Below are 53,791 nucleotides of genomic sequence, written 5' to 3'. Positions count from 1 at the left end.
GCACCGAAGGTGGTGAAGATGGACAGGGCCTTGTTGCGGTGGCGGCCCTCGGCAAAGTTGGTGGTGATGATGGAAAAGCCAGTGGGGGCGGTGAAGGCGGCGGCGAGGCCCTTCACGAACCGGGTGGCGATGAGGATGGCGGGGTCGTTGACGAGTCCGCCCAGCAGGGAGGCGGCCGCGAAGACCGAGAGTGCGATGAGGAAGATGCGCCGGCGGCCCAGGAGGTCCGCGAGCCGGCCGCCCAGGAGCAGGAGGCTGCCGTAGCCGAGGACGTACGCGGAGACGATCCACTGCAGGGAGTCCGTGCCGAGGTTCAGCTCGTGCCCGATGGACGGCAGGGCCACGCCCACCATCGATACGTCCAGCCCGTCGAGGGCCAGGACGGTGCAGACCACCATCAGCAGGAGCCACTGGGCGCGGGTCCAGCGGACAGCCGTGGCTATTGGTCCGGAACTTCGTTCGAGGGTGCTTGGTGAGGTCATGTTTCAGAATCTATATGACGCGTCATCCAATGACAAGGAATATGACGTGGAATATTATGACGTGGACTTGACTATCGTTTTCGCCTAGAATCGGTGCATGGCATCGACGACGGACCGCCTGCTGGTTGAGCAATGGCGCAGCATCCAGGACGCATACGTCCGCACTTCGTGCGCGCTGGGCCGCACCCTGGAGGCCAAGTTCAGCATCGGCTTGAACGAGTTCGAGATCCTGGACCTGGTGGCGGAAGACACCAAGTCCTCCTGCCTGATGAAGGACCTCGGCGAACGGACCCCCATGAGCCAGAGCGCCGTCTCCAAGGTGGTGGACCGGCTGGAGAAGGCCGGGCTGCTGACCCGCCAGTCCTGCGCCCACGACCGCCGCTCCCTCTATCTGGAGCTGACCGAGGCGGGCCGGAAGCTGCACCGGGCTGCCGCCGTCGAACACCGCGCGCTCCTGAAGGAAAACCTGCCCGCGTCCTAAACTGCCTGCCTGGCGCCACCGCGATGGGCACCCTGCCCGACAGCGGTGCCCGCAGGCTTCGCAGGCGTCCCTGTACCCTAAGATAGATACCTAGACAATCAAGATGTACGTCTATCGAAGGATCGCGGAATGCAGGGGCCCAAAAACAAAGGCTACTGGTACGAACAAGACACCGAGCGCCAGACCGGGGCGGTCGGCGTGCTCAACGCTCTGCGGGATTACCGCGCATCGGAGGCCGCGATGCGGCGCCGCACCCGCACAGCCATGGGCATGGGCGAAACAGATCTCCTGGCCCTGCGGTACCTCCTTCAGGCAGAAGCCGCCGGCAAGTCGGTAGGCCCCAAGGAACTGGGGGCACGCCTGGGCGTCACCTCGGCGTCCACCACCACACTCGTGGACCGGCTCGTCAAGAGCGGGCACGTGCGCCGCGAACCGCACCCCACCGACCGCCGCGCACTCATCCTCCGCCCAACGAAGGGGTCGGATGACGAAGTCCGGCACACCCTGGGACTCATGCACAGGCGCATGATGGACGTGGCCTCCTCCCTGTCGGCCGATGAAGCGCGGGTGATCGTCGATTTCCTGCATCGCATGCAGGACGCCGTGGACGGGATCGACTCCTGAACCCCGGCCGCGAAACAGAAGAGTGGACTTCCACTTCCCGGACGTATATAACTAGTTAGGCGAGATACATTTATTTCTAACTAGTTGCATCGAGGCACATTGATGACCGCAGTACTGGAGCCCGAAGACACCCGAACGGCCGCCCTTGCCCCCGGCGGGTCATCCTTGGATGGCCCCGTTACTGACCCTGCCGTGCCTGTGCACTGCGGCACCGGAATGGTTCTGGGCTATGTCCCCGCCGGCCCCCGGCTGCCATGGAGCGTGGAGGAGCCTGCCCAGGCGGAGTGGGCCTGCCGCTGCGGTTTCCGGATGGCGGCGGCCACCACCGAAGCAACTGATCCTTTAAGTGCCGTACGGCTGATGTCCGCCCGGCTGGAAACAGTCCAGTGGGAGCTCGACCATGCCCAGGAGCTGCTGGCTGAGGCTGTGCGGAAGGCCGCCCGTTTCGGGGCAACACCCGGCGCCCTTCGGGAGGCAGCCAACTTGGAGGACGCGGAGCTCGACGCCCTGCTCTGAGGCCCCGCCCTTCCCGCCCTTCCCGCCCTCAGCAGGGCGGGGCGGGCCGAAGGCGACGGGCATGTCAGGACATAAAGGAACCCCAAGATTTTCGTAGCCTACGGCAACCAGCATGAGTGCTGTCTGTAAGCGCAATTGGGGGCGACATGGACCTGTGTTCCGCATCTATTCACGGTCTCCACGACACAGGAGGCCGGCAATGGCAGTCTTCGATATCCACGTCAACGACGGGTTTGTTCCGATGGTGGACGGCTCGCTGGTTTATCACCGGGGTTTCGGGGACCGGCGCACCGCGGTCAACGATCCGAGGCCGGCGCTGGCGCTGAGCCCGAAGGTCATCACCGCCAACGGGCGGGTGGTGGCCAGCCGGACGTATCCGCTGGGTGCACCGCTGCCGCCCCACGGCAGGCCAACCCCGCTCCGGCCGGATCCCGCCCAAGCCCGGCAGTTCCTTGCAAGGCGGGCATACTGGGCGAGTTTCTTCCCGCTCCGGACGCTCATCGCCGAGACCGGCAGCACCATCGAAATCATGCTGCACAACAACCTGGCACAGCCGCATGAGATCCGGTTCCACCGCGCCGGGGCCGGCGGGACCGACGCCGGATCCGGCCCGGTGGCACCGGGGAAAGCGAAGCTGCTGCGCTTTCGCGCACCGGCGCCCGGGACGTACCTGTACACGGATCCGGGCAACCGGACGGTGGAACGGACCCTTGGCCTGTACGGGGCCCTGGTGGTGATCGACCCGCGCAACGCCTGGCGGCTTGCACCAGGGGCGGCTGAGTTCGAACGCCAGTGGCTGTGGCTCTGCCACGACGTGGACTCGAACTGGGCCCGCATCGCCTCACGGGGGCAGACCGTGGATCCGGTGGCGACGCCGGCGGTGCCCAACTACTTCACGATCAACGGATACTCGGGCTTCCAGTCCCTGGCCGTGACCACAGATCTGGCCTTCAACGACCGGCGGCACCAGGACACCCTGCCCTCCGGCCACCCCCGCGAGACCGACGTGCGCAACTTCAGCGCCTCACCGTCTGCCGGGGCAATCCGCACCGGGCACCTCATGCGGATGCTCAACGCCGGCATCGTGGACCACCAGCTTCACTACCACGGCAACCACGTCTGGACCGTGCGGGCAAACGGCATCGACTTCCCCCGCTCCCACGGCCGCGTGTCACCGCAGGGCGACGTGCAGCTCCAGCAGTGGGAGGACACCATCCAGCTGCAGCCCATGGAACGCAAGGAAGCGATGCTCCCGGTCCGCAGGGCGCCGGATGTGGTGGACCAGGTGTGGAACGCGAGGACCGAGGACTGGACCTATCCGATGCACTGCCACGCGGAGCCATCCCAGACGGCACGCGGCGGGCTCTACCCGGGCGGGCTAGTTGCCGACTGGGTACTCGCCGCCCAACCCGACCCTGCCAAGGGGACGCCGCCCACAGCCGCCGAGCCCCACCACACGTACAGGAGCCAGGTGGACTTCGCTTCAGACCAGCCCCACGAGGGCAGCCCGGAAACCCAGTTCCCGCTGAAACCGGATGTCTTCATCGAACTGGACTTCTTCAACAGGAAGTTCACCTTCCCCGACCGTTCCGAGCACGAGATGTGGAGCTTCGAGGGCAACAAGTTCGGCCGCCAGGTTCCGGCGACCACGGTAAGGATGCAGGAAGGCCAGCTCTTCCAGGCCACGCTGAAGCCCAACAAGAGGGTGCACACGATCCACTGGCACGGCATTGAACCGGACCCGCGCAACGACGGCGTGGGCCACACGTCCTTCGAGGTTTCGGGGCACTACACGTACCAATGGCGGCCGGACATGGCCGAACACGGCAACCCGAACCGCGGCGGGGCCGGGACCTACTTCTACCACTGCCATGTCAACACCCCGCTCCACGTCCAGATGGGCATGGTCGGGCCGATCGTCGTCGACCCGCCCGCGAATCCGGCCATGCCCGCACCGCCCGGCACCCGGCGCCATTCGTTCGAAGGCCCGCTGTATGACATCGCCACGGAGACCCTGATCGCCCCCTACTCCCTTGATCCGCGGTGGCACGAGCTGAACCATGCTGCCGGGCTCAACGGCGAGGATGCCGGGCTGAACCGGTTCGAGCCCAGGCACTTCTTCCTGCTCGGCGGCAACATCCCCACCCGGCCAAGCGGCGACGACATCGTCTGGGCCATCTCGCAGATGCGGGCCAACGTGGCCAGGAACGGCAAACATCCGACGCTGATCCGTTATCTCAACGTGGACTACTTCCCCACGCTGACCCACATCACCGACGCCGCCGGCAGGCCCGCCAGGATCGCGGAACTGATCGCGCACGACGGCCGGCCTTTCTGGAACACGCCGAACCCCGCAGGGCCGGCCGTGCAGCCCTCGATCGCGGGCCAGCCGCTGCTGACCGACGTCATCAGGTCCGGTGCCGCCGAGAAGTTCGACTACCTCCTGCACCCTCCGGCTCCGGGGAAGTACACCATCACCGTCCAGTTCCTGCACTGGCTCACGTCGAAGGTGCTCGCCACCCGGACGGTCACCGTCAACGCCGGCTGATCCGGACTTCGACAGGCTCAATCACCGGGTTGAGCCTGTCGAACCCCGCCGATTTACCCAAAAGGGCCGCCTGGCTTTCCGGATTTACCCAAAAGGGCCGCCTGACTTTCCCGATTTACCCAAAAGGGCCGCCTAACTCCCCTGCTGGGCGGCCTTTTTTGGCGAAAGGGCCGGAACGGCAGGCCCAAGCATGGCAGGCCCAAGGGCCGCCTCAGTCACGGGTCGCATGGCCCAAGGGCCGCCTCAGTCACGGGTCGCATGCCCCAGGATGTGGTCTACAGGCGGGGTCAGCGACTGGACGGCGAACCCGAACCGCTGGTTGTCCTGGACCGTGAATCCGGCCGCGGCGATGGCGCCGAGGGTGTCCCGGTTGGGGTGGCATCCCCCGGCCAGGCGCTGCCACGCGGGAGTCAGCAGGTCCTCGACGGCGGCCGCAACCCGCCGCTCGGAGCGGACGTGCTCGTAGTAGGCAAGGGTCCCGCCCGGCCGGAGGACGCGCCGGATCTCCGCGAGCGCGGCGGCCTGGTCGGCCACACTGCACAGCACGAGGCTGGCGACGACGGCGTCCGCACTGCCGTCGTCGGCCGGGATGTGCTCGGCTGCAGCGGGCACCACCGTCACCGGCACGGCGGACGTGGCGGCACGTTTCAGGGCAAGGCTTCTGAGGTAGTCGTCGGGCTCCAGGGCCAGAACACGCGTGACCGCCAGCGGGTAGAGCCGGAAGGCCGACCCGTCCCCGGCGCCGATCTCGATGACCGTCCCGTGCAGGCCTGCCAGAATGCGGCGCCGGTGCTCGGTGGCACCGCGGGCGTTCATCCGCCCGACCGCACGTGCGTAGGCGCGGGCGAAGCGCGGATGCTGGAGATGCTTCAGCTGGGCCTCGCCGTCCAGGTCCTCCATGCTGTTCACCCCTTCCGGAGCATCGCTTCCATCTCGTCGATGAGGCCGTCCACACCGGGCGAAGCCTTGATGGCGGCACCGATCCGCCGGCTCGCTGCCCGGTAGCGGCCGTCGGCCAGGACCTCCCGCACGGCATCCCGGATGGCTTCCGGGGTGGGCCGTCCCGTTTTGAGATTGATTCCAACGCCGGCCCAGGCCACCCGGGCGGCGCCCTCCGGTTTGTCCTCGGTATCACCCGCGACGATGATGGGGACGCCGTACTCCATGGCGTAGTGCAGTCCGCCGTACCCGCCGTTCGTGATGTAAACGGCAACCTCGGGCATCAGTTCGGCATCGGGCAGGAACTCGGCGGCGCGGGCATTGGCCGGGAGCGGAGGAAGGGCCGACAGTGGGCGGCGCCCGGTGCTGACGACGACGGTGACGTCCTCCTCCGCAAGGGCCTCCAAGGTTGGGCCGACCAGGACGGTGAAATCCTCGTTGGAGACGGTCCCCTGCGTCACGTAAACCACCGGGCGGGAGCCGTCCAGGTCGCCCCACCAGTCAGGCTTCGGCGTCACGGAGGCGGAGGCGGCGTGCCGGGCCATGGGCCCGAAGAAGCGGAGGTTTGCCGGGGCGTCGGAGCGCGGGTACTCGAACTCCTCCACGGTGAACTGGGCAAAGAGATCGGCCTTGCGGGGCCAGTCGAGGAAGAAGTCGCCGTTCAGGCCCACTCCGCCCAGTTCGCGCATCCGCTGGTCCACCTGCCGCTGCGTGTCTTTCAGCGCCACGTTGGCCACCATCCAGTTCAAGGCCCGGTTCCGCAGCCGGGACAAGGGTCCGCTTCCGGGCGGCAGCCCGAGCCCGAAGGGGGCGCAGTCGCGGCTGGACAGGGTCACGGGCAGGATGCCGCAGGCGATGACCGGCGGGCGCCCCGCCCGGGGCTGCCGCGCCAAGATGGATGCGGCCATGAAGCTGATCTCGGCCAGGACGGCGTCCGTGGGTTCCGCGGCGATGGCCTCAGTCAGCGGCAGGTACTGCCCACGGGCAGGGTCCAGGACCAGCACCTTGATACCGTCCCGGATCGCCTGCAGCCCGGACGCGTTGCTGTTCTGCGGCTGCTCGTCAGCGCCTGGCCCCAGCGGCAGGAACTCCGCACCGCTGGCCTTCACCGCGTCCTCGTACCTGGGGCCGGTCAGGAACCGCACCCGGTGACCGCGGCCCACCAGCTGCCGGGCCACCCCAAGCATCGGGGAAACGTGTCCGTCATGGGGGCCGCTGCAGACGATGACTGAAGCCATGGGTGGAGCTTAGGCCCTGCGGCGGGTCAGGGGTAGAGGCGATCCTTTTAGCCTGGCTGGGCAAATAATGTGAAAACGCTCCCTCAGCTTTAGTCGCCTCCCGCCCGACCCTCCCTCAGCTTTAGTCGCCTCCCGCCCGACCCTCCCCCAGCTTTAGTCGCCTCCCGCCCGACCCTCCCTCAGCTTTAGTCGCCTCCCGCCCGACCCTCCCCCAGCTTTAGTCGCCTCCCGCCCGACGCTCCCTCAGCTTTAGTGAGGAAGCGTTGACGTATGAGCGACAGGACCTGAGGAAGCGTTGACGTATGAGCGACAGGACCTGAGGACGCGTAGGCGTGTGAGCGACAGGACCTGGGGACGCGTTGACGTATGAGCGACGGGACCTGAGGACGCGTCGGGAATGGTTGACAGAGATACCCCCCGGGGGTATATTTTCGGTGTTGTCAGTGAAGTGGTATGTCCAGGGGACTACCTCCCCGTCACAGCCGTTCAACCCCAGCGCACCCATCCGCCACCTTTGGAATGGAGCTGACAAATCATGGAAGAGCACACCTCACATCACTCCCCGCACACGGTAACCACCGGCGACGCGGGCCACAGCGCAACTGCCGCCATGGCACCTGCCAAAGCTGCCGGCGTCGGGCAAGGCCAGCATGCGGGACACGACGCGCACGATGACCACGTGGTCCACACCCACGGCCAGCACGCCGGGCACAGCACCGCGATGTTCAAGAACCGGTTCTGGCTGACCCTGGCGCTGTCCGTTCCCGTGGTCTATTTCAGCCCGATGTTCAGCCACCTGCTCGGCTACATGCCGCCGCAGTTCCCTGGCTCGGAATGGATCCCGCCGGTCCTGGGCACCGTCATCTTCCTCTACGGCGGCCAGCCCTTCCTCCGCGGCGGCCTGAATGAGCTGAAGGCCCGCCGCCCGGGCATGATGCTGCTGATCGGCATGGCCATCAGCGTGGCGTTCGTTGCTTCCTGGGTGACCAGCCTGGGCATCGGCGGCTTCGACCTCGACTTCTGGTGGGAGCTGGCCCTGCTGGTGGCCATCATGCTCCTGGGCCACTGGATCGAAATGCGGGCCCTCGGCTCGGCACAGGGTGCGCTTGACGCGCTGGCCGCGCTGCTGCCGGACGAAGCCGAGCGCATCACCGGCGCCGGCACCGAAACGGTCAGCGTCTCCGAGCTCCGCGCCGGGGACCTGGTGCTGGTCCGCTCCGGCGCGCGGATGCCCGCGGACGGCACGGTGACCGAGGGTCAGGCCGAGTTCGACGAATCAATGATTACCGGCGAATCCAAGACGGTGCCCCGCTCCCCCGGAGACGCGGTCATCGCCGGGACCGTTGCCACCGACAACTCGGTCCGGGTCCGCATCACGGCGGTCGGGGACGACACCGCGCTGGCGGGCATCCAGCGGCTGGTGACCGAGGCCCAGGCGTCCTCGTCCAGGGCGCAGGCCCTCGCCGACAGGGCCGCGGCCTTCCTCTTCTACTTCGCCGCCGGCGCCGGCGTCATCACCTTCATCGTCTGGACCCTGCTGGGCAGCGTCCCGGAGGCGGTCACCCGCACGGTCACCGTCCTGGTCATCGCCTGCCCGCACGCCCTGGGCCTGGCCATCCCGCTGGTCATTGCCATCTCCACCGAACAGGCCGCCCGGGCCGGCGTGCTGATCAAGAACCGGATGGCGCTGGAGCGGATGCGGACCGTCGACGTCGTTCTGTTCGACAAGACCGGCACCCTCACCAAAGGTGAGCCGGAAGTGCGGGACATTGCAGCTGCCGACGGCGTGGGCCCGGCAGATCTGCTGGCGCTGGCTGCCGCCGTGGAAGCGGACAGCGAACACCCCGTGGCGCGTGCGATCGTACGGGCGGCCAGCGCACAGGGCCTTTCCGTTCCTTCCGCCACGGGATTCAGCTCGATGACGGGCCGGGGCGTGAGTGCGACGGTGGACGGCCGGACGGTGCAGGTGGGCGGGCCTTCCCTGCTGCGGGAACTCGGGGCCACCGAACCGCCCGAATTGGCCGCCACCACCGGAGCCTGGATGGACCGCGGCGCCGCCGTACTGCACGTGCTGGCGGACGGGCAGGTGCTGGGCGCCGTCAGCCTCGAAGATGCCGTCCGGAGTGAATCGCGGCAGGCCGTCGCGGCGCTGCAGGACCGCGGCATCACGGTGGCCATGGTCACCGGCGATGCCCGGCAGGTGGCACATGCGGTGGCGTCCGAGCTGAACATCGACGAGGTCTTCGCGGAGGTCCTGCCCGCGGACAAGGACAAGAAGGTGACCGAACTGCAGAACCGCGGCCTGAAGGTGGCGATGGTGGGCGACGGCGTCAACGACTCCCCTGCCCTGGCCCGGGCCGAGGTGGGGATCGCCATCGGTGCCGGAACCGACGTCGCCATGGAATCGGCCGGCGTGGTGCTGGCCGGGAACGACCCCCGCGCCGTGCTCTCCATGGTTGACCTGTCCCGCGCGAGCTACCGGAAGATGTGGCAGAACCTGGTGTGGGCCACGGGCTACAACATCATCTCCGTCCCGCTGGCGGCGGGCGTCCTCGCCTTCGCCGGCATCATGCTCTCCCCCGCGGCCGGTGCCGTGCTGATGTCGGTGTCCACCATCGTCGTCGCCCTTAACGCCCAGCTGCTGCGCCGGGTCAAACTGAACCCGGCGCAGCAGCGGTGAACCCGGACCACGTAATCATCCCCGCCCGGCTGCCCTTGGCCGGATACCCTTAAGGGACATACCCCCAGCCAACTGCTCCGGACACTGATCCGGCACGGAAGGAGGACCCGCCATGGCTGCAGACCGCGTCCTGGCCACGGCGTTCCTGCGCCGTGCCGGAATGTTGTCCCTGGTGCTCGCCCTGATCTCCGGCATCTTCGGCATGCACGTCATGGTCGGCCACCACCTCATGCACGGCCAGGCCGGGGCGGTGACGGCCGTATCCGGCGGCCCTTCGCAGCACTCGCATGCGCCAGGCGAAGCCCACGTCACCGCGGCTGCCCGCCCGGGCGTGGTTGACGAAATCTCGGCGAGCTCCGGATGCCCGGCCGGGGACTGCAGCGGCACCCAGGCGATGACCGTCTCCTGCATCCCCTCCGGAAAAACCGGCACCCTGGCCGCGCCGGTGCCGGGAACGGCAGTGCTTGCCGCAGCTCCCGTCCGCGCCGGTCCGGCGGGACCGGTGAGCGGGCGCAGCGCCCACCGGCCGGACACACCAACACCCTGCGAACTGTCCATCAGCCGGACGTAAAACCGGGCCTGCCGGGAGTGTCCCGGCACCACAAGCACGACGGCGGGCTGTTGCCCGTCGCGTCCGGCGCGCCAGTGGCGCGCCTTCCCACCTTTTTTCGGCGCCCGACGCCGACTGGATGCTTGAAGGACCTGGTTTACATGAACAAGAAGTTTCTGACCCTTTCCACCGCCGCCGTCGCAGCGGCGATCACCCTGGCCGGCTGCGGCGGCGGATCCGGCAGTGGCACCGCCACAAACGGGACCGCATCGGCGCCGGCCAGCGCGTCCGCTCCCGCCAGCACGCCGTCCGGCACCGCAACCCCGGCCGCCGCCGAACACAACGCGGCCGACACGATGTTCGCCCAGATGATGATCCCCCACCACGCCCAGGCCGTGGAGATGAGCGACATGATGCTCGCGAAGAAGGACATCCCGGCGGAGGTCACGGCCCTCGCCGAGAAGATCAAGGCCGCCCAGGCGCCGGAAATCGAAATGATGACCGGCTGGCTCAGGAGCTGGAACGAACCCACGGCAGCGGCCGGCGGCCACGACATGTCCACCCACGGCTCAGGCATGGGCTCCGGCATGGGCGGCATGATGAGCGACGGCGACATGAAGAAACTGGACGCCGCCCAGGGCACCGAAGCCGCGAAGCTGTTCCTGACCCAGATGACGGCCCACCACCAGGGCGCCATCATGATGGCCAAGACCGAGGAAGGCAGCGGACAGAACCCCGACGCGGTCGCCCTGGCGAAGGCCATCGTCACGGCGCAGCAGAAGGAGATCCAGGAGATGAAGGACCTGCTGGCCACACTCTGACCCGCGTCCCCGCGGCAATCCCGCCGGCACCGGCTGCCAAACGCGGCCGGTGCCGGCCCGGGACCGTGGTTTCCTGCCCCGGGTAGGTCTATGGTGGCGCCATAAGCGGCAGGCAGGACACCACCGACAGGAGCAGACCATGACCCACCACATCACCGCGATGCTCAATGCCCACCCCGGAGGCATCGGGTCCGAGGACAAGCAGATGCTGGCCACGTGCATCGCGGCCTGCCTGCAGTGTGCGCAGACCTGTACGGCCTGCGCCGATTCCTGCCTTGCCGAGAACACGGTGGCCGACCTCACCAGGTGCATCCGGACCGACCTCGACTGCGCAGACATCTGCACAGTGACCGGCGCCGTGCTGACCCGGCAGACCGGCGACAGCTCCGCGATCGCCCGGTCCATGCTCGAGGCGTGCCGGACCGCCTGCGCCGTGTGCGCTGCGGAATGCGAAAAACACGCGCACATGCATGAGCACTGCAGGCTCTGCGCCGAGGCCTGCCGCCGCTGTGAGGACGCCTGCACCGAGTTGCTCGAGTCCCTCAGCTAGGCACGTTCAGTCCTCGAAGTGGGTTACCGTCGCCGGCGTCCCGGAGAACCCGGCGACAATCTCCTCGGCCAGGTCATGCAGTTTCTGGTTGCGCGTGCTGGAGGTGCGCCGGAGGATGTCAAAGGCTGCGTCGTGCGAGCAGTGGTTCTGGGCCATGATGATGCCGCACGCCAGATCAATCGCGGTCCGGCTTTCCATGGCGGCCCTGAGGTTCTCGGCGAGCTGGTCGGCGGCGGCGATCCGCAGGGCCAGGTTCAGGGCCTGCCCGGCCATGACGGCGAAGTTCTCGGCGTCAGCGATGACGTCCTCGGTGAACAGGCCGGTGGCGGGGGCAAAAAAGTTCAGCACCGCCGCGGCATTCGGCCCCAGCTTGAGGGGGATGCCCAGAACGCTCCGGCATCCTGCCGCCTCGAGGCTCTCCCGGTATAGCGGCCAGCGCGGGTCGGTGGCGACGTCGGCCAGGAGCACCGGGCTCCCCGTCCGGAGCGCATCCTCACAGGGACCCTGGCCCAGGTGCTGTTCGATTTCGTCCAGCACTACCGCCTGGTCGCTGCTGCCCGCGATCGACGCGCTGCGCTTGCGCCGGTTCAGCGTCACGGCGCACTCAATCCGGATGCCGGCGGAACGGGTCATCATGGCGGCAGCGAAGCCGGTCATGCCGTCCAGGAATCCCTTGATGTCCTCGGTACTGGTGATCAGCGCATGCAGCTGCTCAAAATCGTCCGACTGGTCAACGGTACTCATAACCTCACAGATTAAAAGCAGCGGCATCTTCGAACAAGACCGCCTCCGCGCGGTGAGGGCCGGACCGGACCCGGAAGACCTGGGGGGAGTGCTTTCGGGCCCGGCGTTCCCGCCCGGAGTAGCGGTGAAGTGCCCGGCGGCCGGGACTGTTCCAGATTGCCCGTCCCGGGTTGGGAAAAGTTGGTGGCCGGACGGACACCGGTCGCGTCCGGCCACCCAATGTGGGGGTGGGGTTACGGGCGCCGGCGGGCACGGACAACGACGTCGTGCAAGGTCACCTCTCGTCCGCGGTGGCTGCCCGTGGTCCTGCTGGCCTCGTCGGCCGTGAGCACGTCCCAAATGGCAGGGTCGAGCCGGGCCACGATTTCCGCGGCGGTAATGGTCGCCTTCGCTGGCGGATGGTCCTCGCGCGCCCCGCCGTGGCCTTGGCCGTGCCCGTGGCCGTCGCCGTCGCCGCCGCCGCCGCCGTGGCCGTCCCGGTGTCCGTGGCCGTGGCCGACGACGAGCAGGGTTCCGCCCGGTGCCACCCAGGAGGCGATCCGTTCATAGAAGTCGAGCTGGGGCATCGCCGGATGGGCGTAGTGCGTGGTCACGAGGTCGAATGCACGGCCCGGATCCCAGGTTTCCAGGTCGGCTTCGACCCACCGCACGCGCTCGGCCACCCCCGCGGCTGCTGCGCCAGAGACACTGGTGCGGGCACGGTCCAGGGCGGCCGCCGAGATGTCGGCGGCCGTCACCTGCCAGCCCCGGGACGCCAGCCAGACCGGCTCGTTGCCCGCGCCGCAGCCCGCGTCCAGCGCCGAACCGGGGCTCAGGTCACCGGCTTCGCGGACCAGATGGGGGTTCACCGGGTTCTGGTCCTGGCCGGCCCCGCCCTGCCAGTGCTGCTCCCAGAACTCCCTGTCGAAGGCGTGCGCCGGCGGCCGGCCGTCACCGTGGCCCGCCGGTGAACCGGCTGACCCGGTGACGTGTCCGGCAACGGCCCGGTCGGCGTCGTCCATCACCATGGCAGCGTTGATGTGCTGGGCTGCCCGGGCTCCGGCCGCTGCGGCGGCGCCGACCTGGGCGCTCAGGTCCGATGAGTTCCCGGCTGCCCACACCCCGGGCACCGAAGTGGAACCGAACTCGTCAGTCTCGATGAACGCACCGGCCGGGTGCTCGGTGTCCTGGATGCCGATGCCGGCAAACAGCCCGGAGCGGGCCACCATGCGCGGCGCCACCACGACGGCTTCGACGTCCACCAGCGTCCCGTCAGCCAGGAGAACTCCCTCGATCCTGTCGTTTCGGACCTCGACGGCGGCAACGCCGCCGGTGATGACAGCGATGCCCAGCGCGTCCAACCTGGCCCGCTCGCCGTCGTCGAGCCCGTGGTCCTGGGCGAAGAAGGTGACGTGCTCACTGAGCTGCCGGAACAGGAGTGCCTGGTGGACCGACATGGGTCCGGACGCGACCACCCCGATCCGGCGGCCCCGGACCTCCCAGCCGTGGCAGTACGGGCAGTGCAGGACGTCCCGGCCCCAGCGCTCGCGGACGCCGGGGATGTCCGGCAACTCATCGACCAGTCCGGTGGCGATCAGCAGCCGGCGCCCGTGCAGCACCTCTCCGCCGCGGAGGCCGACGGCGAACCCGTCCGGCGTGCGCGACACCTCGACGGCCTCCCCCTGGATGACGTCGGCGCCGTAGCCGCGTGCCTCATCGCGGCCGCGCGACAGCAGCTCCAGCGGGCTCATTCCGTCGCGGCCCAGCAGTCCGTGGACGCCGTCGGCCGGCGCGTTGCGCGGGGTTCCGGCGTCGACCACCGCCACGCTCCGGCGCGACCGCGCGAGCATCATCGCCGCGCTCAGCCCCGCCGCTCCCCCGCCGACAATAACGACGTCCCGCGTCCCTTTTAACCCGTTGTCCATGTATTCCTCCAGGTGCTCCGTTCCTGCGCTTATTGACAATAATTCCCGTTTACCGCCAGAATCAGCAAAGAAATTTGCCAAATGGAAAAGGAGGTCCGATGGACTCCATCAGCCGGACGCTCGACGCCCTGGGGCCGCGCCTGAAGCGCCTGCGGCAGCGGCGCGATCTGTCGCTCACTGACCTCGCGGCGGAAACGGGCATTTCGGTCAGCACCCTGTCACGACTCGAGGCCGGGCTCCGCCGCCCCACGCTTGAACAGCTGCTCCCTCTGGCGCGGGCGCACGGCGTGACCATCGACGAGCTGGTCGATGCCCCCGCCACCGGCAACCCGCGCATCAATCTGCGCCCCATCCCCTCCGGCGACGGCTCGGTCATCCTCCCCCTGACGCGCCGGGCCGGCGGCATCCAGGCGTACAAAATCGTCAAGCCGGCCGGCGACGACAACGCCGAGCCCGAACTCCGCACGCACGAAGGGTACGACTGGGTCTACGTTCTCAACGGGACACTCCGCCTGGTCCTCGCCGAGCACGACCTGCTGCTCAAGCCCGGCGAGGCGGCGGAGTTCGACACCCGGACCCCGCACTGGTTTGGCGCCACCAGCGCCGGTCCCGTGGAGTTCCTCAGCCTCTTCGGCCGGCAGGGCGAAAAGGCCCACCTCCGCGCGGCACCACGGGACCCGAAGGCGAGCGACTGAAGACCGGCGGCACCTTCACGTCACCTCACCGGCGCCGCTCCCCTCGCCGGGCGGAGTTTTTGTCCATTTGTCACGGCTTCGGTGGCCTCCAACCCCCATTATCTGTACAAAAACTCCGGCCTGGTGGGGCCGCGGCATGCCGGAGGTTAGCTCAGGACTTCAGCAGCAATCGATCAAGAATCACGAAAGAAAAAAGCTCGAACGGCTGATTCCCGGGGGCCGCCGCAAATTCTCCGGAAAACGGGGTCGCCCACGGGTGGTACCTTAAGTCACCGTCCCACTCCGCGGGCCGGTTCAACTCTTGGCGCTGCCGCACACCCCAACGTGCGCTGCCGGCGCCCGTGCAACAGGAAGCTGGGGCTTGCATGCGCTTTTTGAAGAAACTGCGGTTTGGAAAGAAACTGCGCGCCGGAAGCGGCGCGCTGGCGGTTGCCGCAACGCTGGCTGTGACGACGGCGGTTCCCGCCAGCGCGATCACCGGCGATTATGCCAAGGACAATGAGCATCCGTTCGTCGGGCTGGTCGTTTTCTACGGACCCGACGGCGGGTTCCACCACAGGTGCTCGGGCGCCCTGCTGACGCCGACCGTTTTCCTGACCGCCGGGCACTGCACCGCCGGCGTCTCCTCGGCACGGGTCTACTTCCAGCAGGACGCCGGCGTGGACTGGAGCCCGCAGACCGGGACGGATCCGGACACAGGCTACCCGGGCGCCTGCGCGGAGGGAACGCAGGGAACCCTCTGTGCCACCTCCCACGAGATGTACAACTACGGCTACACCAGCATGGCGGCGGTGCCCGAGACCAAGGACGCCGGCCTGGTGATCCTGGACCAGCCCATCGCGCTGGACGAGTACGCCCAGCTCGCCGCGCCCGGGACCCTCGACGCGCTGGCCACCAGGCGCGGGCAGCAGGAAACCACCTTCACCTCCAGCGGCTACGGAATTTCCGCGGCCGGCCCGGGAGGCGAAACCTCATTCCGGGAACGCCTCATGGCGCAGTCCAAGCTGACCAACTTAACCAGCGCCAGCACCGACGGCTACAACGTCCAGACCAACGGCAACGGCAAAGGCTTCGGCGGCACCTGCACCGCCGACTCCGGCGGCCCGCTGTTCTACGGCACGGCGGAGTCCAACGTCATCACCGGCATCACGTCGTTCAACCACAACCGCTACTGCAAGGGGACGAACTTCTCCTACCGCACCGACCGGCAGGACGTGATCAACTGGATCGAGGCCACCACCGGGCCGGAGTTCCACAACATCGCCTTCGCGCCGGCCGCCGGCTGACCTTTCCGGAGCAATCCTGCCCCGGGCAAAACCAAGCGTACGACGGCGGGTGGCCACCCGCCGTCGTACACCACGCCACGCCAGGCGAACCTATGCCAGGAACTCCGCGGCCACCTTGGCCGCCGCCGTCCGCACCGCGTAAACCGGGGCGAAGGCGGGCCGCTTCGGCAGCAGGGGCGCCGGCGCCGGGTGCTCCATACCGGGCAGGGCAAGGCGCTGCATGGCGATCCGCTGCCACGCCCACGGCAGGAAGTAGTTCCGGGCCCAGGCGAGGTCCCCGGCCCGCGCGTCGCGCCAGTTGCTGCGCGGCAATGCCTTCGGTTCCAGCGCCTGCAGCGAGTGCTCCACCTGAAGGGTGTCCAGCACCTGCATGGCGATGGTGTGATGGCCCAGCGGCGAGAAGTGCAGCCGGTCCGGGTCCCACATCCGCGGCTCCCTGAGTTCCCGCATGGTCCAGAGGTCCACCAGCAGACAGTCATGCGCGGCGGCCACCACCCGGATGTTCTCGTTGAAGATGGCAACCCTGGAACGGCTCCGTCCCAGGAACGGCGTGTGCCGCCAGTCCGGCCCGGCGAACAGCATGATCGTGGCGTCGGTTTGACTCAGCCGCTCCACGCCGGCCTCGAGGTTGGCCGCCAGCTTGTCCGGGTCGGTCCGGTGGAACACCATGTCATTGCCGCCGGCCGAGAGCGTGATCAGGTCCGGCTTCAGCTCCAGTGCCGGCTCCGTCTGCTGATCGAGAATCTGGTCCAAAAGCAGGCCACGGATGGCCAGGTTGGCGTAGGCAAAGTCTTTCCGCTCCGCGCTGAGCTCCTCTGCCACCCGGTCCGCCCAGCCCCGGAGCCCTCCGGCGCAGCGTTCCTCGGGGTCACCGACGCCCTCGGTGAACGAATCTCCCATTGCCACATACCGGCTCCAGGGGTGTGGGGCCGTTGCGTCCGCAGCGGAGTTCCGGGGTCCAAAGTGGCCGATGTGTTTCATCGCCTCGTCCTCTCCCTTGCGCCCCGGCGCGGTACGCCTGCGGCGTTATCCAAGAAACGTTCGAAACCTTCGGGAAATTCCTGAAATGTGCCCGGACTTGTGAATATTTTCCCGGCAGCTCTCTGAGCGCGAACGTACACATGTGGCCCTGTTTGGCGGTCGTTTTGGGGCCGCAACTGTACGTTCGCGCTGAGATGGTTAATCCATTCGGTGTATTATTCTTCGTGGCCGCTCCTCTTCGCGGCCCTTTCCCTCTAAGGAGCCGACGTGAGCCTGCCGGATCAGATGACGGAGCGGACTCCTGCGGTCATCATCGGCTGTGCACTGGCCTGGTGCGGCCTGCGTCCTGCCCGGCGGGCAGTTGTGTGGCTGGCGAACCTGGCCCTGCTGTGGGTGGTCCCGGCGCTGCTCACGTCGGTCAGCTACGTCCTCGGGACACGCGCGCCGGCCGGCGACCTGCCCGAGATGCTGCTGATGAGCCGGCAGATCCTGGCGGCAACCCTCGGGCCTGCCGGCGTCGCGGGTCCCGCGGTCCTGCTGGCGCTGGTCATCGCGCTGGCGGGGCTCGGCATCCGGACTGTTGCCGCTCGTGCTGCCGCCCGCCGTCGGCCCTTCAAATCCGGTGGCGGCACCCCATAGGTGACCGGCTCCCCCGGTGTTAGATTCAAGGTGCCTTCGCCCTTCTGACCTGCAAGGAGCTTCCTGTGATCCTGATCGGCGGCCTTCCGGCCCACATTCTCCTGGTCCACGGTGTCGTCGTCTTCGGGCCGCTCGCCGGTCTTGGCGCCGTGGTTTATGGCCTCGCCCGGCCGACCCGCCGGTACCTCGCCTGGCCACTCGGCGCGCTGGCACTGATCCTCGCCCCGATGGCGTTGCTCACGGCCGCAGCCGGCGAGCAGTTGCAGTCCACCAGGGGCGCCACCGACGCCATCGCGGCCCATGCCCGGCAGGGCGACATCCTGAAGGTCGCCGCCGTCGTCTTCTTCTTCATCGTCGTGCTGATGCTTGCCGCCACCTTTACACCGCTGGCCACCCGGATCCCGGCACTGGCCGCGCTGCAGCGTTCCCGTCCTGCCGGCCTCGCAGCCGTGGTGCTGGGCGTGCTCGCGGGCCTCTTCGTCATCTACCAGAGCGTGATCACCGGGCACTCCGGCTCGTTCTCGGTTTGGGGCGGGTAGGGCAGGTTTTCGATCGCTTCAACGCCGGAGCGCGAGCACCGCGGAGTCCGCCGCCGGGCTAATTTCAGCCTAGGCCCGCTTGGGCATGCCGCCGCCGCGATGTTTCCGTTGACGGTTCGGGGCCTGTGGCCGAGACTAGTGCGATGAACGGCAGTGATGAAGAGAAGGAATCGACCGTCAGGCAGGTCGTTGAACGGCTTGCCGGGCGCTTCCCTGATGCCGACCGGGGGCGCATCGCGGGGATAGTGTCCGAGGAGTACGACGCGCTCGATTCCGGCCGGATCAGGGCGTTCATCCCCACCCTGGTCGAAAAGGGGGCGAAGACGCGACTCCGTCACGAATTCGCGCCCGAGGCCACCAGCCCCTGAGCAAGCCCCCGACGCGGCCGCCGCCCTCCGGGCCGCCGCCCTCCGGCAGGCGGCCGGTGGGTGGGCCCCAAGGTGGCCCCACCTTTTCCCAAGGCATGCAAGACAGAGTGGTCTTACTCGCAGCAGGTCAGCCGTCAGGGCAAGATGGCCGGGCCGATCGCCGGGCCCGCAATGTCCCCCATGCATTTTTCGGGCCCGGCGGAAAGGCTTCACGAAAGGTGCGCCAGACCCACCCCGGGATGCGGTGCGCCCAAAGGTTTTTCCAAGGTTGTCCGGCAAGAATTTTTCTTGCCGGACAACTCGTCTGCCGCGCGAAAACCGGCTGGCACCGGGAACGGCGGTCCCTCCCCGGACCCGGTGCCTCTACAGCCGTTAGACCGGTTGCCCATATGGCGGCAGCCGGCGCCCCGTTGCTGACGTCGGGCGTTAGGCGCCTGCCCAGCAGGCAAACAAAATGCTCGCTAATTTCTCCAGTAGTTTCTCTAAGTAATGGCGTGCCGGACCGCCGCTCGGACAGCAAGGCTACCGTATGAAAAAGAAAGAAAAGTCCTACGGATCGACGGCGGTGTACCCCGGCGGCGGGACCGGTGGAAGCGGCGGCGTCACGACCGCCGTCGGACTGGGGCTTGGTTCCCCGCTGACCACAACGCCAGGCAAGACCGTGGCGGGAGGTTTGGCGAAGGCTTCACGGCAAACATAGCCGCCAGCCACGGCGAGTACCGGAATAAGCAGCAACAGAAGCCATTTCCTCACCACGCACCCCTTCCACTCGCACCTGCCCCTAGCCTCGCGGTTCCACCATGGAAAAAAGACGACGGAACGGCCCTCAATCCGCCGCCGGCCCCCTCATTCGAGGGAGCCCCCGACGGGTTTTCCTAGGTACCGCCGGGACGGCATCCGAGGATCACCCCACGGCTAGGAGTTTTTGTACACCTATCGCGACTTCGAGGCCTCGGAAGCCGCGATATCTGTCCAAAAACTCCGTGAAGGAGGCCCGGGATTAGGACCGCCGCAAGCGCGTCCAAGGTTTTCGCAGGGCGCCCGTGAAAAGATGGCGCCCGGCACGGATCTTGGATAAATCTTGGATATTCCCTGCACGTCTCCTAGATAAGGGCCGCCTAACGTTGGTGCATGCCCACCACACGCAACGTTGCCTGGGACGGGCGCCTCCAGGCTTTCAAAGGCAGGGACATCACCCACTACGTCACCACCGCTGCAGATCTCGCGAAAACCTGTGCCAGCTGTCGGGCGCCGCTCGAGACCGATGAGCCGGTGTCCCTTCTCGTGGAAATAACGCAAAGCTGGGCACCGGACGGCACCGAGTACCTCACCTTCACCGACGCTGTGTGCCACCGACGGTGCAGCGGTCCTGTTCTGACCGTCCGACAAACACCGTGGGAACCGGACACGCTGTCCCCCGTTGCCGCCCGGGTGCTCCTGACTCAAAAGTCCAAGAGCGGCCGGACGCGGGTGGTGCCGGTGCTGGCCTTCACCTTCGTCCCGGTCCTGAGCTTCCGCGAAGACGGCGGCGAGCTGACCTCAGCTCTGGTGGCGCTGCCGCTCGCCCGAGGTTTCCAGCTGGCCGTGAGCCACGATTACGCCGCCATCCTGGAGCAGGCAGCAGAAGCAGATGCCAACTGCAGGATCACCGTGGCGCCCGAGGGTCTCCTCCGGCTCAGGCTCGACGGTGAAATCCTCTACCGGGAACAGCTGCACCCAGGCAGCGCCGACGACGCCGAATGGCTCCAGGCCGTAGCCCGCGCCGGGCACATCCTGGTGATCAGCGGCGACAATCTCAACATCACCGAAACCGGCCTCGATATCCACGCGGCGGCCCAGCACGGCACTCTGGTCATCGGAACCGTCCCCGTCAGCGGCGTCGGCTCATTCGCCTCCGCCGCCCAACACCGGGCACAAAGGCATGCACGCTAGAGTCTGTCAGTTGAAGCGCCAGCCAGGGCTACAACCAGCCACGACACCCGGGTCGGCGGCCGCTTCCTTACCCCGGCTCCGCTTCAGCGGCGCCGGGGTATCACCGCCGTCCACGCTGACCAGGAGTTTTTGTACAGATATTCGTCGCTAAGGGCTTCGGAAGTCCGATTATCTGGACAAAAACTCCAAAGAGATGGTCAGGTCAGTCTGCGTCGCAGAGTGGTCCCGGTTTCTGGCCACCATGGCTATGCTGTACGGCACCTTCCGCAGTTGCCCGCTGCCGGTCCGGGTGAAGCCGTGCGATTCATAGAACGTCTCAGCTGCCGTGAGCACGTCGTCCGCCTTGCCCGGAACCTTCAGCAGCACGGTCCTCGCGCCGGTGACGCCGCGGGACCCCTGCAGCTTGCCGGGTGGAACCGGAACGTCCGCCGGCCAGTCCGCGGGCGGAGCGGGCAGGGTGGGAGGGCCCTCTCCGTCACCATCTGAACCCCGACGGCGGCCACCGGTTTGAGTCGACGGCGCGCCCGCCGTCGTACTCGCTGTGACCGCGGAAGGCGGCGGGACGGGGGCCGACTGTCCCGGGCTGCAGCCGGAGAGCACGGCCGTGACGAGGACCGCGGGAGCGAGTCCCCGCCACAGGGCCGAAGCGGGATTCATTGGGGACTGGTCACCACGGCGACGGCATCAGGGCCGCCGCGTTGCCGGTGCCCTCCCCGTTCACCAGGAACGGCAGGTGCCAGAGGTCGTTCGGCACGATCGGATCGCCGGGCTTCACGTTCTCCGGGAAGATGTACTCGAACACCGGCGCGATGTACTGCCCCGGCTGGAGCCCGTTGGCGCGGGTGGGCGCGTTCTTGAAGCAGGCGTCCAGGGCGGCCTGGTTGATGGTGGTGGTGCTGACGTTCACCGGCGTCGGCAGGCAGAGGCTGCGGACACCCACCCGCACGGTCCGGTCCGGCTGGCTCAGCAGCCCGTTGGGCGCCTTGGTGGCCCGCAGCCGTGCCCGCTGCGGCTGGGGCCCGGTGTTCTGCGTGGTGATGCCGCCGGTGGGGCCGCTGATCGGAACGCCGTTCTCGCCGGTCATTTCAAAGGGCGTGATCCAGCGGTTGCGCACCGACCCGTCGGTGTTGCGGTCCTCGTAGTAGATGTCGACGGGGGTCTTGACGTCCGTGGTTTCGGCCTCGAGGAAGATGCGGTCCTGGGTTTCCTGGGCTGCGCCGTTGGCTGCCGTTGCCAGCGGATCCGCGGTGCCGACGCCGAACTCGCCGATCGCCAGGTAGCTGGGCTGGGTGCCGGGCTGGGTGTAGATGCCCAGGTTGGCCTCGATGGTGTGGGCGGAGATGTAGTCCTCGGTGCCGTGGATGAGCGTGCCTGAGTAATCCACGGTGTCACCCACCTCGAACGGTGCCTGCTGCGACGGGTCCGGGCCTGTCGTGGGAAGGCCGGTGAAGGCCGGCATCACGTACTGCGAGCAGTACTTCTGCCCGGGCGCCGGGGCGCTGAGTTCTCCGCTGGCCGGCAGTGCTACGCCGGCGGTGCTGAAGTTGCGGCAGCCCGGGACGAGCGGCCGGTTCTTCTGCGGGCAGAGCGGATCGTCCTTCACGCTCGGGTCCGTGCGCGGGATGCACATGGGGTAGCCGGTGGCGGCGTGGACGGTGGGGTTGTCCTGATCAACGCTGAAGCGGTTGTCGGGCGACTGGCCACTGCTGAACCGGCCTGTGTCCGCGCCCGTGCTGTCGTGCAGTCCGGAGATCTTGGGGTCGTTCAGCTGCACGGTCACGGTGCCGCCGGCTGCGTTGGCGATTTTCAGGGCACCGTTGACGTAGTCAATGCCCGTGATTTCACCGCGGCCAATGTTCGCCGACTGCTGGGAGACGAAGGCCAGGCCAGCGACGTGCTTCGTGCCGACGGTGTTACCCACCGCCCGCAGCTCCAGGCCGTCTGTCCCCAGCGGTGCGCTGCCGCCGGTGCCATGGACGAAGTCAGCCCAGCTCAGTGTGTTGGCCGGCATCTGCACGATGAGGTTGCAGGGGATGGTGATGACGACGCCGTTGATGGTGACGGTCCCGCCGAAGTCGGCCGGGTCCGCCTTCGGGCAGGCCGCGCCGTCGACGGTGGCGTTGCGGGCCAGCCCCGTGTCGTCGAAGCCGTGCAGCTGGGCAGCCGGTACCGAGAAGGCGGGGGTGGCCAGCGTGGGCACCACCCACGGGGAGACGATCCCCTTGGGCGGCTTGGCCGTTCCGCCGCCACCGCCCTTGGCCAGGGCGGTTCCCACGCCGCCGGTGGCGATCAGCCCGGCGGCGGCGCAGATAATGGTGAGCTTTCGGATCGTATTTGGCCGAACGTTGTTGGTCCTCATGGCTGGTCCTTTCGGAGGTGCCTTTGTTCCTGTACGGAAGTGTTCCTGTACGGGACGTGCAGGAACATGATTTCTGCGCTCATGAGGGTGCGTTGCGTGCAATGGTGACACTCGGGTGCGTGGCCCGCGCAGGGCCGACGTCGGACGTTGTTTTTGCCGGGGCAGCAAAGGCAACATGTGGTTGCCGAGGCCAACCATCTTCCTGGACGCTTGGAAAAACCCTGCGCCGCTGCTGGGCCGTTCCCCCGGCTGGGTGGTGGTCCACCCACCGGCTTGAGGCCCCCCAAGAAATTCCCAACCGTGCGGCCCTAGGTTTCTGCCATTAAAGCCGGCCGTTGTGGTGGGCAACCAATTCAGGGGAGGAACGCCATGGACAATCATGGGCTATTCGCGGAGCGGCGGTCTCAAGCGGTGCCGCCGGCATGGGTCATCGGCACCATTCTGCTGGGCATCCTGGCCGCGCTGACACCGCTGCTGTTTTCATCGGGTCCGGCCACCGCGAAGGCGAACGCCGCCGTCACATACGTGCCCCAGACACGCACGTACTACATCGCAGCGAACGAGGTTGAGTGGAACTACGCCCCCACCGGCAAGAACCAAATCACCGGCGAACCCTTCGACGAGGACGCCCAGGTCTTCACGAAGCAGGGACCGCAGCGGATCGGCAGCACGTATATCAAGTCCCTCTACCAGGCCTACACCGACGCCACCTTCAAGACCCTCAAGAAGCGGACGCCCGCCGAAGAGCACCTGGGTTTTCAAGGACCGGTAATCCGCGGCGTCGTTGGTGACACCATCAAGGTGGTTTTCAAGAACAACCTGGACCGGCCTGCGGCGGTGCACGTCCACGGCGTGTTCTACGACAAGAGCAGTGAAGGGGCGCCGTACAACGACGGCACCGGCGCCGCTGACAAAGGAGACGACGCCGTAGCCGCCGGCGCCACCTACACCTACAGCTACGAGGTGCCCGAGCGCGCCGGTCCCGGACCCATGGACGGCAGCTCTGTGATGTGGATGTACCACTCGCACACCGACGAGGTGGCCGACGACTACTCCGGTCTGGTGGGGCCCATGGTGATCACCAAGGCCAGCGCGGCCCGCGCGGACGGCACCCCGAACGACGTCGACCGGGAGTTCTTCCTGCAGTTCAAGGTCAGCGACGAAAACGCCAGCCCCTACCTGGAGCGCAACATTGCCAAGTTTGCCGGCAAGCCCGCGAAGGTGAACACCAGTGATGAGGACTTCGGCGAGAGCAACCTGATGCACTCCATCAACGGCTACGTCTACGGCAACGAACCCGTGGAGGCCCTGACCATGAAGAAGGGCGAACGGGTGCGCTGGTACCTGATGGGCATGGGCACCGAGGTGGACCTGCATACGCCGCACTGGCACGGCAACACGGTGACGGCGCTCGGTATGCGCACCGACGTGGTCAATCTCCTGCCGGCCAGCATGGTGGTGGCCGACATGGTCCCGGACGACGTGGGAACCTGGCTCTTCCACTGCCACGTCAACGACCACATCAGCGCCGGCATGATCACCAGATACCGGGTCCTCAACGCCGACGGGACCGAGGGCGGAGTGACCCAGGCGGCTCCTGACCACGCCGCGACCCACTAGCCTCCACTCCCTCTTGGCCCAACTGACTGGCAGTTGTTGTCGTTTTGAACGCTCGTAACGACAGCAACTGCTGGTCAGTTGGGCTGCGGCGTGTGGAACAATCGAAGAGCCCTTTGAAAGGAGCCCTTCACCCATGCGGCAGCCGGACCAGGGACGACGGGTACCCGCCGGCCACCGGTCGCCAGCGGGATGGGCCCGGGTACTGCGCGGCTCCCCCGCCACCCTCACTTTCGTTGGCCTCTTCTGGGCCGCTGGTGCTCTGTCCGCCAGCTTCCGGTCCGGGCCGCCGCCGTTCCTCCTGCCCCACGTGGCGGCTACTTCGCACTCGGTCCCGGAGCACTGGTGGGCCCTGCTGCTCTCCGGCTTCTGGGAACGGGACCTTGCCGGGTTCATCGTGGGCACTCTCGTAGTGCTTCTTGCCGGGCTGCCGCTGGAGCGCCGCCTGGGATCCCTGAAGTTCACCGCGGCCGCTCTCGGCGGGCACGTGCTGGGGATGCTGGCAACACTCGGGTTCCTCGCCGCCGCACGCGGCCTGATGGGGAGCTGGATCCGGGACCTGAGCGGGCACTTCTTCCTGGGGCCAAGCGCCCTGGCCTGCGCGGCCGCCATGGCTGCGACGGCGTCCCTCTCCACCCTGTGGCGGCGACGTCTCCGCGTGGTTCTCCTCGCCGTGCTGCTGCTGTTTGCGATGTACGCCGGCGGCTTCGAGGACCTCGTCCGGCTCGGGGCCGCCGCGGCCGGAGGGCTGCTGGGTCCGGTGCTGGTTGGCCGCCGGCCGCGCTTCGGCAGGCCTGCGGTCTCCCGGCATGAGGCCCGGATCCTGGTGGCGCTGCTTTTGACGGTCGCTGCGGTGGGCCCGGTGGTCGCTGGACTGGCGCCGCACGCCGTCGGACCTCTCTCTGTCCTCAAGTATCTGTTCACCAACATCCAGCCGGTGGACCCCGCGGCGCTGCAGGCGTCCTGTTCCCGCCCGGCCGACCTCAGGGACTGCGCCGCGGCCCAGCTGCAGCTGCGCGCCGGGGCGGGCGGAATCTTCATGGCCATCCTGCCGTCATTCCTGCTGCTCCTGTTGGCGGACGGACTGCGGCGGGGGCGGCGGTTCGCGTGGGCCGGTGCGCTGCTGATCCAGGCGTCGCTTTCCCTGCTGGCCGCCGTCACGATCGCCGGCGTCCTGCTGCCGCCGCCCGGTCCGGGTTCACCCGCCCGCGAAGGAGTGGGCGGGATCGAGCTGTCGGGCTATTCGCACCCGCTCAGCCTGGTCCTGCCGATGCTCCTGCCCGTCTTTCTGACGGTGCTCCTGCTGGCAGGCCGGAACCTGTTCCCGGTGCGGGCCCCGCGCGGAACGTACCTGCGGCTGGCGCGCCGGGTCCTGGTTGCCCTGGTGCTGCTGAGCCTCGTGTACGTGGGTCTCGGGCTGGCTCTGGCCCCCGGCTTTACTCCGGCGCCAGGCATGCCGCAGCTTCTGGCCGACGTCCCGGACCGGTTCCTCCCCCTGGGTTTCCTGGTGGACCGCTCCCCGGCCTTCTTCCCCGAAAGCACCGCCGCCGTCGTGCTTTACGAAAGTATCGGCGTCGTGTTCTGGGCCTGGACCGGAGCCCTGCTGCTCCGCACCTTCCTGCGTCCGGCCCATGGCCGGCACAGCGCGGACGAGGAGCAGGCACGGCACATCCTCAAGTCGCACGGCGGCGGCTCCCTCTCCTGGATGACCACGTGGAGCGGGAACAGCTACTGGTTCACCAGTTCAAGCTTCATCGCGTACCGCGTACTCAACGGGGTAGCCATTGCCCTCGGGCCGCCGGTGGGTCCGGCTGCCGAACGGGAGGCCGCGTTCACCGAGTTCGCCCGGTACTGCAGGTTCAGCGGGTGGACGCCGTGCTTCTACTTCGTGCCCGAATCGCTGCGCACGCTCGGCGCATCGCTGGGTTGGGGCTCGGTGCAGGTAGCGCAGGAGACCGTACTGCGGCTGGACGAGGTGTCCTTCCGCGGCAAGAAATTCCAAGACATCCGCACCGCGCTGAACCGGGCGGCCAAGGCAGGAATCCGCGCCGAATGGACCACGTTCGCCCAGGCGCCGATCGCCGTGCAGGCCCAAATCGAGGCGATTTCCGAGGAATGGGTGGCGGACAAGAAGGTCCCGGAGATGGGCTTCACGCTGGGCAGCCTGGATGAGCTGGACGACCCCGAGGTGCGCTGCCTGCTGGCGATCGACGCCGACCACACCGTGCATGCGCTTGCTTCATGGCTGCCGGTGTACCGGAACGGCTACGTGGCGGGCTGGACGCTGGACTTCATGCGGCGGCGCGGCGACGGCTTCCGGGCGAGCATCGACTTCCTGATCGCCTCGGCGGCGCTGAGCCTGCAGGACGAAGGGTGCGAGTTCATGAGCCTGTCCGGGGCACCGCTGGCGCGGGGAGTCGCCGGTCCAGCTGGCACCGAGGGCACCGTTGCCGCCGGTGCCGACGCCAACGGCACCCTGGACCGGATGCTCGACTGGCTCGGGGCAGCATTGGAACCGGTGTACGGGTTCCGCTCGCTCCTGGCGTTCAAGGCCAAGTTCAAGCCCGATTACGCGCCCATGTACCTGCTCTATCCGGACGCCGCCGCCCTGCCCGCGATCGCCAACGCGATCACCCGCGCATACCTGCCCTCGATCAATTTGGGCCAGGGCCTGACCCTGGTGCGGGGCCTCCTCGCCCGGCGGTGACCGGCCTTCGTTTCGACAGGCTCAACCAGCTGACAGGCTCAACCGCGGCGCTACGGCAGCCCGATGCCTGTGTGCCGCTCCAGCGCCCCGAGCAGTTCAGCCTGGAACGCCGCGTCATTGACGGCCGGATGCGGCTCCCTGCGCTTCTCATGGAACCAGTAACCACCGGACTCGCGACTCCCGCCGGAACGCGTGGCGAGCCACACCTGCGTGACGTGCCCCAACTCCAGGTCATCCGGCGCGCCACGTCCGCCCATGCGCGTGGGTACCCAGCCCGGATCCACGGCATTGCTTTCGACGTCCGGCCAGCGGTTGGCCATAGCGGCCGCGAGCGCCGTGACATAAAGCTTGCTGTCCGAGTAGGCTCCCGGGCGCCTGGCCGCGTCCCTCCAATTCATGCCCTGCAGGTCTGGCGTGCCGGAGCGGTGCATGCCACTGCTGATGTACACGATGCGGCGCGGCGGGGCCATCAGCGCGGTCAGGACGTAAGGCGCAACGGTGTTCACCGCAAGGACCCCGCTGCCGCTGTACACCCCGGCGTTGTGGATGACGGCATCGAACGGGCCGTACTTGCCAGCCTGCTCCGCCACGCGCACTGTTTCATCGAGGTCGGCCAGATTTCCGGCGACCGTCCCCACGGCTTGGTCCCGCACCTCACCGGCGTCGGCCAGCCGGAACTCATTCCTGGCGTGCAGCACCACTTCGTGGCCCTGCTGCATCAGCGCCCTTGCGGCGTTCAGCCCGAGCCCGCCGGCAGAACCGGTGATGAAGATTCTGGCCAACTCCTGTGCTCCGTTCCGCGCAATTCCGGGTAGTTCCGCGTGTTTCCGGCTATCAGACTGCCTCCTCAACACTAAAGCCGGCATCCGTCGCCTGGGAGGTACTGGCAGGAACTCCCGCGCTGTCGGTGCTACCCCGTACGGTGGATATGTGAACGGGCTACCTGCCGTGCGCCGCCCGGAACTTGCCGCGGCGGCAGGGAACAGACTCGGGAGTCCTGCCGTTACCCCTTACGGCAGGGCCTGCCTCACGCCACCGCGATGAGGTTACGCAGATGATTTTCATCCGCGGCCCGTTCCACCGACACCGATACACAGGAGAACCATGCCTACCGTCAACGCTTACGCCGCGCCGTCCGCTACCGAGGACCTCATCCCCACCACCATCGAACGCCGCGACGTCGGTCCGCGCGACGTCCTCATCGAAATCAAGTACGCCGGCATCTGCCACTCCGACATCCACACCGTCCGGGGCGACTGGGGCCCGCAGCAGTATCCGCTCGCACCCGGCCACGAGATCGCCGGCATCGTCACCGAGGTGGGCTCCGAGGTGACCCGCCACAAGGTGGGCGACCGGGTGGGCGTCGGCTGCATGGTCAACTCCTGCAAGGAGTGCGCCAACTGCCTGGCCGGCGAGGAGCAGTACTGCCTGAAGGGAATGGTCGGCACGTACGGCGCCGTCGACCGCGACGGCACCATCACCCAGGGCGGCTACTCCACGCACGTGGTGGTGGTCGAGGACTTCGTCGTCACCATTCCCGAGGGCATCGAGCTCGACGTCGCCGCTCCCCTGCTGTGCGCCGGCATCACCACCTTCTCACCGCTGCGCCGCTGGGGCGCCGGCCCCGGGAAGAAGGTCGCCATCGTCGGTCTCGGCGGACTCGGCCACATGGCCGTCAAGCTCGCCCACGCCATGGGCGCCGAGGTCACCGTCCTGTCCCAGTCCCTCAAGAAGCAGGAAGACGGCCTCCGCCTGGGCGCCGACCACTACTACGCCACCAGCGACGCCGGCACATTCGAGGCCCTCGCCGGCAGCTTCGACCTGATCATCAACACGGTCAGCGCATCGATCGACATCAGCTCCTACCTGCAGCTGCTGTCCCTCGACGGCACCCTGGTCAACGTCGGTGCCCCGGCCGAGCCGCTCCCGGTCAACGCGTTCGCCCTCATCGGCGGTCGCCGCGCCTTTGCCGGTTCCATGATCGGCGGCATCCGCGAAACCCAGGAGATGCTCGACTTCTGCGCGGAGCATGGCATCGGCGCGGAGATCGAGGTCATCCCGGCCGAGAAGATCAACGAAGCCTATGAGCGTGTCCTCGCCTCGGACGTGCGCTACCGCTTCGTGATCGACACCGCCACGTTCTAAGGCGATAAACGCACGACGGCGGGCTGTTCCCTTAAGGGGGCGGCCCGCCGTCGGGCTTTAACCCAGTAACTCTTGCGTGAAACCTGCGGCTACCGTGCCCCCGTCTTGAGTCTGCTGCACCATCCTTCAACGATCGGATGGCGCGAACCAAGCACGAGGAGGTCCGATGGAGTTGGTGCGGCGATGGGGCGGCCCGGCGGAGACAGAAGCCGTGGGTGCCTTCTGGCGGTGGTGGTCCGTGGCGGGGGCCGGCCTGATCACGGCGGCTGTCATGGGCGGCGTGTACGGCGACATTCCGGAAATCATCGGTGCCATGGTGATGGCCATCCACCCCGAGCTCAGATGGGAGACCAGCCCGGGTGTCCGTTCGCGGCACCGGCTGTGCGTCTCCGGCGGCGGGGATCCCCGGCTTCGGGTCCTGGCCGAGCGCTGGCGCAGGGCAGCTCCCCCGCCCACCGAAATATGGGAATTCGCGGCGGCCAGGCAGCCGCAGGCGGACCTGCCGGACGTGGAGTTTGAGGGCGCGGGACAGCCGGTGGATCTGGGACTGGCCCGGGTTGCCGTGGACTGGGACGACCGCCGAGCCCTCGCTGAACTCACCGTCTTCCACCCGGCTTTCGCCAGGATGGGCACCAACGGCTGCCGGCACACAGCCCGCCTGCTGGTGGACTGGCTCCTCGGGGAAGACGACGTCCAGCGCTGGGTGGGCGCCATCAATGTGTCCCGGAAGGATCCGCGCGACAGCCAGCCCGCCGCCGCCGTCACCGAGTTCATCCGGGAAGCGGCAACCCGGAACCCGGAGCCCCGCTGGACGATGCGGGAAGCCAGAACCGCTTCCGGGCACCGCGTGATTGTCTGCAGCCTGCGGCCGCTGCGCTGGGTGGACCACCCGCTGCTGGACCTCCATACTGCCGTCCGGATCAGCTACCCGCGGACCATGGGTGACGGGCTGCCGGACGGGAAGGCGCTGATGGGGCTCCTCCATCTTGAACAGGAGCTGGAGTCTGCGCTCGGGCCCCGCGGATTGCTGGTGTCCTCGGAAACGTCCAACGGGCTTCGCGTCCTGCACCACTACAGCGACTCGGAGGACCAGAACGGACGCGACAGTTTTGACCGTTTTGCCGGGTCCCGAAGCAACGTCCAGGTGGCCCACACCTATGATCCCGGATGGGCGCGGGTGCGGAAGTTCATCTAGCTAAGTAAGTGCCTGCTCCCACTACTCTTTCGGTCACCGCAGGACGATAATTAACTCGAGCACCGAGCTGGGCCGGCGGCGGTGTCGCCTGTCTGAGACCAGGGCGACCCCCCCAGCCGCCGCCGTCCCTTTAATTCGGCGCCCCTCCCCTCAACTAAGCCGGTGAAACGTCACGCGTGGGTGGGTTCCTCGACCAGGGCCGTGGCGATGCTGTCCGCATCCTCCAGTGCAGCGAGGTAGCGTTCCGCGTCGAGGGCCGCGGCGCACCCGGTCCCGGCGGCGGTGATGGCCTGGCGGTAGCGGTGGTCCACGGCGTCCCCGCACGCGAACACCCCGCTCAGGTTGGTGCAGGTGGTGGGCGCGTCCACCTTGATGTAGCCCTCGCCGTCGAGCTCCACCTGCCCGGCCACCAACTCGGTCCGCGGCACGTGCCCGATGGCCACGAACAGCCCCGTGGCCGGCTGCTGCCGGGTTTCGCCCGTCCGGGTGTCGGTGAGGGTGACGCCGGTGACCTTGCCGTTGCCGTGGATTGCCGTGACGGCCGAGTTCCACGCGAACGTGATCTTCGGGTTGTCCTTCGCCCGCTGCGCCATGATCCGGGACGCGCGCAGCTCGCCCTTGCGGACGACGACGGTCACGGACTTCCCGAATCGGGTCAGGAAGGTGGCCTCCTCCATCGCGGAGTCGCCGCCCCCGACCACGATGATGTCCTGGTCCCGGAAGAAGAACCCGTCGCAGGTGGCGCACCACGAGACCCCGTGCCCGCTGAACTTCTTCTCCTCGGCCAGCCCCAGTTCCTTGTACGCCGAGCCGGTGGCCAGAATGACGGCCGGGGCCTCGTAGGTCTCGCCGCCGCCGGTGACCACACGTTTGAGGTGGCCTTTGAGCTGGACGGACGTGGCGTCGTCGAACACCACCTGGGCGCCGAACCTCTCCGCCTGCTGCTGCAGGCCGTCCATCAGCTCCGGCCCCTGGACGCCCTCCGGGAAGCCGGGGAAGTTCTCCACCTCCGTGGTGTTCATCAGCGCACCGCCGGCCGTGACCGAGCCCGCCAGAACCAGCGGCTTCAGGCCGGCCCGGGCGGCATAGATCGCGGCGGTGTAGCCGGAGGGCCCGGAGCCGATGATGATCAGCTGCTCGGTGCTGACCTTCCCCGCGCCGGCGTCTTTCCCCTGGCCCGTATTTTTCCCGGTGCCCGTGTCCGCTGCGGCGGCGTCTCCGGGTTTGGCATTTTTGCTCACTGCTGGCTCCTTCTACTCGGGCTCATTCAGGCAAACGGTTACTGAGCGTCGGCGTGCCGGGCAGGCAGCAGCTCGGTGACCAGCGCCTCGACGCGCGTCCGGATCTCGTCGCGGATGGGGCGGACGGATTCAATCCCTTTGCCCGCCGGGTCGGCCAGTTCCCAGTCCTCGTAGCGCTTGCCGGGGAACACGGGGCACTCGTCGCCGCAGCCCATGGTGATCACGACGTCGGCCTCCTTCAGCGCGCCGGTGGTGAGGACCTTCGGCACCTCGGCGGAGATGTCGATGCCGACTTCGGCCATGGCGTCGACGGCGGACGGGTTCACCTCGAACGCGGGCTCCGAGCCGGCGGACCGGACGTCAATGGCGCCGCGGGACAAACTGGTGAGGAAGCCGGCGGCCATCTGGGACCGGCCGGCGTTGTGCACGCAGACGAACAGGACGGAGGGCTTCTTGGCTGGATCGGCGGTCATGGCGGTCTCCTGAAGATGGCGGGTACTCAAGTGCAACAAGAGCGGGCCGTTCAATCAAGGGCCCGGACGCCCCGGGAGTCTGGAGTTTTTGTACAGCTGCCACGACTTCGGGGGCCTCTAACCCGCGGTATCTGGACAAAAACTCTCTCGTCAGGGGGTGCCGTTTCGTGGGACCATGCCGCATGGACAGCAGCGCTGGTGGCCACGTCGTCCTGCTCGGGGACTCAATTTTCGACAACAAGGCGTACGTCGACGGCGGCCCGGACGTCGTCGGACACTTGCGCGGGGAGCTGCCGCCTGGCTGGAAGGCAACCCTGCTCGCGCTGGACGGTGACGTGATCGCGGGCGTCCACCGCCAGCTGCTTGCGCTTCCCGACGGCGCCACGCACCTGGTGGTCAGCGTCGGCGGCAACGATGCGCTCGGCTTTGCCCACCTGCTCGAGGCCCCCGCCCGCTCGGTGGCCGAGGCGGTGGGTTTGTTCGCCGATGCCCAGGACCGGTTCGCCGCTGACTATGAGCAGATGGCGGGCACGCTGGCAGCGACCGGCCTGCCGACAGCCGTATGCACCATTTACGACACGCCCTCCGCCGGACCCTACTACCGGCTGATCCGGACCGCCCTGACAGTGTTCAACGACAGCGTCACCAGGGCCGCATTCACCCGGGGCCTCGGCCTGCTGGACCTCCGGATCGTCTGCAACCACGACGGCGACTATGCAAACGCGCTGGAGCCTTCGGTTCAGGGCGGGGCCAAAATCGCCCGGGCCATCGCAGCCCTGCTGGACCCTGGCCGCCAGGTGCCGCGGTCAACCGTCATCGGCGGCAGCTGATCAGGCCTGCCGCAGGGGAGCCGTCGAGTTGCGCACCACCAGCCGGGGCGTGAGGCACCTGTCCGCCAGGGGCGCGCCGGGATTGCTGAGCCGCTCGAGCGCCACGCCGCCGGCGATCTTTCCGAGCTCCACCGCGTGCAGGTCCACAGAGGTCAGGTCGATGCCGTGGAGCCGGGCGGTCCGGGAGTCGTCGAAGCCCACCAGCGACAGGTCCCCGGGAATCGTCAGGCCCATGGCGTACGCGGCTTCGCGGACACCGAGGGCGAACTGGTCGTTGTGCGCGAACACGGCCGTCGGGCGGTCCGGCCCGGCCAGCATTTCCGCCGCCGCACGCTCCCCTGCCTCCTGGGTAAACTCGCCGGCGGCCACCGTCTGCGGGGCCAGGCCGGCCGACCGCATGATCTGCCCGTAGACCTCCTGCCGGACGGTATGGCCTTCAAAGGGCGGACCGGCAAGGTGGGCGATGCGCCTGTGTCCCAGCTCCAGGAGGTGCCCGACGGCGGCCCTTGCGCCGGCGTCGTCATCCGGATACACGCTGTCCACGCCTTCCACCCGCCGCGTGACGCTGACCACCGGCGTGGTCCGCGCCAGTTCCCGCACCCGCTCGTCGGGGTCCAGCAGTGCCGCGGCGATGATGATCCCCACCCGCGCCTCGACCAGCGAGTCCATGGCGCCGGGGTCCACGCCTCCGATCGACCGGGAGACACTGAGGATGAGCCTGTTGCCGTCCTGCGGCAACGCCAGCCGCACGCCGTTGAGGACATCGGAGTACACCTCGTTGTGAAGGTCCAGGAGGTAAAGCCCGACGGCGGTGCGCGACTTGCTTGCCAGGGCGGCGGCCGCCGCGTTGTGCCGGTACCCCAGGCGCTTGGCAGCGTCGAATATCGCCTGCCTGGTCTCCTCGCTTACACCGGCGGCACCCCGGAAGGCGAAGGACACGAGCGTGCGGGAAACGCCGACCTCACGGGCAACGTCAGCCTGTGTGGCCGGCCTGTGCTGCCGCTGAAGAGTCATAGCGCCATCCTCCCACGGCGGGAAACGGCAAAAAATTAAAAATCATTTGTAAGTTTGACCTTACATTTAGACCTTTCGCGCGTTAGTCTTGGATGTGACGGCGGGCACACGTCCCGCAAAACTGAGACAAGGGAGTCCTGATGTCTGCAACCCAAGCCCAGCGCGACGGCGCGCCAAGTCCCGCACTTCCCCCGCTGACCAACGGCCCGCACCGCAAGCGCCTCGGCATGGTCGCCATGGTCGCAACCTTCGGCGGCCTCCTGTTCGGTTACGACACGGGTGTCATCAACGGGGCACTCCGGCCCATGACGGCCGACCTCGGCCTCACCCCGATTACCGAAGGCATCGTGACCAGCTCGCTGCTGTTCGGCGCCGCGGCCGGCGCGGTGGGCGGCGGACGGCTCTCCGACACCTGGGGCCGCCGCAAGACCATCATCCTGCTGGCCGTCCTGTTCCTCGTCGGGGCCCTGGCCTGCGTGTTCGCCCCGAACTTCGAGGTGATGGTGGTGGGCCGTGTCATCCTCGGCCTCGCCGTCGGCGGCGCCTCCTCAGTAGTCCCCGTCTACCTCGCCGAACTGGCCCCCTATGAAATCCGCGGCTCCCTCGCCGGCCGCAACGAACTCATGATCGTCATCGGCCAGCTCGCGGCCTTCATCATCAACGCCATCATCGGCAACGTCTGGGGCGAATTTGGAGGCGTCTGGCGGATCATGCTCGCCGTGGCCGCCGTACCGGCCGTGGCCCTGTTCCTCGGAATGCTCCGAATGCCGGAATCCCCGCGCTGGCTGATCTCCCGGGGCCGCAACGCGGACGCTCTGGCCGTCCTCAAGACCATCCGGTCAGCCGACCGCGCCGAAGCGGAGATGGCCGACGTCAAGCACCTGGCGGACGAGGAAAAGGCGATGAACCTGTCCGGCTGGGGCGCCCTGCGGAACAAGTGGATCCTGCGCATCCTGCTCGTCGGCATCGGCCTGGGCGTGGCCCAGCAGCTGACCGGCATCAACTCGATCATGTACTACGGCCAGTCCGTGCTGGTTGAAGCCGGCTTCGACTCCGGCGCCGCCCTCATCGCCAACATCGCCCCCGGCGTCATTGCCGTCGTCGGCGGCGTGATCGCCCTCTCCATGATGCAGCGCGTCAACCGCCGCACCACCCTGCTCCTCGGCTTCACCCTCACCACCGTCTGCCACTTCCTCATCGGTATCGCCTCCATCGCGCTGCCTGTGGGCAACCCGGCGCGGCCCTTTGTGATCCTGTTCCTGGTGGTTGCCTTCGTGGGCTCCATGCAGACGTTCCTGAACATCGCCGTCTGGGTGATGCTCTCGGAGATCTTCCCGCTGCACATCCGCGGCTTCGCGATCGGCGTTTCCATCTTCTGCCTTTGGATCGCCAACGCCTTCCTGGGCCTGTTCTTCCCGTCCCTGGTGGCCTCAATGGGCATCACCGGAACGTTCTTCATGTTCGGCGTGGTGGGCATCCTGGCCCTCATCTTCATCTACACCCAGGTCCCGGAGACCCGCGGCCGCACCCTCGAAGCACTCGAGGAGGACGTCACCACCGGCGCCATCTACCTGGTGCACAAGACCCCGGCGGGCGCAGCGCACTAGCAGCCGCCCTCCACAAGCCGTCCAGCCCCGTCCACCGATTCACCCCGAATCGGCGGACGGGGCTTTCGCTTTTGCAGGCTGTTACGTTCCCGCGGGCTGGAAAAGTTCGACGACGTTGCCGGCCGGATCCTCCATCAGGATCTGCTGGCCGCCCGGCCCCTTCACGATGTCGTTCCGGAAGGGAACGCCCGCGGCACGCAGCCTGTCCACCTCGGCGGCAATGTCACTCACGACCAGGTGGATGCGGTTCCATCCGCCCGGTGCCGGGACCGCGCCGTCGGGCATTGGCCTGCCCGCCGAGCTGGCGGGCCCGCTCAGCAGCAGCCGCAGCTGGCCGCGGGCGACGTCGGCAAACGCCGGTGCGGCGTTCATTCTTACCGTGAAGCCGAGGTGCTTCGTGTAGAAGTCGACGGCGGCATCGACGTCGTCCACCATGTACCGGACGCTGACCAGGTCCTTGACGTTGGCCAGGTCCTCAGGGTTGCTGGACATTCCCTTCTCCTCCTTGAGTTGGCAGCATTTCCTGATGAATGCAGGTCAGACGTGCTGGTCCACGATGACCGGATTGCCGTCCGGGTCAACCACAATGAAGCTGGCCGGCCCGGTACCGCCGCCGGCCTCCGCGATGAACTGAACCCCACGGTCCTTGAGCTGCTGCTGGAGATCGCGCACATCGGTGAACGAATCAAGCTGCTGCGCGTCCTGGTTCCAGCCCGGGTTGAAGGTCAGGGAGTTCCTGTCAAACATGCCTTGGAAGAGGCCGATCACCGTCTGCCCGTTCCGCAGGATCAGCCAGTTCTGGTCAGCATCGCCGCCGGACTTCGTGAATCCCAGCTTTTCGTAAAAGGCGGCCGATGCCGCGATGTCCTTGACGGCCAGGCTGAGTGAGAATGCGCCGAGTTGCATGTGCTGCTCCAGTCTCCGGAATCCCTCCGGGCCGTTTTCCGATCGTACCTGCGACGGCCCGTCAGAGCCGTCCCCTACAGCACTCTGCCAGACCCCGCTGACAAAAACAGGGTGGCCGTACAAATTGGCCGTGAAGTCCGGAAAACCCGCCCGGGGTGGAAGCCCTGAGCAGGCGCTAAAACGCCTCGGTGTGTTCGAGCTCCGGCAGGACCACGAGGGGATCCCCGGCAAAATGCAGTCTGCGGGAGGACTGCCCGTCAATCCAGGCAAAGACGACTGAGCCATCAAGCGGCACAGCCTCCGGGACCTGCCCAGGCCCCGGGGTCAGCGTCCACCGCGCAGCCGGCAGGTCGGCGTCGTGATTCTTGCCAGCGTTCGCGTCCATGCATCTATAGAACCAGTAACGGGTGAACAGCCCGTGAACGTGGCCGACGCAACACGCCCATGAGTCTCAGTTCCCGTCCCCGCGCCAAGGCTATGTACACGCATGCCTACTGCAGGGTAGGTTGGTAGAGGAACCGCGTGAACTTTCACAGGAACCCCTTCCGGCGTTGTGCACCGCTTGGAGGTATTGCCGCTGTAGCCTCACGGCGGCCATCCCGCACCTGAGGAAAGAGCCTGACATGGCCACCTCGCATTTCCAGCAATTCCTTTCCGACGCCACCTCACCCGCTCCCGACACCGACAGTCCGCTGGGGCCGGACTGCCTGTACGGGCTCTACACAAGCTGGTGCCTCCTCCAAGGATTTACACCCAGAACTGATTCGTCCTTCCGCGCCGGCATGCGCCGCTGCCGCGTCAACCTCCGCGGAACACGGCGGAGGATGAAGGGACGCGCCGCAGCCGACTACATCCTTGCCAGCTACCCCTACGCCGGCTGACCATGTCGCTCAGATCCCCAGGCTTCCGTTCCGACGGTGCCGACGAAGCCCGCGTCCTGCCCGTGATGTGCAGCCGCTGCGGTACGGATTACCACCTCACGATCAGATCAGTGACGGACATCCGGGACTGTCCGCCCGACGTCGTCATGGTTGCCTATACCTGCAGCCGGTGCCGGCTCTTCAGTGAGCACCCCGCCCGGGTCACTGACCTGTCGGCAGTCCTGGGCCGCCGGAAACAATCAGCGGATGTGCTGATCTTCGGGGGCCACTACATGCACTGCGGACAGCCAATGGCCAAGGCAGGATCAGAAGTCCGCAAGCTGTCTGCACCGCTGTCCACCGAAGGCCCGCCCGAGGACACGCTGGACGTTTACCTGTCCACCCGCGTCCTCAGATGCGCGTGCGGTTTCCAGATGGAACTGCCTGAATGACGGGAATCATACAGTTGAAGGACAAAACTACGCACGGGTAACTTTGTCCGGGGCCCCATCCTATTCCCCCATGCGGATGGTCGTCCCCGGGAGGCCCCGCACCGCCTTCACAATGGTGCGGGGCCTTTTCGCGCCCTGTCCCTCCCCGCCTTGAGGTTTCCGCCTTACACTGTGCAGACCTACTACAGGCCGGGGGGCACGTTGGGTTCACGGGGGCTTTGCGTGGTCATCGAGGATGACCACGATATTCGCGATTTGCTCACACTCATCCTGACGAGGATGGGGTTCGACGTCCACGGGGTGGGCAACGGTGCCAACGGCGTCGCGGCGGCATGGGAACACCACCCCGTCCTGGTGACGGTGGACCTGAACCTGCCGGACATGGACGGCCTGGAGGTGGCGCAGCACATCCGCGCCCGCTCCGATGCGCCGATGCTGTTCATCACCGCCCGGGCGGAGCTCGACGACGAGATGGCCGGCATGGCCTCAGGAGCCGCGGCCTACCTGATCAAGCCCTTCCGTCCGCGGCAACTGACCGAGACGGTGAACAAGCTCTGCCCCGTGGGTCCGCTGACGGCCCACGGCCTTGAGTCGCGGGCCTGACAGGGCACGGCCAAACGTGCGTTCCGGCAACAGCGGCGATCGCCCGTGCCGGCGTCGTCCTTTGCTGTTTCCGCAGGCCGTATCCGCAGATGGCATTTCGGTTCCATAATGTCCCCATAAAACTTCGGGGACAGTGGCGCCGGTGCAAACCCGCGGACGGCGGCAGTGTCCCAGGTGGCTGCCCTGCTGTGGGCGAAATCGGGCGGCCACGCGGTCCGGGCAAGGACGGCTGGTCCGTTCCCGGCGCCGATTCAGGGGAACCAACGCCATCAACTCAACGAGGAGTGAACTGTCATGCTCAAAGACACAGCAGTCGCGGCTGTCCTTCCGGCGAAGGACGTAGGCCGGGCGAAGGGGTTCTACCGGGACAAGCTGGGACTGGAACCGATAGAAAACGCGGACGACAACGTGATGTACGAGTGCGGCAACGGGACCAGGTTCCTGCTGTACCAAACGGACAATGCCGGCACGGCAAAAAACACCCAGATGGGCTGGGTGACAGATGATGTCGAGCGGGACGTGCAGGAGTTAAGGGGCCGCGGGGTCGTTTTCGAGGAGTATGACTTCCCCGGCGTGAAAACGGAGAACGGCATTGCCACCTCGGACGCAGGCAAAGCCGCCTGGTTTCTGGACAGCGAGGGCAATATCCTGAGCCTCTTCGAAATGCCGTAGTTCGGGGACCCGCGGCTTCGCGGGACCGGCCCGGCAACCGGAAAGGGGCCGGAACCACACTGTTCCGGCCCCTTTCCGCCCATCCGCGGCCCCCCGGTCAGGGAACGGTCCGTCTGCCCCGCGACGCTTGATCCCTCTGCCCCGCCGGAGCAGAGGGCCCCCAATGGAGAGGAATGACGAAACTATGAATTCATCAATTCCTCAATTACGAGTCTCGCCCAGGGGCTGCGGGGCGTCAAGGCACGAATCCTTAGCGGACGAACCGGGGGGGCTTGCCGGAACCGGTTTCACCGGGCACCACCGGCGGTTCCTGGTTGAGCGTCACTCCGGGCGGCGCTCCGCCACCGCCTCTCCGGACACCTCGGCGAGCGTGAGACCGCGCTCCCGGGCCTGGGCCAGGAATGCGGCCATAACCTGCTCGGAGTTGTGGCCAGTCCGGGCACTGACGGCCCGCACGGCATCCGCTATCAGGGCACGCCGCCCCAACGATGCTTCCAGTTCAGCCGCAGACTCGTCCGTGAAGATGGCCGCGTTGTCCGCGTCCGAACCGGCGCCACCGGCGGATGCACTTGATGCCCCGACATCGGCCAGACCGTCCGCATCGGCCGCAGCACGGGCGCTCAACACGGATCCGGCAGCAACGAGCAGTTCTGCAATCTCGGGAACGGTCAGCCAGTACTGCAACCGCCCATCGGACCGGCGCCCGGCCACAAGATGCTGGGCACGCAGCTGCGCCAGCTGGCCGGCGAGATGTGACGGCTTCAGCCCGGTGGCTGCACATAATTCGGCCACGGTGGCGGGGCCGGCTACCAGCACAGCCAGCACACGGACCCTGGCATGGTGCGCCAGCGCCTTGAACAGTTCCGCTTCCCCAGCCGCAATGCGCTCGCTTAGTTCTGCACGTCCCGTCACAACTGCCCCAATCTGACAGAAACACATGTCTTCACCCGATTATCCCCTCACAAAACCCACATCGGCGCATTGCGATTCGCCCTTTCCACCACCGGTTCAACAGCGACGAATTCGTGGCCGTCCAAGGCAATTACCCCTCCCGGCGATGGCCGAGGGCTGAAATAATTGTGTTAATCGTTTTCAACGCAGTCCGCCTCCGGCATGGCGCTCTGCAAGCTTAGGAAAGGAACAAACGCGCATGCCGGTTCCAGCAGCCGCTCCTGCACTGCCAGGGCTGTTCCGCCGGACCCGCCCTGGTCCCCGCGGGCCGTCCCGCCACACATTGGCCAGGCCATGACGCACGCCCATCTGCCCCTCGCCGACGAACTGGCGGCCCTCACCGTCCGCATCGCCGACCTCTTGCTGACCCACGAAACCGTCGATGAAGCGGTTTCGGCGCTCGCGCAAGCCCTGAAGGAAGCCATCCCGGGGACCCTGGGGGCCGGGGTCAGCCTGATGGACACACGCGCCCGGCGCACCAGCACGGCATCCACAGATCCCGACATCCTGCGCGCAGACCAGCTCCAGTACGACCTTGGACAGGGACCCTGCCTGACGGCCTGGGCGCAGCAGGTAACCGTAACGGTGGAAGACACCCATACAGATCACCGCTGGCCCGCCTGGAGCCGGGCTGTCGCAGACCTGCCGGTCCGCTCGGTGATCAGCGCTCCGCTGTCCACCCCCGACGGTGCCATCGGCGCGCTCAAGGTCTACTCCCCCGTTCCCAACGGGTTCGATTCCAGGGCCATCCGCCTGCTCGTACTGCTCGCCCGCCCCGCAGCACTGATGCTGGCCAACACCCTGGCCCGCGACGCGGCCCAGCACCTCAGCGACGGGCTCATCAGCGCGCTCGGCGCCAGGGACGCGATCGGAACAGCCACCGGAATCGTCATGGAGCGCCTCCACGTCAGCCGGGACCAGGCACTCGCCACGCTCATCAGTGCATCCCGGCGGCGCAACGAACCGCTGCACCAGCTCGCGCAGGACATCATCGGCGGCGGAGACGTGTAACCGTCCGTCACAAAACCGTCTCGGAACGGGCCGCAACGGCCTGCGCATAACGGGGCCGCCGCCGTCGTTCTTTCACCTCACCATCAGGCTTTCCGATGGTTAGAGCGGATGCCGCTACAGCATTTCCACCGTGCGCGCAATTTTGGCGCGCACCACAATTCCAAGGAAAATAGCGAGTCAGCACACAATGCACTGCCCCGCACACATCAGGAGACACAGAACCATGACGAACAACATTGCCCCGGGCGCCGGTCTGATCGCCCCCAACGTAGCCGTGGCCGCCCTGGACGACCTGGACCTCACCCCGCAGGGACTCGCTGACGCCCCGGCCAGCGAGCTGGAGTCGGACACCCTCGTTCACCCAGGCGCCAGCTAAACCGCTCCGGCGGACCCGCCGCGAGCCGCCCGGATCGCAGCAGGTCAGGTGCCGCAGAAGGTCCGGTAGGGGCCAAAGCTTTCCGGCGCGGCTGCAGCGTAGCGGTCGACGCCGGGACGCTCCCTATAGGGGTCCGTCACCCTTTCGAGCAAGCGTCCGAGCGGCTCGAGGTCACCGCCGGTCGCGGCGGCAAGTGCTTCCTCAACGAGGTGGTTGCGGGGCACGTAGGCCGGGTTGACCCGGTCCATGCCGTCCGCGTCCGGCCCGAGGGCCTTCCAGCGTTCGACCCAGGCGTCGAACGCGTCCGGCTGCGGGAACAGGATTCGCGCCATCACACCGTTGCCGCGGGCTGCACTTCCAAGCCGCCGGAAGAACGACGTGTAGTCCACGCCCGCCTCCCGCAGGAGACCAAGCAGCTCGTCGATGAGGGGCGAGGCCGCGTCATCGGCGACGCGGTCCAGTCCGAGCTTCGCCTTCATCCCCGCCGTCCACGCGGCACTGTACAGCCGGCGGAACGCACCCAGCGATTCCTGCGCCCGCTCGACGGCACGCTCCTCGTCGTCGTCGAACAGCGGAAGGAGCGCCTCCGCCAGCCGCGCCAGGTTCCACTCCGCAATGAGGGGCTGGTTGGCGTACGCGTAGCGGCCGGCCTCGTCGATGGAGCTGTAGACGGTGGCGGGATCGAAGGCATCCATAAAGGCGCAGGGACCGTAGTCGATGGTCTCGCCGGAAATGGCCATGTTGTCCGTGTTCATGACGCCGTGGATGAAGCCCACCAGCATCCACTGGGCCACCAGCGACGCCTGGGCCCCGATCACCGCATCAAACAGGGCAAGATACGGATTGTCCGCCTCCGCCACGTCCGGATAGTGGCGGGCAATCGCGTGGTCGGCAAGGCGGCGGAGGAGTCCGTCGTCACCGGTCGCCCGCGCGTACTGGAAACTTCCCACCCGCAGATGGCTGCCCGCGACACGCGTGAGCACCGCCCCCGGCAGCACGGTCTCGCGCTGGACGGGACGTTGGGTGGCCACGACGGCGAGTGACCGGGTGGTGGGTATGCCGAGGGCGTGCATTGCCTCGCTGACGATGTACTCGCGCAGCATCGGCCCGATGGCGGCAAGGCCGTCGCCGCCCCGGGCGAACGGCGTCCGGCCGGAACCTTTCAGGTGGATGTCACGCAGGCGGCCGTCGACGTGGGCAATCTCGCCGAGCAGAAGCGCACGGCCATCACCCAGCCGCGGCGAAAACCAGCCAAACTGGTGGCCGGAGTATGCCTGCGCAACGGGAGTAGCGCCGTCGGGAACGTCATTGCCGATGAGCAGCCGCACCCCCTCCGGGCTCCGCAGGAAGTCCGGCGTAAAACCCAGCTCGGCCGCCAGCGGCCCGTTCAGGACCAGCAGCCGGGGCTCGGGAACCTCCTCCGCCCTCCAGGGAATGGCCATCTCGGCAAGCTCCGTGGCGAAGCGGCTGTCAAAGGAAACGGTCGATGCGGCTGCAGCGCTCATCTTTCAAGCATACGTTCGCCCGCATCCCGACGCGTTGCACCCGGGGCGCGGGAGGATTTTGGCAGGTCATCTGCCCCCGCACAAATTTTCGGGCCATCTAGGAAGTCTGCTTACTATCTGATGGTAATCATGCTTACTATTGCTGCGTGCTGGTTCATCAACAGCAGCTAACCCTCAAAGGAAAGAGAGCAATGATGACCGAGAACCCATTCGGCACCGAAGTGGAGACCACGGGCCTGGGCACGCCCGGTTCCGGAACTGCGGGCTACGGCACCCCCGGAGCGGGCACCACGGGCTACGGCACAACTGACTACACGGGCACCGGCTACCAGGATGATGCCTCCAAGAAGGATGTGGCGAAGGACGAGGCCGCGAATGTGGCTGGCCACGCAGCCGGCGCCGCCCAGAATGTGGCGGAGACCGCCAAGACCGAGGCGAAGAACGTTGCCTATGAAGCCAAGAACAGCGCACGGGATCTGCTGCACCAGGCGAAGTCGGATCTGACCAGCCAGGCCGGCACCCAGCAGACCAAGGCCGCTGAAGGCATCCGCAACATCTCCTCGCAGCTGCGCAGCATGGCCGACGCTCCGGACCAGCAGGGTGTGGCCTCGGACCTGATCCGCCAGGCCGCCGACCGCTCCGCAGACGTCGCCTCCTGGCTGGACAACCGGGACCCGGGATCGCTCCTGGACGAGGTCAAGTCCTTCGCCCGCCAGCGCCCCGGCACCTTCCTGCTCATCGCGGCAGGCGCCGGCCTGCTCGCCGGACGCCTGGGCCGCAGCCTGCAGGCCGGCGCCCCCGAAACCACCACCGGAACCGGCTACGCACAGAGCGCCGGGGCCGTCCCCCAGTACCCCGTCCAGCCGCCCGTCACGGAAAGCAGCCTGACAGCGGCACCGGCCGCGCCTCTGTACGATGCACCCCAGGCAACTCCGACAACGTACGCGGAGACGGTATACGGCGAGCCCGCCCGCCCGGGCTTTGACACCCCGGGTTCAGCCGGTGTTCCGCTGCGGGATGTTGATGACCCGTACACCGAGGGTGGAGGTCGTCCCCTGTGAGCAGCCAGATACCCGATACCCCGCAAACGGCCGCGCACGCAAAGGCCGACACCACGTCCCTCGGTGACCTCCTGGGCGAGGTCACCCGGGACCTGTCCACCCTGATGCGGCAGGAAATCGAACTCGCCAAAGCCGAACTCAAACAATCCGGCACCCGCGCCGGCAAAGGCGGCGGCATGCTCGCCGGCGCCGGCGTCGCCGGACACTTCGTGCTCCTGTTCCTCTCCATCGCCCTCTGGTACGCCCTCGGCGAGCTGATGGGACTGGGCTGGTCCGCCGTCGTCGTCGCCATCATCTGGGGCATCATCGCCGCGATCCTCGCCTCCGTCGGACGCAAGGAACTCAAAAACATCAAAGGCATGCCCCAGACCGTCGAAACCGCCAAGGAAATCCCGCCCACCCTCAAACCGAACGGAGACCACCGATGAGTGAGAACCCGGACGCCATCCGCGCCGACATCGAAGCCACCCGCGCCCGCCTCGGCACCAACGTGGACGCGGTCGCCGACAAAGTCACCCCCTCCAACATCGTCCACCGCCAGACCAGCAAGGTGAAGGACGCCGTCTTCGGAGTAAAGGAGAAAGTCATGGGCACCGCAGAACACACCACCCACAACGCCTCCGGCACCCTGCACCACGCCGCGCACACCACCTCCGGCGGAATCCACCAGGCCACCGACGCCGCCGGCAACGCCCTCCACGACGCCGGCGAAGCGATCGCCGACGCACCCCGCCAGGTCACCGCGAAAACCCAGGGCAACCCCCTCGCCGCCGGACTCATCGCCTTCGGCGCCGGACTGCTCGTCTCCTCCCTCATCCCACCGAGCGAAAAGGAACGCGAAGCCGCCGACGCCCTCAAAACCGCGGCAGAACCGGTCACCACCCAGCTCACCGAAGCCGCCAAAGACATGGCCCAGGGCTGGAAGGAACCCGCCCAGGAAGCCGTCGAAAACGTCAAGGCCACCGCCACCGACGCCGCCCAACACGTCAAGGACGAAGGCCAAACCGCCGCCCAGGACGTCAAAACAACCGCCACCGACGCCAAAACCCACGTCCAAAACACGTGAGCCGGCGTAGGCAGGCAGCCTGACAGGACCACTGTCCGGGAGCTGAAGCCGCTCTGCGCACGGCTGGGAACGCTGCATCCGCTACCCGATGGATGCGGCGTTCCAGTCGTCTGCAGGCCCGTGCACGTCCGACCGACCGCAGTCCCGCGAGCGCTTATGGAGCCCATGATGCCGAGTTCCGCTGCCGTATATCCCGCGCACGGTATTGGGCGTAGGCTCAAAAGCAGAGGCGAGGCGATCCTTCAGACCCAGGAGCCCACGGCCTGGTTCATGCGGGATTGCGCTCGGCCCGTCCGTCACGCATTGAACGTGGATCCAACCAGTCCGCGATCGTTCCCGGACCTTGGATCCGGCCGCAATTATGGATCGGGGAATCCTGCTCCCAGTGGATCGAGGCAAATGATGGCCGCCGAGCCTGGCCAGCCGCCGTCGTCCGCGCAAAATTTGCCGCCGTCGCTGGAACAGCTTCAGGATCTTCTGCTGGAGAGCCCGGGCTTTGACGAATTCCTCCTGGAACTGACCGTCTTCTCGGCCTCGAAACTGGCTGCGCCCGAACCCATGCTGTGTGCCATTTCCGTGGAGCGTGACGGGCGGCCCGTTACAGTTGCCAGCAGCAGTGACGCGGCCCAAAGAATGGATGAAAAGCAGTATGGGTTCGACGACGGCCCCTGCCTTACTGCCTTGAGGGAAAACCGGAGGGTACTGGTCCAGGACCTCAAGGGTTCCGAGCGGTGGCGGCGGTACGCCGAGGCGGTGGGCGACGGCGTGGCGTCCGTCCTTGCTGTTCCCATCAATGCCGGACCTGACGCTGCGGCAGCCCTGAACTGCTACGCCATGACCACTGAAACTTTTGACGAAGCCGCCATCGCCTCCGTGGAGTCCTACGCATTTGCCCTGTCCCGCACACTCCGCCTGGCCCTGCGCGTCCACCGGTTGCCGGCCCAGCCCGAAGGGCTGCACGCCGCCCTGCAGTCCAGGGCGGTCATCGACGCCGCCCTCAGCCTGGTGATGGCCCAGACCCGCGGCAGCCGTGAGGAAGCGGTGGCCGTACTCCACGAGATGGCCCGGTCCAGCAAACAGCAACTGAAGCAGATAGCAACGGACATCCTGAACGGCGCCAACTTTCCAGGACGGGCAGGACACCATGGCAAAGCACATGAGTAGGCCCTCCGACAGTGGCTTCATAACCCGTGGCTATGATGGGAACCACCTGCCCGACGCTCCTCACAGAGGGACGTTCGCCACCCTGATGACATGTGAGGCCAGCCCGTGACGCGACAGCACCCGATGGCAGGTGAACTGCCCGAGATCTTCGCCCGGGTCGCGGGTCTCCTGCTGACAGAGACGGTGGTGGACCGGGCCGTGGAAAGCCTGGCACAGGTGGCGCACGAGAGCCTGGCCGGCAGTGTCGGCGCCGGCGGCACGCTGATCGACGCCCAGGGCAGACCAACCAGCACGGCCTCGACGAACCGACTGGTGGAAGAGGCGGACCGCCTGCAGTACGACCTCGGGCAGGGGCCCTGCCTGTCTGCCTGGGCCGGTGCCAGAGTGGTCCGCGTGGACGATCTTCGCGAAGACCGGCGCTGGCCGGAGTGGAGCGCCGCCAGCGCTCCTCTGGGCCTCCTGTCCTGCATCAGCGTTCCTTTGCTGGTGCCGGACGTCCACGGCGCGGGCGAACCCGAGCCCATCGGCGCCCTGAAAGTCTACGCAGACCGGGCGCATGCCTTTGACGGGCGCAGCGAGCAGATCCTCTCGCTCCTGGCCGGTCCTGCGGCGCTTTTCCTGTCCAACCTGCAGGCGCGGGAGCGAGCCGCATATCTCAGCGAGGCCCTGAAGGACGCCTTGCACAGCCGCAGCGTTATCGACATGGCCAAGGGTGTCCTCATGGAACGGCTCAAGGTGAGCGAACGCGGCGCGCTGCAGGTCATGATTGCCCGCGCCCGGTCCCAGGAGCTCCTGCTGAGCAGGGTGGCACAGGACGTCCTCGGCCACATGTCTGACCTCAATCAGGCGCCATGAGCCTTGACCCGGACGGCGAGGCGCAGCGGGAACGGACGGCCAAGGCATTCCGGCAGGCGGACCTTGAGGTCGACGAGCTCTGGATGCACTACTTCAGCATCGGCGGCGACGCCGGAGCGATGGAGGTTGAAGCTTACCTTCACGGCTCCTACATGCTGCGCCCCATCCAGCGGGACCTGCTGGACCACGCCATCTATGAACTGGGCAATTCGTTCGGGGACTGAGCGACGCTCAGGTGAGTGCCGCCGTCGGGCGTCAGCGGTTGTCCTGCCCAGCAGCGTGGGGAACTTGACGGCGCACCCGGCACGGACTAAACAATAAGTAACCTTAGTAATCGTTACCGTCCAGCACGCGGAGGAATTGCCATGAGTGAAAAGCCGGGTAACCAGACGCCGGACACCCCCAATGTCAGTGAGACCGAACTTCGGAAAATGAAGGTGGACGAGCTGCGCCAGGAGGCCCGGGACGAGAACATCAGCGGAACCTCGGACATGCGCAAGGAAGAGCTGGTGCAGGAGGTCGCCAACGCCCGTTCCCAGGGCGAAAACTCCCAGGGCGGGGGAGATAACGACGGCGGTGCTGACGCCGGCGATCTGGGTGCCGGACCGGAAGGCGGTAAAATCCGCCACGGAGATGCGTCCTCCAGCTCGCTGAAGTACTCGCAGGAAGTCACCTCCACCGAGGATGAGCCGGAACGCGAAGGCCGCAGCCTGGCCACGACCCACCACGAGGTCATCAGGCAGTGGGCCGAGGAACGCGGCGGAACCCCTGCCACCGTCGAGGGCACCGAACATGGCGATCACCTGGGCGTGCTGCGGATTGATTTCGGCGGCAACGACAGCAACCTGCGGCACGTCAGCTGGGAAGAATGGTTCAAGACGTTTGATGACCGCGGCCTGAATTTCATCTACCAGGAACAGCGCACGGACGGAACACAGTCCAACTTCTTCCGGCTGGAAAACCCGGAACGTGAAGACGCGTAGGGGCGCCGGGGGCCTCCTGCCAGGGCTGCTCGCCATGGTGGTTCTGTCCGGCTGCGCCCCCGAGGGAACGGCCTCCACGGGTGCGGCCGAAGCGTTTCACCGTGCCGTGTCCGGCTCCGACATGACCGCGGCCTGTGCATTGCTGCAGCCCCACACCCGGGAGGAGACGGCCCGTTCCAGTGACGACGGCAGCTGCGAGAGCCAGCTGCAGAAGGCGAAGCTGACGGACCCCGGGAAAGTGCTCCGCACCGAGCAGTACGGCCAGGACGCTTTTGTCCAGTTCGAGAACGACGCCGTCTTCCTGGCCGTCTCCGGCGGGGGCTGGAAGGTCACAGCCGCGGGCTGCCGGCCCAACGGGGAAGAGGCGCCCTATACCTGTGAAGTGGGCGGCAACTGACATGCGCTGGAGCTTCACCCTGTACCTGGTCCTGATCTTCGGCGGCCTGCTCTATATGGCCGTCGTTGGCCTGATGCACGGATAGGCGGACTGTGAAAAAAGCATTGAGAAACAACGGCCTCAGCCTGTTCTTCGGCCTGATATTCCTCCTCGCCCTGCTGGGGCAGGCCATCACCGGCCATGCCCTCTACAACGAGGAACAGCTCAGCTCCGGGCTGGAGCAAATCAGCTTCGCCCAGTACCTGGTGTCGTCCAATTTTGCCGTGGACGTCTCGGAAAACTGGCAGTCCGAATATCTGCAGTTCCTGCTGTACATCTTCGCCACGATCTGGCTGGTCCAAAAGGGATCCCCGGAGTCCAAGGAGCTGAACCAGCCCGGCCCCGAGTCAGACAAAGATCAGCTCGTGGGCGAGTTCAGCAACGCCAAGTCACCGAAGTGGGCGCGCGTCACAGACTGGCGGCAGACCGTGTACTCCAACTCGCTGGGAATGACGATGGGACTCATCTTCGTCCTGTCCTGGCTGGTGCAGTCGATTGCGGGGAACAGCAACTACAACCAGGAGCAGATCCAAAACTTCCAGCAGCCGGTTAGCTGGACGGAGTACATCGTCTCGCCCGAATTCTGGAACCGCACACTGCAGAACTGGCAGTCCGAGTTCCTGGCCGTCGGATCCATGGTTGTCCTGTCGATCTACCTCCGCCAGCGCGGTTCACCCGAGTCCAAGCCCGTGGGCTGCTCGCACGACGACACGGGCACCACCGGCTAGCCCCGACTCACAGGCCGCATCCCGGCGCAGGGTGCAGCCAGGGCTCACAGGCCGTCGACGGCCCAGCCCTCCTGGTAGTCCGGATGGTCCTTGTAAACAGCGGCAAGGGCCATCAGGACGTATTCGCTGGTGCCGCCGATGGCGGTGGGCACGTCGGTCACCAGCGGCACGTTGTCCAGGATCTTCCGTTTGGCCGCGCATTCGGACAGCACCCGCCCCGGGTTGAACCACCCGACGACGGGCCCCGCGGCGCCTTCCGTCTCCAGTCCCCGCCGGGCGTCCGCCTCTTCCTCGGCGATCCGTGCTTCCAGGAAATCGATCAGGTCGGCCATATGAAGTCCTCAAGTTCCTCGTGGGTGTGGATGGTGTCCGTGGTCTGGACCGTAGGCGGCATCGTCGTGTCAGGCTTCCTCCTTCGGGCGGTGCCGTTTCTCCGGGGCGAGCGGAACAACAACCACCGGCCGGGTCTGCCGGTGGGTAAGGTGCACGGCGACGGAGCCGAGCAGCAACTGTTCCAGCCGGGCGCCCACCCTTCCCTCGCGGGTCCCCACCACGATGACCGACGCGTCCGCCGAATCCGCCAGCCGGGCAAGTGCCCGCGCCGGTTCCCCGACCAGGGTCAGCAGCGACCAGCGGATCCCTGCCTTGCCGAGGACACCCTGAAGGTGTTGCCGAAGCTGGGCGCTGGTCTGCTCGACGTCGTCAACGGTTCCTTCCGGTGCCGCCGACTGGAGGAGGTCCTGGTCGTCCCGCTCGTTGCTGAGGTAGGACGTGATGTCCACATAGGCACAGATGAGCTTGACGTTCAGGGAGTAAGCCAGCCGTGCGGCATTTTGCACGACGGCGGGCGGCTGGCCGGGCACGACGCCCGCCACCACAGGGCCGGTGATGCGCCGGGGAACGAATTCGCTCTCCCTGCCAGGGAGGCCGGCCTTCTTTGCTGGCTCATTCATGAGTGCTGCCATTCCACGCTGTCCTCACGGCAGTTCGGGGTGACTCTCATTTGCCAGCCTAATACGACGCACTGGCACTGGCAGGCAAGCTGATGGAGGATGGGCGCATGGCGGAACGCCGAGGTCGCACGCAAGTTGCCGTTGCCGGCTGGCTCTTCGGGGCGGTCACCGCTGTCCTGGGCCTGATGGTCCATGCTGTGACCGGACATCCGGTACCGGCGGCGCCGATCGTCGTGGCCACCGCCGCACTGCTGGGCCTGGCCGGGGCCGCCGTGGCCCGCCTCAGTGTTCCGGGCTGGGCACTGCTGGTGCTGACCGCTGCGGGACAGCAGATTATCCACTGGGTGTTCGCGTTCTTCTCCAATCCGCTGGCCACCGCCATGGAAGAGGGCCACGGACATGCCTCCGTCCAGTTCGCCGGGCCCGGCCTCCTGCTGGCCGGCGTGGCCAGCCAGCCGCTGCATGTGATGCTGTACGCCCACGCCGCGGCGGCCCTGCTCGCGTTTTGGCTGGTCCAGCGGCTGAAAGCCCGGGTTCCGGAGGGCGCACCACAGTCCTGACGGAACAGCAGGCAGGCCACGTGTTAAGTTGAATCGGTGGGACAGACCTGTCCCGCGCACCAGCCTGGGAGAGCCAATACGTGGAATCGTCGTCGCCAGTCCGCATCCTGACCGTCTGCACGGGCAACATCTGCCGCTCCCCCGTGGCTGAACGCCTGCTCCAGGCGGGCCTGGACCAGGTGCTTCCCGGCGGCTTTGAAGTGCGCAGCGCCGGAACCCGCGCCTTGGTGGGCGAACCCGTCCAGCCGCTCTCCGCGGACATCATCCACACCTTCGGCGGCACCGCGGAGGGCTTCGCGGCGCGCCAGCTCTCGGGCAAGATCCTCCGCGATGTGGACCTGGTCCTCACCATGACTTCCGGCCACCGAGGGGAGGTGCTCCAGCAGGACGCCTCGCTGCTGAAGCGCACCTTCACCATCCGCGAGTTCGCCAGGATGCTCGATGTCCTGGAGGAGCGGGAAGGCCAGGCACCCCCGGCAGCTGGCCTGAACGGTGAGCGGCTCGCCGCCAACGCAAGGCTCTGGCGCAAGCTTCCAGCCCGGGCGGCGTCGGTCCGGCACCTCGCCCTGGCGCCGGACGCAGCGGACAACGACGTCGTCGACCCCTACCGCCGCAGCGCAGATTACTACCGGCAGATGGAAGACGAGCTGGCTCCGGCGATCATCTCGATCCTGCGCTTCGCCCGGCTGAACGCCCCCGCTTAAACCGAGGCGCCGCCGTCGTTCTCACGGACGATTTTTGGTGATACCGTCCGATCATGAAATCCCGGAACAGTCCGGGGGCCGGGGACGACGGCGACCCCGCTCCGGGTGCCAACGGCGGCACCAAACCCAAGCGGACCGTACGCAACGTAATTCTGGCAGCGCTGCTCGGGATTGCCCTGGTGGCGGGCGGCTTCCTGTTCAGCCTGGCCCAGATCTGGAACACCCAGACCGCCAAGACGGAGATCAGCGCGGCTCCGCAGAGCCCCGCCGAGACAGCGACAGGAAAGCCCACGCCGTCACCCAGCAAGAAGCCTGCGCCCAAACCCGTAAAACCGCCGCCGCCGGCCAAGCTGCCCATGAACATCCTGCTGATCGGCAGCGACCACCGCAAAGGTGATCCCCCCGCACCCAGCGGGCTGCCCAACCAGCGCGCGGACGTCCTCATGCTGGTGCACCTGGCGGCCGACGGGAAGCACGCCTACGGCATTTCGATGATGCGCGACCTCTGGGTTCCCATCCCCGGATACGGCGAAGCCAAGATCAACTCCGCGCTCGAGCAGGGCGGCATGCCGCTTGCCGTGCGGACCGTGGAGTCGCTGTTCGGGCAGAAGATCCAGCACGCAGTCATGATCGATTTCGAGGGCTTCAGGGGCATCACCGAAGCGCTGGGCGGCGTGGAAGTGGACAATCCGGTGGAGTTCACCGCCAGCTTCGACACGCACCAGCATTTCCCGGCCGGAGTCATCAAGCTGCAGGGCCAGCGCGCCCTCGAGTTCGTCCGCGAGCGCTACTCGTTCGCCGACGGCGACTTTCACCGTGTATCGAACCAGCAGCTGTTCCTGCGTTCCACCCTGGCCAAGCTGCTTTCCGCCCGCACCCTGACCAACCCGGTGACGCTGTACAGGCTGGTCAATACCGCGTCGAAGTACATCACGGTGGACAAGGGGCTGAATGCGACCGGGCTGGCCAGCCTCGTGTACAGCCTGCGGAATGTCCGGATGCAGGACGCGGTATTCTTTACGCTTCCGACGGCGGGATTCGGCACCAGCACCGACGGGCAGTCGATTATCCTGCCGGACTACGGGGCCACCGCCGCCGTCGGCGCCGCCCTGGGGAAAGACCGGCTGGGGCAGTACGCCGCGACGCTGGGGAAGTGATGCTCTGCAAGTGCCGATCGTGAGGGGTAGCCGTTGAGAAAGCTGATCTGGGTCATCGCCATTGTGGCGGTGGTGTTCTTCATCGTGGGCGCCGTGGTGAAGGCGGTGGCCTTCCTGCTCTGGGTGGCGCCTGTGCTCCTGCTGGCCGCCCTGCTGGTGTTCTTCGTCAACCGTTCGGGCGGCAAACGCATCCCCTAAACGCGTCCTCACTTTCTGCCGCCTTTCCCCGAACGCGTCCTCACCTCCCGTCGCCTTATTCCAGACGCGTCCTCACCTCCCGTCGCCTTATTCCAGACGCGTCCTCACCTTCCGTCGCCCTATTCCAGACGCGTCCTCACCTCCTGCCGCCTTTTTCGCAACGCGTCCCGCACAGGTGATGGAGCGTTACCCATTTGGCGGCAGGACGTGAGGGAGCGTTTGGCTCCGGGCAGCGAAACCTGAGGACGCGTCGGGTGGAGGGGCGGGCGATTACTCTGCCGGGATTGCGGGTACGGCACAGGTAACGTGAAAATCCGCAGGCCTAGCTGGAACGGGAGTGCATATCGTGGGACAGAACGGAACCTCAGCTGACGGAACGCACAAGGATGCCCCGGTGCCCGCCGCCTGGACCGCCGGCGCCGTGGAGCTCATCCTGATCAGGCACGGCGAAAGCCAGGGCAACGTGGCGGCCACCGATGCCACGGTCTCGGGCGCGGAAGTGATACCCGTCCCCGCCCGGGATGCCGACGTCGAGCTTTCCTCCACAGGGCGGGAGCAGGTGACGGCCCTGGGCCGCGCCCTGGCGGCGGTCCCCGAGGACCGGCGGCCCGACGTCGTCATCTCCTCCCCCTACATGCGTGCCTACCAGACTGCCGAGATCGCCGTGGAGACGGCGGGCTGGTCCATCCCCGTCCGCTCGGATGAGCGCCTCCGCGACCGTGAGCTGGGCATCCTGGACATGCTCACGGCATTTGGTGTGGAAACCCGGCTTCCCGAGGAGGCAGAACGACGGCGGTGGCTCGGCAAGTTCTATTACCGGCCGCCGGGCGGGGAATCGTGGGCGGACGTGGCGCTGCGGCTCCGTTCGGTGATCGGCGAACTGAA

General features: G+C 67.2%; 60 protein-coding genes (2 of these 60 only partly in view). 41 read left to right on the top strand and 19 right to left on the bottom strand.

Annotation, left to right across the window (positions count from 1 at the left end):
* On the bottom strand, positions 1–482 hold the 5' portion of the coding sequence (locus ACFUTU_RS04225; protein WP_377961008.1) for an MFS transporter. Its footprint begins 970 nt before the window's first position; the window shows 482 of its 1,452 coding nt (coding positions 1–482); the start codon lies at positions 480–482; the stop codon falls past the left edge of the window.
* A 97-nt stretch (positions 483–579) separates the two neighbouring features.
* Between ACFUTU_RS04225 and ACFUTU_RS04220 the strand changes: the two genes are divergently transcribed.
* From ACFUTU_RS04220 to ACFUTU_RS04205, 4 genes are all read left to right on the top strand, one after another.
* A complete protein-coding gene (locus ACFUTU_RS04220; RefSeq protein WP_377961005.1) occupies positions 580–963 on the top strand; it encodes a MarR family winged helix-turn-helix transcriptional regulator in 384 nt (127 codons plus the stop codon).
* A gap of 129 nt (positions 964–1,092) precedes the next feature.
* Positions 1,093–1,587, top strand: coding sequence for a MarR family winged helix-turn-helix transcriptional regulator (locus ACFUTU_RS04215; RefSeq protein ID WP_377961003.1), 495 nt, complete (start codon positions 1,093–1,095; stop codon positions 1,585–1,587).
* A 102-nt stretch (positions 1,588–1,689) separates the two neighbouring features.
* Positions 1,690–2,103 (top strand): hypothetical protein, encoded by a 414-nt coding sequence (locus ACFUTU_RS04210; RefSeq protein WP_377961001.1) that lies wholly within the window; start codon positions 1,690–1,692, stop codon positions 2,101–2,103.
* 199 nt (positions 2,104–2,302) lie between these two features.
* Positions 2,303–4,651 carry a multicopper oxidase domain-containing protein gene (locus ACFUTU_RS04205; protein WP_377960998.1) on the top strand — a complete coding sequence of 783 codons (2,349 nt, stop codon included), beginning with the start codon at positions 2,303–2,305 and terminating at the stop codon, positions 4,649–4,651.
* Positions 4,652–4,894: 243 nt separating this feature from the next.
* Here the strand turns inward: ACFUTU_RS04205 and ACFUTU_RS04200 are convergent, their stop codons facing one another.
* Both ACFUTU_RS04200 and ACFUTU_RS04195 read right to left on the bottom strand, forming a co-directional pair.
* Positions 4,895–5,551 carry a class I SAM-dependent methyltransferase gene (locus tag ACFUTU_RS04200; protein WP_377960996.1) on the bottom strand — a complete coding sequence of 219 codons (657 nt, stop codon included), beginning with the start codon at positions 5,549–5,551 and terminating at the stop codon, positions 4,895–4,897.
* A 5-nt stretch (positions 5,552–5,556) separates the two neighbouring features.
* On the bottom strand, positions 5,557–6,828 hold the full coding sequence (locus tag ACFUTU_RS04195; RefSeq protein WP_377960993.1) for a glycosyltransferase: 1,272 nt from the start codon (positions 6,826–6,828) through the stop codon (positions 5,557–5,559).
* Positions 6,829–7,438: 610 nt separating this feature from the next.
* On the opposite strand from ACFUTU_RS04195, the gene ACFUTU_RS04190 reads away from it, so the two are divergent.
* The 4 genes from ACFUTU_RS04190 to ACFUTU_RS04175 all read left to right on the top strand — a co-directional run bounded on the left by ACFUTU_RS04190 (position 7,439) and on the right by ACFUTU_RS04175 (position 11,429).
* Complete coding sequence (locus ACFUTU_RS04190; RefSeq protein WP_377961128.1) at positions 7,439–9,508, top strand: copper-translocating P-type ATPase; 2,070 nt, start codon at positions 7,439–7,441, stop codon at positions 9,506–9,508.
* A gap of 112 nt (positions 9,509–9,620) precedes the next feature.
* Complete coding sequence (locus tag ACFUTU_RS04185) at positions 9,621–10,079, top strand: hypothetical protein (protein ID WP_377960990.1); 459 nt, start codon at positions 9,621–9,623, stop codon at positions 10,077–10,079.
* Between the two features lie 140 nt (positions 10,080–10,219).
* On the top strand, positions 10,220–10,879 hold the full coding sequence (locus ACFUTU_RS04180) for a DUF305 domain-containing protein (RefSeq protein ID WP_377960987.1): 660 nt from the start codon (positions 10,220–10,222) through the stop codon (positions 10,877–10,879).
* Between the two features lie 139 nt (positions 10,880–11,018).
* Entirely contained in the window at positions 11,019–11,429 is a 411-nt protein-coding gene (locus tag ACFUTU_RS04175; RefSeq protein ID WP_377960985.1) for a four-helix bundle copper-binding protein, read from the top strand.
* Positions 11,430–11,435: 6 nt separating this feature from the next.
* On the opposite strand, the gene ACFUTU_RS04170 is transcribed toward ACFUTU_RS04175, so the two are convergent.
* Together ACFUTU_RS04170 and ACFUTU_RS04165 are read right to left on the bottom strand one after the other, a co-directional pair.
* Positions 11,436–12,173, bottom strand: a complete 738-nt coding sequence (locus ACFUTU_RS04170) for a GAF and ANTAR domain-containing protein (protein WP_377960982.1) — start codon at positions 12,171–12,173, stop codon at positions 11,436–11,438.
* A 233-nt stretch (positions 12,174–12,406) separates the two neighbouring features.
* A complete protein-coding gene (locus ACFUTU_RS04165) occupies positions 12,407–14,077 on the bottom strand; it encodes an FAD-dependent oxidoreductase (RefSeq protein WP_377960980.1) in 1,671 nt (556 codons plus the stop codon).
* 98 nt (positions 14,078–14,175) lie between these two features.
* On the opposite strand from ACFUTU_RS04165, the gene ACFUTU_RS04160 reads away from it, so the two are divergent.
* Positions 14,176–14,772: a helix-turn-helix domain-containing protein gene (locus ACFUTU_RS04160; protein ID WP_377960977.1), complete on the top strand. Its 597-nt coding sequence runs from the start codon at positions 14,176–14,178 to the stop codon at positions 14,770–14,772.
* A 365-nt stretch (positions 14,773–15,137) separates the two neighbouring features.
* Positions 15,138–16,058: a trypsin-like serine protease gene (locus ACFUTU_RS04155; RefSeq protein WP_377960974.1), complete on the top strand. Its 921-nt coding sequence runs from the start codon at positions 15,138–15,140 to the stop codon at positions 16,056–16,058.
* Positions 16,059–16,148: 90 nt separating this feature from the next.
* On the opposite strand, the gene ACFUTU_RS04150 is transcribed toward ACFUTU_RS04155, so the two are convergent.
* Positions 16,149–16,958, bottom strand: coding sequence for an SGNH/GDSL hydrolase family protein (locus ACFUTU_RS04150; RefSeq protein ID WP_377961125.1), 810 nt, complete (start codon positions 16,956–16,958; stop codon positions 16,149–16,151).
* A gap of 348 nt (positions 16,959–17,306) precedes the next feature.
* Between ACFUTU_RS04150 and ACFUTU_RS04145 the strand changes: the two genes are divergently transcribed.
* The 5 genes from ACFUTU_RS04145 to ACFUTU_RS04125 all read left to right on the top strand — a co-directional run bounded on the left by ACFUTU_RS04145 (position 17,307) and on the right by ACFUTU_RS04125 (position 20,517).
* Positions 17,307–17,678 (top strand): hypothetical protein, encoded by a 372-nt coding sequence (locus ACFUTU_RS04145; RefSeq protein WP_377960972.1) that lies wholly within the window; start codon positions 17,307–17,309, stop codon positions 17,676–17,678.
* A 65-nt stretch (positions 17,679–17,743) separates the two neighbouring features.
* Positions 17,744–18,217, top strand: a complete 474-nt coding sequence (locus tag ACFUTU_RS04140; protein WP_377960969.1) for a hypothetical protein — start codon at positions 17,744–17,746, stop codon at positions 18,215–18,217.
* A gap of 143 nt (positions 18,218–18,360) precedes the next feature.
* Complete coding sequence (locus ACFUTU_RS04135) at positions 18,361–18,585, top strand: three-helix bundle dimerization domain-containing protein (protein ID WP_377960967.1); 225 nt, start codon at positions 18,361–18,363, stop codon at positions 18,583–18,585.
* Between the two features lie 529 nt (positions 18,586–19,114).
* Positions 19,115–19,285, top strand: coding sequence for a hypothetical protein (locus ACFUTU_RS04130; RefSeq protein WP_377960965.1), 171 nt, complete (start codon positions 19,115–19,117; stop codon positions 19,283–19,285).
* 431 nt (positions 19,286–19,716) lie between these two features.
* Positions 19,717–20,517: a hypothetical protein gene (locus ACFUTU_RS04125; protein ID WP_377960963.1), complete on the top strand. Its 801-nt coding sequence runs from the start codon at positions 19,717–19,719 to the stop codon at positions 20,515–20,517.
* A gap of 168 nt (positions 20,518–20,685) precedes the next feature.
* Here the strand turns inward: ACFUTU_RS04125 and ACFUTU_RS04120 are convergent, their stop codons facing one another.
* Entirely contained in the window at positions 20,686–21,174 is a 489-nt protein-coding gene (locus ACFUTU_RS04120) for a hypothetical protein (RefSeq protein ID WP_377960960.1), read from the bottom strand.
* A 10-nt stretch (positions 21,175–21,184) separates the two neighbouring features.
* On the bottom strand, positions 21,185–22,876 hold the full coding sequence (locus tag ACFUTU_RS04115) for a hypothetical protein (protein WP_377960958.1): 1,692 nt from the start codon (positions 22,874–22,876) through the stop codon (positions 21,185–21,187).
* Between the two features lie 369 nt (positions 22,877–23,245).
* Between ACFUTU_RS04115 and ACFUTU_RS04110 the strand changes: the two genes are divergently transcribed.
* Both ACFUTU_RS04110 and ACFUTU_RS04105 read left to right on the top strand, forming a co-directional pair.
* Complete coding sequence (locus ACFUTU_RS04110) at positions 23,246–24,496, top strand: multicopper oxidase domain-containing protein (RefSeq protein WP_377960956.1); 1,251 nt, start codon at positions 23,246–23,248, stop codon at positions 24,494–24,496.
* A 133-nt stretch (positions 24,497–24,629) separates the two neighbouring features.
* Positions 24,630–27,200, top strand: a complete 2,571-nt coding sequence (locus ACFUTU_RS04105; protein ID WP_377960953.1) for a bifunctional lysylphosphatidylglycerol flippase/synthetase MprF — start codon at positions 24,630–24,632, stop codon at positions 27,198–27,200.
* A 50-nt stretch (positions 27,201–27,250) separates the two neighbouring features.
* Here the strand turns inward: ACFUTU_RS04105 and ACFUTU_RS04100 are convergent, their stop codons facing one another.
* The gene (locus tag ACFUTU_RS04100; protein ID WP_377960951.1) at positions 27,251–27,982 is read right to left on the bottom strand and encodes an SDR family NAD(P)-dependent oxidoreductase; all 732 of its coding nucleotides are present in this window, start codon (positions 27,980–27,982) and stop codon (positions 27,251–27,253) included.
* Positions 27,983–28,304: 322 nt separating this feature from the next.
* Here ACFUTU_RS04100 and ACFUTU_RS04095 point away from each other — a divergent pair, with 322 nt between their 5' ends.
* Together ACFUTU_RS04095 and ACFUTU_RS04090 are read left to right on the top strand one after the other, a co-directional pair.
* Positions 28,305–29,345, top strand: a complete 1,041-nt coding sequence (locus tag ACFUTU_RS04095) for an NAD(P)-dependent alcohol dehydrogenase (RefSeq protein ID WP_377960948.1) — start codon at positions 28,305–28,307, stop codon at positions 29,343–29,345.
* Positions 29,346–29,511: 166 nt separating this feature from the next.
* Positions 29,512–30,540, top strand: a complete 1,029-nt coding sequence (locus ACFUTU_RS04090) for a DUF695 domain-containing protein (RefSeq protein WP_377960946.1) — start codon at positions 29,512–29,514, stop codon at positions 30,538–30,540.
* A 170-nt stretch (positions 30,541–30,710) separates the two neighbouring features.
* Here the strand turns inward: ACFUTU_RS04090 and trxB are convergent, their stop codons facing one another.
* Entirely contained in the window at positions 30,711–31,673 is a 963-nt protein-coding gene (gene trxB, locus ACFUTU_RS04085; protein WP_377961123.1) for a thioredoxin-disulfide reductase, read from the bottom strand.
* 146 nt (positions 31,674–31,819) lie between these two features.
* Entirely contained in the window at positions 31,820–32,254 is a 435-nt protein-coding gene (locus tag ACFUTU_RS04080) for an arsenate reductase ArsC (RefSeq protein ID WP_377960943.1), read from the bottom strand.
* 182 nt (positions 32,255–32,436) lie between these two features.
* Between ACFUTU_RS04080 and ACFUTU_RS04075 the strand changes: the two genes are divergently transcribed.
* A complete protein-coding gene (locus tag ACFUTU_RS04075) occupies positions 32,437–33,084 on the top strand; it encodes an SGNH/GDSL hydrolase family protein (protein WP_377960941.1) in 648 nt (215 codons plus the stop codon).
* Here ACFUTU_RS04075 and ACFUTU_RS04070 read toward each other — a convergent pair whose 3' ends face one another.
* A complete protein-coding gene (locus tag ACFUTU_RS04070) occupies positions 33,085–34,098 on the bottom strand; it encodes a LacI family DNA-binding transcriptional regulator (RefSeq protein WP_377960938.1) in 1,014 nt (337 codons plus the stop codon). It abuts the gene before it with no gap.
* Positions 34,099–34,238: 140 nt separating this feature from the next.
* Between ACFUTU_RS04070 and ACFUTU_RS04065 the strand changes: the two genes are divergently transcribed.
* Positions 34,239–35,705: a sugar porter family MFS transporter gene (locus ACFUTU_RS04065; protein ID WP_377960935.1), complete on the top strand. Its 1,467-nt coding sequence runs from the start codon at positions 34,239–34,241 to the stop codon at positions 35,703–35,705.
* 81 nt (positions 35,706–35,786) lie between these two features.
* On the opposite strand, the gene ACFUTU_RS04060 is transcribed toward ACFUTU_RS04065, so the two are convergent.
* The 3 genes from ACFUTU_RS04060 to ACFUTU_RS04050 all read right to left on the bottom strand — a co-directional run bounded on the left by ACFUTU_RS04060 (position 35,787) and on the right by ACFUTU_RS04050 (position 36,996).
* The gene (locus tag ACFUTU_RS04060) at positions 35,787–36,197 is read right to left on the bottom strand and encodes a VOC family protein (RefSeq protein ID WP_377960933.1); all 411 of its coding nucleotides are present in this window, start codon (positions 36,195–36,197) and stop codon (positions 35,787–35,789) included.
* A 45-nt stretch (positions 36,198–36,242) separates the two neighbouring features.
* Positions 36,243–36,611: a VOC family protein gene (locus ACFUTU_RS04055; protein ID WP_377960930.1), complete on the bottom strand. Its 369-nt coding sequence runs from the start codon at positions 36,609–36,611 to the stop codon at positions 36,243–36,245.
* Positions 36,612–36,786: 175 nt separating this feature from the next.
* The gene (locus ACFUTU_RS04050) at positions 36,787–36,996 is read right to left on the bottom strand and encodes a hypothetical protein (protein WP_377960928.1); all 210 of its coding nucleotides are present in this window, start codon (positions 36,994–36,996) and stop codon (positions 36,787–36,789) included.
* Between the two features lie 238 nt (positions 36,997–37,234).
* Here ACFUTU_RS04050 and ACFUTU_RS04045 point away from each other — a divergent pair, with 238 nt between their 5' ends.
* The 4 genes from ACFUTU_RS04045 to ACFUTU_RS04030 all read left to right on the top strand — a co-directional run bounded on the left by ACFUTU_RS04045 (position 37,235) and on the right by ACFUTU_RS04030 (position 39,198).
* Positions 37,235–37,492, top strand: coding sequence for a hypothetical protein (locus tag ACFUTU_RS04045; RefSeq protein ID WP_377960925.1), 258 nt, complete (start codon positions 37,235–37,237; stop codon positions 37,490–37,492).
* Between the two features lie 2 nt (positions 37,493–37,494).
* Positions 37,495–37,923: a hypothetical protein gene (locus ACFUTU_RS04040; protein WP_377960923.1), complete on the top strand. Its 429-nt coding sequence runs from the start codon at positions 37,495–37,497 to the stop codon at positions 37,921–37,923.
* Between the two features lie 222 nt (positions 37,924–38,145).
* Positions 38,146–38,526 carry a response regulator transcription factor gene (locus ACFUTU_RS04035; RefSeq protein WP_377960920.1) on the top strand — a complete coding sequence of 127 codons (381 nt, stop codon included), beginning with the start codon at positions 38,146–38,148 and terminating at the stop codon, positions 38,524–38,526.
* A gap of 294 nt (positions 38,527–38,820) precedes the next feature.
* The gene (locus ACFUTU_RS04030) at positions 38,821–39,198 is read left to right on the top strand and encodes a VOC family protein (RefSeq protein WP_377960918.1); all 378 of its coding nucleotides are present in this window, start codon (positions 38,821–38,823) and stop codon (positions 39,196–39,198) included.
* Positions 39,199–39,519: 321 nt separating this feature from the next.
* Here the strand turns inward: ACFUTU_RS04030 and ACFUTU_RS04025 are convergent, their stop codons facing one another.
* On the bottom strand, positions 39,520–40,110 hold the full coding sequence (locus ACFUTU_RS04025; RefSeq protein ID WP_377960916.1) for an ArsR/SmtB family transcription factor: 591 nt from the start codon (positions 40,108–40,110) through the stop codon (positions 39,520–39,522).
* A gap of 333 nt (positions 40,111–40,443) precedes the next feature.
* Here ACFUTU_RS04025 and ACFUTU_RS04020 point away from each other — a divergent pair, with 333 nt between their 5' ends.
* Positions 40,444–41,160 carry a GAF and ANTAR domain-containing protein gene (locus ACFUTU_RS04020; RefSeq protein WP_377960913.1) on the top strand — a complete coding sequence of 239 codons (717 nt, stop codon included), beginning with the start codon at positions 40,444–40,446 and terminating at the stop codon, positions 41,158–41,160.
* Between the two features lie 223 nt (positions 41,161–41,383).
* Positions 41,384–41,536, top strand: a complete 153-nt coding sequence (locus ACFUTU_RS04015; RefSeq protein ID WP_377960911.1) for a hypothetical protein — start codon at positions 41,384–41,386, stop codon at positions 41,534–41,536.
* A gap of 44 nt (positions 41,537–41,580) precedes the next feature.
* Here the strand turns inward: ACFUTU_RS04015 and ACFUTU_RS04010 are convergent, their stop codons facing one another.
* Complete coding sequence (locus ACFUTU_RS04010) at positions 41,581–43,041, bottom strand: YdiU family protein (RefSeq protein ID WP_377960908.1); 1,461 nt, start codon at positions 43,039–43,041, stop codon at positions 41,581–41,583.
* A 194-nt stretch (positions 43,042–43,235) separates the two neighbouring features.
* On the opposite strand from ACFUTU_RS04010, the gene ACFUTU_RS04005 reads away from it, so the two are divergent.
* The 9 genes from ACFUTU_RS04005 (at position 43,236) to ACFUTU_RS03965 (ending at position 49,334) form a co-directional block, all read left to right on the top strand.
* Positions 43,236–44,102 carry a hypothetical protein gene (locus ACFUTU_RS04005; protein WP_377960906.1) on the top strand — a complete coding sequence of 289 codons (867 nt, stop codon included), beginning with the start codon at positions 43,236–43,238 and terminating at the stop codon, positions 44,100–44,102.
* Positions 44,099–44,530 carry a phage holin family protein gene (locus tag ACFUTU_RS04000; RefSeq protein WP_377960904.1) on the top strand — a complete coding sequence of 144 codons (432 nt, stop codon included), beginning with the start codon at positions 44,099–44,101 and terminating at the stop codon, positions 44,528–44,530. Before ACFUTU_RS04005 ends, ACFUTU_RS04000 begins: the two co-directional genes overlap by 4 nt.
* Positions 44,527–45,168 carry a DUF3618 domain-containing protein gene (locus ACFUTU_RS03995; RefSeq protein WP_377960901.1) on the top strand — a complete coding sequence of 214 codons (642 nt, stop codon included), beginning with the start codon at positions 44,527–44,529 and terminating at the stop codon, positions 45,166–45,168. The genes ACFUTU_RS04000 and ACFUTU_RS03995 overlap by 4 nt, the downstream gene beginning before the upstream one ends.
* Positions 45,169–45,567: 399 nt before the next feature.
* The gene (locus ACFUTU_RS03990) at positions 45,568–46,332 is read left to right on the top strand and encodes a GAF and ANTAR domain-containing protein (RefSeq protein ID WP_377960899.1); all 765 of its coding nucleotides are present in this window, start codon (positions 45,568–45,570) and stop codon (positions 46,330–46,332) included.
* Positions 46,333–46,437: 105 nt separating this feature from the next.
* Positions 46,438–47,187 carry a GAF and ANTAR domain-containing protein gene (locus tag ACFUTU_RS03985; protein WP_377960896.1) on the top strand — a complete coding sequence of 250 codons (750 nt, stop codon included), beginning with the start codon at positions 46,438–46,440 and terminating at the stop codon, positions 47,185–47,187.
* On the top strand, positions 47,184–47,411 hold the full coding sequence (locus ACFUTU_RS03980) for a hypothetical protein (RefSeq protein WP_377960894.1): 228 nt from the start codon (positions 47,184–47,186) through the stop codon (positions 47,409–47,411). The genes ACFUTU_RS03985 and ACFUTU_RS03980 overlap by 4 nt, the downstream gene beginning before the upstream one ends.
* 141 nt (positions 47,412–47,552) lie before the next feature.
* Positions 47,553–48,170 (top strand): Rho termination factor N-terminal domain-containing protein, encoded by a 618-nt coding sequence (locus ACFUTU_RS03975; protein ID WP_377960891.1) that lies wholly within the window; start codon positions 47,553–47,555, stop codon positions 48,168–48,170.
* Complete coding sequence (locus ACFUTU_RS03970) at positions 48,157–48,567, top strand: hypothetical protein (RefSeq protein WP_377960889.1); 411 nt, start codon at positions 48,157–48,159, stop codon at positions 48,565–48,567. The genes ACFUTU_RS03975 and ACFUTU_RS03970 overlap by 14 nt, the downstream gene beginning before the upstream one ends.
* A gap of 92 nt (positions 48,568–48,659) precedes the next feature.
* A complete protein-coding gene (locus ACFUTU_RS03965) occupies positions 48,660–49,334 on the top strand; it encodes a DUF6766 family protein (RefSeq protein ID WP_377960886.1) in 675 nt (224 codons plus the stop codon).
* A 44-nt stretch (positions 49,335–49,378) separates the two neighbouring features.
* Here the strand turns inward: ACFUTU_RS03965 and ACFUTU_RS03960 are convergent, their stop codons facing one another.
* Both ACFUTU_RS03960 and ACFUTU_RS03955 read right to left on the bottom strand, forming a co-directional pair.
* Positions 49,379–49,666, bottom strand: coding sequence for a DUF6221 family protein (locus ACFUTU_RS03960; RefSeq protein WP_377960883.1), 288 nt, complete (start codon positions 49,664–49,666; stop codon positions 49,379–49,381).
* 69 nt (positions 49,667–49,735) lie between these two features.
* On the bottom strand, positions 49,736–50,287 hold the full coding sequence (locus ACFUTU_RS03955) for a universal stress protein (RefSeq protein ID WP_377960881.1): 552 nt from the start codon (positions 50,285–50,287) through the stop codon (positions 49,736–49,738).
* A gap of 107 nt (positions 50,288–50,394) precedes the next feature.
* On the opposite strand from ACFUTU_RS03955, the gene ACFUTU_RS03950 reads away from it, so the two are divergent.
* The 5 genes from ACFUTU_RS03950 to ACFUTU_RS03930 all read left to right on the top strand — a co-directional run.
* Positions 50,395–50,847, top strand: coding sequence for a hypothetical protein (locus ACFUTU_RS03950; protein WP_377960878.1), 453 nt, complete (start codon positions 50,395–50,397; stop codon positions 50,845–50,847).
* Between the two features lie 80 nt (positions 50,848–50,927).
* The gene (locus ACFUTU_RS03945; RefSeq protein WP_377960876.1) at positions 50,928–51,551 is read left to right on the top strand and encodes a low molecular weight phosphatase family protein; all 624 of its coding nucleotides are present in this window, start codon (positions 50,928–50,930) and stop codon (positions 51,549–51,551) included.
* Positions 51,552–51,604: 53 nt separating this feature from the next.
* Positions 51,605–52,708 carry an LCP family protein gene (locus tag ACFUTU_RS03940; protein ID WP_377960873.1) on the top strand — a complete coding sequence of 368 codons (1,104 nt, stop codon included), beginning with the start codon at positions 51,605–51,607 and terminating at the stop codon, positions 52,706–52,708.
* A 33-nt stretch (positions 52,709–52,741) separates the two neighbouring features.
* Positions 52,742–52,906 carry a hypothetical protein gene (locus tag ACFUTU_RS03935; protein WP_377960871.1) on the top strand — a complete coding sequence of 55 codons (165 nt, stop codon included), beginning with the start codon at positions 52,742–52,744 and terminating at the stop codon, positions 52,904–52,906.
* A 394-nt stretch (positions 52,907–53,300) separates the two neighbouring features.
* A protein-coding gene (locus ACFUTU_RS03930; protein WP_377960868.1) for a histidine phosphatase family protein crosses the window boundary here: on the top strand, positions 53,301–53,791 show its 5' portion. The gene runs 268 nt beyond the window's last position; only the first 491 of its 759 coding nucleotides appear in the window; the start codon lies at positions 53,301–53,303; its stop codon lies off the right edge, out of view.

The organism is Arthrobacter sp. NPDC057388, assembly GCF_042668165.1.
Classification (GTDB): Bacteria; Actinomycetota; Actinomycetes; order Actinomycetales; family Micrococcaceae; genus Arthrobacter.
This window is presented reverse-complemented; position numbering and strand designations above follow the sequence as displayed.

Excerpts from the sequence above, each read along its gene's own strand:
- ACFUTU_RS04220 (WP_377961005.1), top strand. The coding sequence starts at position 580 with ATGGCATCGACGACGGACCGCCTGCTGGTTGAGCAATGGCGCAGCATC.
- ACFUTU_RS04215 (WP_377961003.1), top strand. The coding sequence starts at position 1,093 with ATGCAGGGGCCCAAAAACAAAGGCTACTGGTACGAACAAGACACCGAG.
- ACFUTU_RS04210 (WP_377961001.1), top strand. The coding sequence starts at position 1,690 with ATGACCGCAGTACTGGAGCCCGAAGACACCCGAACGGCCGCCCTTGCC.
- ACFUTU_RS04205 (WP_377960998.1), top strand. The coding sequence starts at position 2,303 with ATGGCAGTCTTCGATATCCACGTCAACGACGGGTTTGTTCCGATGGTG.
- ACFUTU_RS04200 (WP_377960996.1), bottom strand. The coding sequence starts at position 5,551 with ATGGAGGACCTGGACGGCGAGGCCCAGCTGAAGCATCTCCAGCATCCG.
- ACFUTU_RS04195 (WP_377960993.1), bottom strand. The coding sequence starts at position 6,828 with ATGGCTTCAGTCATCGTCTGCAGCGGCCCCCATGACGGACACGTTTCC.
- ACFUTU_RS04190 (WP_377961128.1), top strand. The coding sequence starts at position 7,439 with ATGGCACCTGCCAAAGCTGCCGGCGTCGGGCAAGGCCAGCATGCGGGA.
- ACFUTU_RS04185 (WP_377960990.1), top strand. The coding sequence starts at position 9,621 with ATGGCTGCAGACCGCGTCCTGGCCACGGCGTTCCTGCGCCGTGCCGGA.
- ACFUTU_RS04180 (WP_377960987.1), top strand. The coding sequence starts at position 10,220 with ATGAACAAGAAGTTTCTGACCCTTTCCACCGCCGCCGTCGCAGCGGCG.
- ACFUTU_RS04175 (WP_377960985.1), top strand. The coding sequence starts at position 11,019 with ATGACCCACCACATCACCGCGATGCTCAATGCCCACCCCGGAGGCATC.
- ACFUTU_RS04170 (WP_377960982.1), bottom strand. The coding sequence starts at position 12,173 with ATGAGTACCGTTGACCAGTCGGACGATTTTGAGCAGCTGCATGCGCTG.
- ACFUTU_RS04165 (WP_377960980.1), bottom strand. The coding sequence starts at position 14,077 with ATGGACAACGGGTTAAAAGGGACGCGGGACGTCGTTATTGTCGGCGGG.
- ACFUTU_RS04160 (WP_377960977.1), top strand. The coding sequence starts at position 14,176 with ATGGACTCCATCAGCCGGACGCTCGACGCCCTGGGGCCGCGCCTGAAG.
- ACFUTU_RS04155 (WP_377960974.1), top strand. The coding sequence starts at position 15,138 with ATGCGCTTTTTGAAGAAACTGCGGTTTGGAAAGAAACTGCGCGCCGGA.
- ACFUTU_RS04150 (WP_377961125.1), bottom strand. The coding sequence starts at position 16,958 with ATGGGAGATTCGTTCACCGAGGGCGTCGGTGACCCCGAGGAACGCTGC.
- ACFUTU_RS04135 (WP_377960967.1), top strand. The coding sequence starts at position 18,361 with ATGAACGGCAGTGATGAAGAGAAGGAATCGACCGTCAGGCAGGTCGTT.
- ACFUTU_RS04130 (WP_377960965.1), top strand. The coding sequence starts at position 19,115 with ATGAAAAAGAAAGAAAAGTCCTACGGATCGACGGCGGTGTACCCCGGC.
- ACFUTU_RS04125 (WP_377960963.1), top strand. The coding sequence starts at position 19,717 with ATGCCCACCACACGCAACGTTGCCTGGGACGGGCGCCTCCAGGCTTTC.
- ACFUTU_RS04120 (WP_377960960.1), bottom strand. The coding sequence starts at position 21,174 with ATGAATCCCGCTTCGGCCCTGTGGCGGGGACTCGCTCCCGCGGTCCTC.
- ACFUTU_RS04115 (WP_377960958.1), bottom strand. The coding sequence starts at position 22,876 with ATGAGGACCAACAACGTTCGGCCAAATACGATCCGAAAGCTCACCATT.
- ACFUTU_RS04110 (WP_377960956.1), top strand. The coding sequence starts at position 23,246 with ATGGACAATCATGGGCTATTCGCGGAGCGGCGGTCTCAAGCGGTGCCG.
- ACFUTU_RS04105 (WP_377960953.1), top strand. The coding sequence starts at position 24,630 with ATGCGGCAGCCGGACCAGGGACGACGGGTACCCGCCGGCCACCGGTCG.
- ACFUTU_RS04095 (WP_377960948.1), top strand. The coding sequence starts at position 28,305 with ATGCCTACCGTCAACGCTTACGCCGCGCCGTCCGCTACCGAGGACCTC.
- ACFUTU_RS04090 (WP_377960946.1), top strand. The coding sequence starts at position 29,512 with ATGGAGTTGGTGCGGCGATGGGGCGGCCCGGCGGAGACAGAAGCCGTG.
- ACFUTU_RS04080 (WP_377960943.1), bottom strand. The coding sequence starts at position 32,254 with ATGACCGCCGATCCAGCCAAGAAGCCCTCCGTCCTGTTCGTCTGCGTG.
- ACFUTU_RS04075 (WP_377960941.1), top strand. The coding sequence starts at position 32,437 with ATGGACAGCAGCGCTGGTGGCCACGTCGTCCTGCTCGGGGACTCAATT.
- ACFUTU_RS04070 (WP_377960938.1), bottom strand. The coding sequence starts at position 34,098 with ATGACTCTTCAGCGGCAGCACAGGCCGGCCACACAGGCTGACGTTGCC.
- ACFUTU_RS04065 (WP_377960935.1), top strand. The coding sequence starts at position 34,239 with ATGTCTGCAACCCAAGCCCAGCGCGACGGCGCGCCAAGTCCCGCACTT.
- ACFUTU_RS04060 (WP_377960933.1), bottom strand. The coding sequence starts at position 36,197 with ATGTCCAGCAACCCTGAGGACCTGGCCAACGTCAAGGACCTGGTCAGC.
- ACFUTU_RS04055 (WP_377960930.1), bottom strand. The coding sequence starts at position 36,611 with ATGCAACTCGGCGCATTCTCACTCAGCCTGGCCGTCAAGGACATCGCG.
- ACFUTU_RS04050 (WP_377960928.1), bottom strand. The coding sequence starts at position 36,996 with ATGGACGCGAACGCTGGCAAGAATCACGACGCCGACCTGCCGGCTGCG.
- ACFUTU_RS04045 (WP_377960925.1), top strand. The coding sequence starts at position 37,235 with ATGGCCACCTCGCATTTCCAGCAATTCCTTTCCGACGCCACCTCACCC.
- ACFUTU_RS04040 (WP_377960923.1), top strand. The coding sequence starts at position 37,495 with ATGTCGCTCAGATCCCCAGGCTTCCGTTCCGACGGTGCCGACGAAGCC.
- ACFUTU_RS04030 (WP_377960918.1), top strand. The coding sequence starts at position 38,821 with ATGCTCAAAGACACAGCAGTCGCGGCTGTCCTTCCGGCGAAGGACGTA.
- ACFUTU_RS04020 (WP_377960913.1), top strand. The coding sequence starts at position 40,444 with ATGACGCACGCCCATCTGCCCCTCGCCGACGAACTGGCGGCCCTCACC.
- ACFUTU_RS04015 (WP_377960911.1), top strand. The coding sequence starts at position 41,384 with ATGACGAACAACATTGCCCCGGGCGCCGGTCTGATCGCCCCCAACGTA.
- ACFUTU_RS04010 (WP_377960908.1), bottom strand. The coding sequence starts at position 43,041 with ATGAGCGCTGCAGCCGCATCGACCGTTTCCTTTGACAGCCGCTTCGCC.
- ACFUTU_RS04005 (WP_377960906.1), top strand. The coding sequence starts at position 43,236 with ATGACCGAGAACCCATTCGGCACCGAAGTGGAGACCACGGGCCTGGGC.
- ACFUTU_RS03995 (WP_377960901.1), top strand. The coding sequence starts at position 44,527 with ATGAGTGAGAACCCGGACGCCATCCGCGCCGACATCGAAGCCACCCGC.
- ACFUTU_RS03990 (WP_377960899.1), top strand. The coding sequence starts at position 45,568 with ATGATGGCCGCCGAGCCTGGCCAGCCGCCGTCGTCCGCGCAAAATTTG.
- ACFUTU_RS03980 (WP_377960894.1), top strand. The coding sequence starts at position 47,184 with ATGAGCCTTGACCCGGACGGCGAGGCGCAGCGGGAACGGACGGCCAAG.
- ACFUTU_RS03975 (WP_377960891.1), top strand. The coding sequence starts at position 47,553 with ATGAGTGAAAAGCCGGGTAACCAGACGCCGGACACCCCCAATGTCAGT.
- ACFUTU_RS03960 (WP_377960883.1), bottom strand. The coding sequence starts at position 49,666 with ATGGCCGACCTGATCGATTTCCTGGAAGCACGGATCGCCGAGGAAGAG.
- ACFUTU_RS03955 (WP_377960881.1), bottom strand. The coding sequence starts at position 50,287 with ATGAATGAGCCAGCAAAGAAGGCCGGCCTCCCTGGCAGGGAGAGCGAA.
- ACFUTU_RS03950 (WP_377960878.1), top strand. The coding sequence starts at position 50,395 with ATGGCGGAACGCCGAGGTCGCACGCAAGTTGCCGTTGCCGGCTGGCTC.
- ACFUTU_RS03940 (WP_377960873.1), top strand. The coding sequence starts at position 51,605 with ATGAAATCCCGGAACAGTCCGGGGGCCGGGGACGACGGCGACCCCGCT.